The organism is Microbacterium testaceum, from assembly GCF_001476655.1.
GTDB classification, from domain to species: Bacteria; Actinomycetota; Actinomycetes; order Actinomycetales; family Microbacteriaceae; genus Microbacterium; species Microbacterium testaceum_C.
This window is the reverse complement of sequence record NZ_LDRT01000018.1, coordinates 1-57047: the sequence shown is the minus strand read 5'-3', so window position 1 is coordinate 57047 and position 57047 is coordinate 1. Positions and strand designations below refer to the sequence as shown.

Below are 57047 nucleotides of genomic sequence, written 5' to 3'. Positions count from 1 at the left end.
GGCCGCGACGGGCCGGGAGGCGATCGCCGCCGCGGCGGAGCTCCACCCGGACGTCATCTGCATGGACGTGCAGATGCCCGACATGGACGGCCTGGAGGCCACCCGGCTGCTGACGGCAGACCCCGACTCGGATGCCGCGATCCTCATCGTCACGACGTTCGACCGCGACGATTACCTTTTCGCCGCCCTCTCCGCCGGGGCCAGCGGGTTCCTGCTGAAGAACGCGGGGCCGGAGGAGCTGGTGTCCGCCGTTCGCATCGTCGGAGCCGGGGACGCTCTGCTCGCGCCGGAGGTCACCCGCCGGGTCATCGCGCGCTTCGCGTCGGGTGGGACGCCCGAGCCCGCGGCATCCGTCCCTCCGCCGCTCTCGCTCGTGGAGCCACTCACCGAGCGCGAGTCGGAGGTGCTGAAGCTCGTCGCCGAGGCCCTCAGCAACGCCGAGATCGCGGCGCGGCTGTTCATCGGGGAGGCGACGGTGAAGACGCACGTGTCGAACGTGCTGCAGAAGCTCGGCGCGCGTGACCGCGTGCAGGCCGTGGTGCTCGCGCACCGGCACGGGTTGGCCTGACGGCGCCGCCGGTCCCGGGGAGCGAGGCCGCGAGAGCACGCGAGAACGCAGCCGTTCGACGAGGACGCACTCGTTCGCCGCGAAACACGTGCGTTCTCGACCGACGTGTACGTCCTCGCCGGTAGACACCGCGCCCTCCCCCGCGCGGAGGAGGCCACGACCCCACGCGGGACGGAGGTGCCGCGGCGTCCGGATCCCTAGCGTGGTCACCAACGAGAAGAAGGGATGCACCGTGCTCCACCTGGACGGCATCACCAAGAGCTACGGCGGCCGCCGCGTGCTCGACGACGTGAGCTTCAGCGTCGCCCCCGGCCGGCTCACGGGCTTCGTCGGCGGCAACGGCGCCGGCAAGACCACCACCATGCGCATCGCACTGGGCGTGCTGGCCAAGGACGCCGGATTGGTCGAGCTCAACGGCTCTCCCGTGACGACGGGCGACCGCCGCCGCTTCGGCTACATGCCCGAGGAGCGCGGGCTCTACCCGAAGATGAAGGTCGCCGAGCACATCGCCTACCTCGCGCGACTGCACGGATTCGGCAAGGCCGAGGCCACCGCGAAGGCGACCGCGTTGCTCGAGCGCCTCGGGCTCGGCGAGCGCCTCGGCGACCTCGTCGAGACGCTCTCGCTCGGCAACCAGCAGCGCGCGCAGATCGCGGCATCCCTCGTTCACGAGCCCGACGTGCTCATCCTCGACGAGCCGTTCTCGGGTCTCGATCCCCTGGCGGTCGACGTCGTCGCAGGCGTCCTGCAGGAGAAGGCGGCCGCGGGCGCCGCGGTGCTGTTCTCGTCGCACCAGCTCGATGTCGTCGAGCGCCTGTGCGACGACCTCGTCATCATCGCGGGCGGAACCATCCGCGCGGCCGGGACCCGCGACGCGCTGCGCGCCGAGCACGCCACCCACCGCTACGAACTCGTCTCGCGCGGCGACGCCGGATGGCTCCGCGACGAACCGGGCGTGACCGTGCTCGACTTCGACGGCGGCTACGCCCTGTTCGATGCCGAGGACGACACCTCGGCCCAGCGCGTCCTGCAGGGCGCCGTCTCGCGCGGAGACGTCGTCAGCTTCGCTCCGCAGAGACCCACTCTCGCCGAGATCTTCAAGGAGGTCATCCAGTGAGCACCGCCACCCCCCGCACAGCCCCCAGCGACCTGCAGAGCATCTGGCTCGTCGCCGAGCGCGAGATCGGCTCGAAGCTGCGGAGCAAGGCGTTCGTCATCTCGACGGCGATCCTCGTCCTGGCCGCCCTCGCCTCGGTCGTCTGGGGCGGTTTCGCCGCGAACAACCTCTCGGGAAGCGGCATCCCGGTCGCCGTCACCTCGCAGACGCAGTCGGCGGTCGAGGGGCTGGACGGCCTCGAGGTCACCGTCGCCGACAGCGACGACGCCGCCACAGCCCTCGTCGAGGACGGGACGGTGGATGCCGCCCTGGTCTCGGGATCCACGGATGCCGCCTTCGACTACACGGTCGTGGTGAAGGACAACGTTCCCTCGATGCTCCTGCAGATGCTGAGCGAGACCCCACCCGTGCAGGAGCTCGAGCCGGGAGCCGGCGCGGCGAGCGCGCTGCGCTACTTCATCGCCCTCGCTTTCGGACTCGTGTTCCTCATCGCGGCGTCGACCTTCGGCGGGACGATCGCGCAGAGCGTGGTGGAGGAGAAGCAGACGCGCGTGGTCGAGATCCTCATCTCGGCCATCCCGGTGCGCGCGCTCCTGGCCGGCAAGGTGCTCGGCAACACGGTGCTCGCGATGGCGCAGATCGTGCTGCTCGCCGCGGTGGCGGTGATCGGGCTGGCCGTGACGGATCAGGCCGGGGTGCTGAGCGCCCTCGGCGCCCCGATCGCGTGGTTCGCGATCTTCTTCCTCTTCGGCTTCGTCCTGCTCGCGTCGCTGTTCGCCGCCGCCGCGGCCATGGTGTCGCGCCAGGAGGACATCGGGGCCACGACCACCCCGATCACGATGCTCATCATGGCGCCGTACTTCCTGGTGATCTTCTTCAACGACAACCCCGTCGTGCTGACGATCATGTCGTACGTGCCGTTCTCGGCTCCGGTCGGGATGCCGCTGCGCATGTACCTCGGTGACGCGCAGTGGTGGGAGCCGGTGCTGTCGCTGCTGGTCCTCATCGCCTCGTGCGTCGTGGCGATCGGCATCGGCTCGCGCATCTATCAGAACTCGCTGCTGCGCATGGGGGCGCGCGTGAAGCTCGCGGAGGCGCTGAAGGGCTGAGCCGCCAGCGCGGCGGCGGAGGCGACTGAGCCTGTCGAAGCCTGCGGTCCCTTCGACAAGCTCAGGGACCCCGACCCCGCGAGGCGGAAAGGGGAGGGATGCCACGGCTTCGGCATCCCTCCCCTTTCCGTCGCGTTCCCCGGGGCGATTAGGCTTTTTCGGTGCTTCGCCTTCTTGCCTTCGCCGCGTTGGGGGCAGCGATCGGCGGTCTCGTCGTCTCGCTGCTGGGGAATCCGGACCCGGGAATGCTCATCTTCGGCATCGCGATCGGGGTCTGCATCGCCGCCACCACCATCACGCGACTGGCCGGGGGACTCGCCGCCTCGCTGCCGTCCCCCGCGGCGGTCCAGGACGCTCGCGATGCCCGACGCCTCGGACGTGCGCGCGTCGACTCGGTGCGCCAGACCGGCACCTTCGTCAACGAGCAGCCCGTGTGCGACATCGACGTCACGGTGGTCTCGCTCACCGGGGAGGCGTGGGCGACGACGATCCGCATGCTCGTGCCCCTGACCGAGCTGCCGGCGTACCAGGCCGGCCTCGAACGCGATGTCGCGATCCTCCTCGAGGGCGGACCCGAGATCGCCTTCGCCGACGGCGAGCTCTCGCCCGCCGAGATCGCGCGCCTCGTCGTCCCGCCGCGTTCCGAGGTCGAGGTCCGGCACGCTCCCCCGGGAACGCGTATCGACAAGGGCCGTCGCCGCGGGCCGCTGATCGGCATCGGCCGCCGCGGACGTCCCCTGCGTCTGGCCGTGTTCGCGCTCGTCGCCGTGCTCGCGGGCGCCGTCGTGGTGCTGCCCTTCCGCGCGGCGGTCGGGCTGACCCTCGACGCCTGGTCGGACGGCCGGTGGAGCGTCGACATGCGCCACCCTGGTGCGCTCGCGACGGCCGAGAGGGCGCTCCAGGAGGCGATCGGACACGACCGGGTCGTGTCGATCACGGTGATCCCGGATGCCGTCATCGTCGAGGCCCCGATCCACGCCGGGGCCGTGGAGACCGACGAGTGGACCTACCGCGGCGGCGTCGTGAGCCACGACGGGGCGGCTCACGGTCAGCCCGAGCTCGCGGAGGAGCAGTTCTCGTGGTCGGACGTCGCCCTCGACCGGCTCTGGCCCGCGATGGAGCAGGCGTCCGCCCAGAGCGGGCTTCCTACCGACGGGGCGAGTGCTCGCATCGAGCGTGCGACCGACGACGATGTCCAGAGCCCGACGTTCATCCGCAACGTCGGCGTGCCGGAGATCTCCTTCGGGCTGAGCGACGACTACCGCGACGCGTTCTTCCGTCTCGACGCCACCGGCACCGACCTGCAGTCGGTGGGCTGACGCGGCGTCACTCCTCGAGGACCGCGAGCACGTTGCCCGCCGGGTCGCGGAACCACGCGATGAGCGGCCCGCCCTCGCGCATGATCCCGCGCGCGTCGGTGGGGAGGTCCGCGTCGTCGTAGATCTTCGTCTCGACGCCCCGCGCCCGCAGGTCGTCGACAGCCGCCTCGACATCGGCGACGGGGAAGTTCAGCACCGTGAACGACGCGGGTGTGTGGTGCGGCTTGCCGTAGACGAGCACGCTCCCGCCCGAACCGAGCCGCAGCGACAGGAAGCCCGAGTCGGCGAGCACCTCCACGGTGAGCCCGAGCGTGTCGGCGTAGAACCGGTGGGCGGCGTCGAGGTCGTCGACGGCGAAGCCGGAGAAGGCGCCGCGGGAATCGAACATGGGGTCTCCTTCGCTCAGCGCGCCACGAAAGCCGTGACGCTGTCGGACAGTTGGATCGGGATGCCGTCGACCCCCGACGAGACCGGCTCGCCGATCGCGACGGTGAGTCTCTCGTCGATGCCGAAGACGGCGGCCCCGACCTGCGCTCCGCTCGCGCATCCGGCCGACCAGGGCCGGTTCTCGGAGGACGTGAAGGTCGCGATGCAGCGCCCGTCGCCGTCGTCGGGCCGCGCGAGGTAGATGCGGAAGTCGCTCACGGTCGCGATGTAGCGCGTACTCGCCGGATCGATACCGCTGTCGCGCAGGATCTCGGCCGAGATGACGTCTTCGGCCGTCTGCGGGAAGGTGAGCTCGGGCAGGCTCTCCTCGGCGGGGTCGGCGGTGGCCGCGGTCGACGGCGGGGCCGCGAGCGTGGAGCCGATCGCGATGCCGAAGCCGACGAGGGCGGCGGCGGCCACCGCGCCGATCGCCCAGCGGACGACGGAACGTCGGGCGGGCGGTTCGACGACCTCGGCCGCGGGGGCCGGGGATTCGGCATCCGGTGTCTCGGCGGGAGGATCCTCCGCGACCGTCGGACGGCGCGTGCTCTCCTCGAGCTGGGCGAGCCGGGCGATCATCGCCGGGGTGGCGGCGGCGCCGTCGACGCCGTAGACCTGCTCGCGCAGGCGGCGCAGCTCGACGTCGTCGTCCATGCGATGACTCTAGGGCCGCGCGGTGGGGGTGGGGGCGGTCTCACCCGCCCCGTGCGGGAGGTCCCTGAGCACGCCGAAGGGGCTGGAGGCTTCTGTCGACCTTCCTCTGCTCGCAGCGGCAGGTTCCTGAGCTCGTCGAGGGGACCGGAGGCTTCGACGAGCTCGGCCACCTGCGCCGGGGAGCGGGCTCAGCGCGGAGCCGTGGCATCCAGGGCGTCGGCCGCGCCCACCAGCGCGAGATGCGACAGGGCCTGGGGGGTGTTCCCGGCCTGCCGCTTCGTCGTGGGGTCGTACTCCTCCGACAGCAGACCGAGATCGTTCGCGACCGCCGTGAGGCGCTTCATCAACGCCACCGCCTCGTCGCGCCGCCCGCTGTGCGCGTACTGCCCGACCAGCCAGAACGAGCACGCGAGGAACGGATGCTCGTCGCCGCTGAGCCCGTCGACACCGGTGGTGCGATAGCGCAGGAGCCACCCGTCGGGCATGAGCGTCTCCTCCATCCGCTCGACCGTGGCGAGCATGCGGGGGTCGTCGTACGCGCAGAAGCCCACCTGGGGCAACACGAGCAGCGAGGCGTCGACCTCGTCGGTGTCGAAGTGCTGCGTGAACCATCCCCCCTCGTGCACGCCACGCGCGTCGATGTCGGCGCGAACCTTGTCGCGCAGGGTGCGCCACGTCTCGACCTCGCCCTCGTGGCCGGCCTCTTCGACCGCCCGGATGCCGCGGTCGAACGCCGCCCACACCATCGCCCGGGAGTGGGTGAAGTAGTGAGGTTCGCCGCGCATCTCCCAGATGCCGAGATCGGGCTTGTCGACCTCGCCCGCGAGCTGGTTCAGCAGGGCCCGCTGCAGCGACCACGAGAAGGTCGTCTCCTCGACGCCGGCTCGACGGGCGGCTTCGAGAGCGACCATGACCTCGCCGATCACGTCGGCCTGATACTGGGTGACGGCTCCGTTGCCGATGCGCACCGGCGCGGCACCGCCATACCCCGGGAGGCTCGTGATCTCCCGCTCGGGCAGATCGCGCTCGCCCGCGATCCCGTACATGATCTGCACATCGGCCGGATCGCCCGCGATCGCCCGGAGCAGCCAGGTGCGCCAGCGCTGGGCGGCATCCAGGTATCCGTGATCGATGTAGGCGCTCAGCGTGAGCGCGGCATCGCGGAGCCACACGTAGCGGTAGTCCCAGTTGCGGGAACCGCCGAAGGCTTCGGGCAGCGACGTCGTCGCCGCGGCGACGATGCCGCCCGTCTCGGAATGCGTGAGGGCACGCAGCACCATGAGCGAGCGCGTCACGAGCTGCGCGTGCGTGCCGGCCGACTGGACGCGGTCCGCCCACGCGGCCCACCACTCTCGTGTGCGCTCGAGCGCCGCCTCGACGTTGAACGGCGCCGGAGGCTCCTGCCAGGACGGGCCCCACGAGAGCACCGAGTCCACACTCTGCCCCGCCGCGGTCGTCCACCGGCCACGGTGGGCGGTGTCGACGGCGATCAGACGCGGACCGCGGATGACGACGGCATCGGGACCCGCGACGGCGAGGATCGCGTGCTCGCCGCCCTGTCCGATCTGCCGGACCCAGGGGACCGCTCGGGCGTAGTCGAAGCGCAACCGCACTTCGCTGACGAAGTCGACCTCGCCTGACACCCCGACCACCCGGCGGATCACCGCTTCGACCCCCTCGTCGACCGGCATCGCGTCGTACACGTCGGCGACACCTGTCGCCGTCTCCCAGCGCGTGACGAGCACGAACGTGTCGCCGTCGTAGCGTCGAGTCGCGCGCGCCTCGGGATCGGCGGGCCGCAGCGACCACCGTCCGTGCGACTCGTCTCCCAGCAATGCGCCGAGCATGGATCCGCTGTCGTAGCGCGGCAGGCAGAGCCAGTCGATGCTCCCGTCGCGAGAGACCAGGGCGGCGGAACGGCAGTTGCTGAGGACGGCGTAGTCCTCGATCGGAGTGGTCACCCTTCGGATCTTGGCAGGAAACCTCCTCTCGGACCTATGGACCTCCTCAGCGATCCACCGCAAGGGCCCGGCGACGTCGGAGGGGATCGCTACAGTGAGCGGCATGGCGGCGGACACCACCCTGATCATCCTGGGCGCCTCGGGCGACCTCACCTCACGACTGCTCCTCCCGGCGCTCGGGCAACTGCTCGCGCGCGAGCCGGGCCGTTCGGTCCGCCTGCATGGCGCGGGCATGGACGACTGGACCGACGACCACTGGCGCGACGTCGTGCGCACGGCGTTCCAGACGATGGATGCGGAGGCCGCCTTCGACCAGGTGTCGGCGACGACGTACACGCAGGCCGACATCACGAAGGCCGCCGACCTCCAGACGCTCCTGGACGCCGCCGAGGGACGCCCGGCCCTGTACTTCGCGGTCCCGCCCGCCGTCACCGAGAAGTCGTGCATCGCCCTCACCGACGTGAACATCCCCGAGGGCACGATCCTCGCGCTCGAGAAGCCCTTCGGTACCGACGAGGCGAGCGCGCACAAGCTCAATCAGCAGCTGGCGACCCTCGTCCCCGAGAGCCAGGTCTTCCGCATCGACCACTTCCTCGGCCGCTCCACCGTGCTCAACCTGCTCGGCGTGCGCTTCGCGAACCGCCTCATCGAGAGCGTGTGGTCTGCTGACGACATCGCCGCCATCACGGTCGACTTCCCCGAGAAGCTCGGGCTCGAGGGGCGCGCCGGTTATTACGACTCTGCGGGAGCGCTGGTCGACATGATCCAGAGCCACCTGCTGCAGGTGATGGCCTTCGTCACGATGGAGCCGCCATCGTCCCTGGACCAGCTCGACCTGCGCGACGCGACCGCGGCCGTCCTGCGCGCCACGCACGTCCTCGACGACGATCCCGTGAAGAACTCCCGGCGTGCACGCTACACCGCCGGAGACGTCGGCGACCGCCACTTCGTCTCCTACGTCGACGAGCCGGGAGTCGACCCGTCGCGGAACACCGAGACCCTCGCCGAGATGACCGTCGAAGTGCGCAGCACGCGCTGGCAGGGCGTGCCCATCACCCTGCGGTCGGGCAAGGCACTGGATGCCGGAGACCCGGCCGTCACGGTCACCTTCAAGCCCGTGCGGCACCTTCCGACCGGCTTCGTGGGCGAGAGCGAGCCGTCGAAGCTCGTCTTCTCGCTCGGCCCCGACACGATGAGCCTCGAGCTCAACGTCAACGGCGCCGACGACCCCCTCGAACTCGAGCGGGTGGCCCTCGCCGCGGACCTCGGTGAGGGAGCGCTCAAGGCGTACGGCGAGGTGTTGTCCGGCATCCTCGACGGCGACGCCATGCTCGCCGTCCGCGGCGATGCGGCCGAGCAGTGCTGGCGCGTCGTGCAGCCCGTGATCGACGCGTGGCGCCAGAACGAGGTGCCGCTCGACGAGTACGCGGCGGGGAGCACGGGCCCGGCTTCCTGGCAGGACTGACCGCCCCGCCGGTCGCGGGACCCGGGCTCGACCCGCCCGTCCCCCGGGGGACGCGTGCGCGACGAGACGGCGGGGGCCGAGGCCGCGGCATCCTGAGACATCCGGATGAGGACGACGCACGGCGTCACACGGGAACATCTCGTGCGCGCGTGGCGTTCACTGGTTCGGGTCAACGGCGTCCCGGCTCAGTCCTCGTTCTCAGGAGTACCCATGTCTCTCGTTCTCGACCGCACCGCCCCCACCGACGCTCCGATCCTCGACGTCCTCGCCGAGCGCTGGAGCACGCGCGTCTTCGATCCCGAAACCCCGATCGACGAAGCTGCGCTGCGCTCCGCGCTCGAGGCCGCCCGCTGGGCACCCTCGGGCATGAACCACCAGCCGTGGCGCCTCCTCCTCGCCCGCCGTGGCACCGACGCGCACCAGCGCATCGTCTCGGCCCTCATGGGCTTCAACCAGGCCTGGGCTCCCGCCGCCGGCGCGCTGCTCGTCGTGCTGGCCGAGACCGAGACGGCCGAGGGCGAGGCACGCCCCTGGGCGCTGTATGACGCCGGTCAGGCTGCCGCGCACTTCACCGTCCAGGCGCACGCCGAAGGCCTCGCGGTCCACCAGATGGGCGGCTTCGAGGCCGATGCCCTGCGCACCGCCTTCGACATCGAGCCCCGCCTCGTGCCCGTGACGGTCATCGCCGTGGGCACCCTCGGCGACGTCGACGCCGCCGAAGAGGGCCTGCGCCAGCGCGAGCTCGCCCCGCGCGAGCGCCGCACGGTCGCGGACTCGCTGCTCGTCAACGCCTGAGCCCGCGGCATCCATCGCCGTCCGACCGCCCCCTCCGCGAAAGCGGGCGGGGCGGTCGTCTCGTGTGCGGCGGACGTGCGTGCGAAACGGGCGCACGGGGGTCTCGCGGGCGGCGGTCGCGGATGCCCGGCGATACGCGGCGGAGGCGACCCCACCTTGCACGCTCTCCGTCCACGGGCAACACGTCGTTCACGAGAGCCGCCTATCCTCTCCCGAGTGAGCATTCCTTCGTCGCCGGTCGTCGCTGCCGCGCGTCCGCCCCGCGACGCGTCCGGTCGGAAGAGGGCCGCGCTGTTCTCGGGGAAACGCCTGTGGCGTCTCGCGGCGGCCCTCGCCCTCACGGTCGCCGTGATCGCCGTCGCGGGGCTGCCGCTGTACGTCTTCCCCGCGAAGGGCGATCCCTCCGGCGCGGATCTCGTCTACGTCATCGGACCACCCCAGCAGCAGCGGCTCGATCTCGCCGCGTCGCTGCGCGACACGGACGATCCGGCTCCCCTGCTCGTCTCGGTGTCCAACTCCCGCGCCGGGCACGGGGATCACATCTTCAATTCATCGGCGCTCCGTGTGTGCCGTGAACACGCAGTGACCTGCAAGACGCCCCTGCCGTTCACCACCGCGGGCGAGGCCCGGCTCCTCACCGACTACGCGGCAACGCACACGGTGGGCAAGACCGTGGTCATCACCTTCACTCCGCATGTGGCGCGCACCCGCTACATCTTCGCCAAGTGTTACGCCGGCGACGTCACGGTAGTGGGAGTCGACACCGGCCTGACGGTGTTCGACTGGGCGTACCAGTACGCGTACCAGACCGCGGGCTTCGTGAAGGCGTGGTTCACGCCGTGCCCCTGACGAAACGACACGGCTGACACCGGCGACCCGACGCGAGGGGACAGGCGCAGCGGGGGCTCCCCGCGCGGCGTCGCATCCGCGAGGAATGCACAGCCGGAGCCGTCTGCGCCGCTGCTCACGCGAACCGTGGCCTCGGAGGCCGCACCGCCGAACGCGTTGTGCGCGAGGCCTCGGACGCCGCACCGCCGAACGCGTTGTGCGCGAGGCCGCGCCCGGCGGCAGAACGGTCCGGAGCTACTCGACGATCTCGGCCTCGATCACCTCGTCGTCGCCGGGCTCTTCCGCCGCCGGACCCGTGCTCACGAGCATGAGCGAGTCGCCGTCGCTGGCCACATCCACCTTGACCACGTCACCGTCGCGGACGGTGCCGGCGAGGATCGCCATGGCGAGGCGGTCCTGGATCTCGGACTGGATGAGCCGACGCAGCGGCCGGGCGCCGTACACCGGGTCGTAGCCGCGCTCCGCGAGCCACGACCGGGCGTCGGGCGTGACCGCGAGGGTCAACCGGCGCTCGCGCAGGCGCTTGTGCAGCGCGTCGACGGCGAGCTCGACGATCTGCGCGAGGTCGTCCTGGCTGAGCGCCTGGAAGATGACGATGTCGTCGAGACGGTTCACGAACTCGGGCTTGAACGCCTGGCGCACCAGCGCCTGCACCTGCTCGCGCTTGGCTTCCATCGACAGCGTCGGGTCGATGAGGATCGGCGAGCCGAGGTTCGAGGTGAGGATCAGGATGACGTTGGTGAAGTCGACCGTGCGCCCCTGGCCGTCGGTGAGGCGGCCGTCGTCCATGACCTGCAGCAGCACGTCGAACACCTCGGGGTGCGCCTTCTCGACCTCGTCGAGCAGCACGACGCTGTACGGGCGCCGCCGCACGGCCTCGGTCAGCTGACCGCCGGCCTCGTAGCCGACGTACCCCGGAGGGGCACCGACCAGGCGCGAGACGGAATGCTTCTCGCCGTACTCCGACATGTCGATGCGCACCATGGCGTGCTCGTCGTCGAAGAGGAAGTCGGCGAGCGATTTCGCGAGCTCCGTCTTGCCGACGCCCGTGGGGCCGAGGAACAGGAACGAACCGACGGGGCGGTTCGGATCGCTGATGCCCGCACGGGAGCGACGCACCGCGTCGGACACCGCTTTCACGGCATCCTTCTGCCCGATCAAGCGCTTGCCGAGCTCGCGCTCGAGGTGCAGCAGCTTCTCGGTCTCGCCCTGCAGCAGACGTCCCACGGGGATGCCGGTCCACGCGGCGATGACCGCGGCGATGTCCTCCTCGGTGACCTGGTCGTTGACCATGCGGTCGCCCGCGGGCTCCTCGCGCTCGGCCACCATGAGCTCACGCTCGAGGGCCGGGATCTCGGCGTACAGCAGGCGCGACGCGCGCTCGAGGTTGCCCTCGCGCTGGGCGCGCTCGGCATCCACGCGGGCCGCGTCGAGGCGGGTCTTGAGCTCGCCGACACGGTTGAGCGAGGCGCGCTCGCGCTCCCACCGGGCTTGCAGCTCGTCGAGCTTGGACTGCTCGGCGGCGAGGGTCTCGCGAAGGGTCGCGAGACGCTCTTTCGACGCGGCGTCCTTCTCCTTCTTCAGCGCGAGCTCCTCGAGCTTCAGCCGGTCGACGTGCCGGCGCAGCTCGTCGATCTCGAGCGGGGCCGAGTCGATCTCCATGCGCAGGCGCGACGCGGCCTCGTCGATCAGGTCGATCGCCTTGTCGGGCAGCTGACGCGAGGGGATGTAGCGGTTCGACAGGGCCGCGGCGGCGACCAGTGCGGCATCCGCGATCGCGACCTTGTGGTGCGCCTCGTAGCGCTCCTTCAGGCCGCGGAGGATCGCCACGGTGTCTTCGACCGTGGGCTCGCCGACGTAGACCTGCTGGAAGCGGCGTTCGAGAGCGGCATCCTTCTCGATGAACTCGCGGTACTCGTCGAGCGTCGTGGCGCCGATGAGCCGCAGCTCGCCGCGGGCGAGCATGGGCTTGAGCATGTTGGATGCCGCAACCGACCCCTCACCGCCACCCGCGCCCATGAGCACGTGCAGCTCGTCGATGAACGTGATGATGCGCCCGTCGGACTCGGTGATCTCTTTCAGGACGCTCTTCAGGCGCTCCTCGAACTGGCCGCGGTACATCGCCCCGGCGACCAGGGCCGAGATGTCGAGCGACACGAGCTCTTTGTTCTTGAGGCTCTCGGCGACGTCGCCCGCGACGATGCGCTGGGCGAGTCCCTCGACGACGGCGGTCTTTCCGACGCCGGGTTCGCCGATGAGCACGGGGTTGTTCTTGGTGCGCCGGGTGAGCACCTGGCTGACGCGACGGATCTCGCCGTCGCGCCCGATCACGGGGTCGAGCTTGCCCTGGCGGGCCCGGTCGGTGAGGTTGATGCCGAACTGCTCGAGGGCGCTGCGCGCGTCCTCCTGCCCCGGCTGTTGAGTGGCGTTCATGTTGTCTCCTGGAAGTTTGTCCGCCGCGCTCAAACTTGAGTGGCGTTGACTCAAGTTTACCAGTGAGGGGGCCGCAGGGCAATGGGTCCGGGAGTGGGCACCGAGAGCCCGGAACGAGAGAGGATCAGACCGAGTCGCTACGCGTCGGACGTTTCCGACCCTCGCAAACGCTCCGCACGCCGAAGCAGGGAGCGCTGCGTGACGGCCACCTCGATAGCACCGAGGCACGGCATCCGTGGATCCGTGCGGAAGAACAGGGCGACCGCGTGGAGGATCGTGAAGACACCCAGTGCCCATCCGACAGCGCTCAGCGCGGTGTCGTGATAGCCGTAGACCAGACCGGCCGTCCCAAGCCCGACCATGGCCAAAGAGACAGCGCGGCTCACCGCGGCCGCCCCCGAGCGCGAGGAGAGATCCGCCGTAGCGATCCACACAAGGCTCAGTCCCAGGTTGAGGAAGTACGAGAGCACACCGACCTGCAAGGCGGAGGGCCACCAGTCGACGTCGAAGATCCGCGCGACGCCGAGCGTCGTCACCAGCACCCCCAGCCAGACGAGCACGGGGATAAGAACCTGTGCCGCAATGCTCACGAACGGAAACCTCCCGCGCGCGGGAAGTGAGTCATCGGAGGGAAGCGGGATTCCGAAAGCCTCGGCCCGTGAACGCGCGAGGTCGAGGCGATCGGCCTCCGTCGCCCTGTCCACCGTTCTCCCCACGGCACTGGCGATGAGCAAAGCCATCCACGCCAGGAGCATGTTCACCAGAACCGAAAGAACGCGGGACGGATCCTGCAGCGGGACCGGCACTCCCAACGCCGCCAGGCCGATGAGCAGAAGCGCCCCGATGAGAGCGGTGGCGAACATGGCTTGACGAGTGATCGGCCCCAGAGCACCCTCGTCTCTGCCGAAGCCCGTTGCGGTGGCCGACGCGATGATGAACGCCGCCACCACCGCTGCGACACCGAGGAAGTCCTTCGACGCCGCCTGCCCGACGTCGGACACAACCGCGAGCGCGGATTCCCACGCACGGGACCCACTCGGCGCCTCCGGATAGGTGGCCACGAGAAGGACCACCCCGAAGACAGCCACCGTGAACAGCAGCAGCACCGTCGGTCCCGCAAGCCACACCCACACCATCCGAGCCGAGGTCATCGCGTCGGGCGACGCAGGCGCGGGCCGCGAATTGCTCATGCGGCATTCCCGGGTCGCGCGTCGAATACCGCGGGCACCTCGTCCGTGCACGAGAATCGCGCGCGATACGCGGTGGGGGTCAGCCCCAGCGTGCGGGCGAAGTTCTGGCGCAGCACCGCGGCCGAGCCGAAGCCGCACTCGGTGGCGATGCGGTCCAGGCCGAGGTCGGTCTCCTCGAGCAGACGCTGCGCGTGCAGCAGACGCTGGCGCGCGAGCCAGGCCGCAGGCGTGGCGCCCAGGTCGGCTTTGAAGCGGCGGGCAAAGGTGCGCGGGGACATGTGCGCGCGGGAGGCGAGCTGATCGACCGACAGCTCGGCGTGCAGGTTCTGCAACATCCACTCGGTGACGGGCGCGAGCGACATCGACGGCGCGACCGGCAGCGGCGACGCGATGAACTGCGCCTGCCCTCCGTCTCGCTGCGGAGCGACCAGCATGCGTCGGGCGATGCGGTTGGTGAGTTCGGCACCGAGCTCCTGGCGCAGCAGGTGCAGGCAGGCGTCGAGGCCCGCCGCCGTCCCGGCGCTCGTGATGATGCGCCCCGACTGCACGTACAGCACGTCAGGGTCGACCTCGATCGAGGGATACATGCGCGACATGACGTCGGCGTAGCGCCAGTGCGTGGTTGCGCGCTGCCCGTCGAGGACTCCCGCGGCCGCGATGACGAAGGACCCGCTGCACACGCTGAGCAGCCACGCCCCTCGGGCGTGCGCCGCGCGCACCAGGTCGACCACGCGCGGGTCGACGTGGCCCCACTTCTCGCGCGGGATGGGCGACAGCACGACGATGTCGGCATCCGCGGCGGCGTCGAGACCGTTCTCGACGTTCACGGAGAACCCGATGTTCGCAGGGACGACACCGGGATCGGGCGCCACGATGCGGAAGTCGAAGTTCGGGATGCCGTCGTCACTGCGATCGAGACCGAACGCCTCGCATGCGAGACCGAACTCGAAGGGAGCGAAACCCGGCTGGATGACGACGGCGACGGAACGCATGCGCACCTCTGATGTGGCAGAAATCGAACGGACAGCGTCCATCATGCCACTCGCGGCACGAATTGGCGATGCGTAGCTTTTCTGCCATGGCTTACCTCATCGCTCTCGCTGTTCTCGCTCTCGCCGGCGTGGTCGCCACGGCATGGCTCATCCACACCGACGGCTACGGCTCCGTGCCCACCGATCACGCCCGGGCCGCGCGTCATCGGGAGAACCCTTCGCCCCGCGAGAGGCGGCGCGCCGGGAACGAGATGTCCGCGTCCTCGGGCACGAAGAGCGCTTCTTCACCCCAGGCACCCACACCCGAGACCCCTGCGACCGAGCACGCATCCCGGGACTCCGCCGGCGACGTGCAGGATCAGCGTCCGGCGGAGACAGCCCGCTCGTACACCCGGACCATCGCCGCGGTGCGCGAGGACTGGCGGAAGCGCTCCGCGATCGTCGAGTCGACCGCGACCGGGCTCCCCGATGCGATGTCGGCGGCGGCACGACGTAGCGTCTCCGAGAGCGCCGCGGTCGTGGCATCCGGAACCGCCCAGACGCCCGCGCCCAGCTCGGACGCGATGTCGGGATCACTGACGACCGCCGGCGTTCCCAGCGATGCCGCCTCGAAGACGGTCATGCCCTGCGTCTCGAAGCCGATCGAGGTCTGCACCACGGCGTCGGATGCGGAGAGCCGGGCGAGCGTCTCGGCGTAGCCGAGGCGTCCCGAGAAGACGACGGATGCCACCGGCCGCCGCTCCGCGACCAACTTCTGCGCCGCACGGAGTTGCGCTCCGCCCCCGATGATCTCGACCTCGGCGTCGATACCGGACGCGGCGACCGCCTCGAGGAACGGGAGGAGCCGCTTCTCAGGACTCATGCGGCCGAGCCAGACGAAACGCGGCTTCCCGGGGCGGCGAGCCTCGGCCCCGGTGGCGAGGGCGGCGTCGAGGATGTCGTCGTCGATGCCGTTCCAGATGACGTCGACGCCCGTCCCCTCCGGCGAAACGCCGTGGTGTTCGAGACGCCGCGCGAAGTGGCCGGAGGGAGCGGTGATCGCCTGCGAGAGTCGCGCGAAACGGCGGAGATAGGCCCACCCATCGGCCGCCTTCGCGGAGAAGGCGGTGGGCGCGGCAGGTACCGTGGCCGCGGCGGGGGCAGCGGACTCGGCGGGCGGGGTGGGCGCGGGCGCCGCGGCTGCGGAACTCGCAGAACCGCGCGAACCTCGCAGCTTGTCGCGCGAAAGCTGCGAGATCGACGCGTTCCTCCGAGTTTCGGCACCGCGCAACGCGCGCCGCGCCCACGCGTTCAGCACCCGGAGGACGAGCGTCGGGAAGGGGGCGGTCGCCTCGATCCCGACGTCGACGCGATTGTGCATCGTGTGGACGACCGGAAGGCCGTGTCGCGCGGCGTAGCGGTGTCCGATGAGTGCGCCCCAGAAATCGCCCTGGACGTGCACGACGTCGACGGGGAGGCGCGCGCCGAGTTCGGCATCCACGAATCGATCCGTGCGCGCGCCGGGCCAGGTCAGGGCGTACTCACGATCGGGGGTGATCGCGATCGAGGGGAGGTCGACGTACGCCCCGTCGTCGGGGGCGGGGCGGTGCATCCGCGGCGCGACGACCGTCACGAGGTGGCCCGCACGCTCGAGGAAGCGCTTCTGCAGCCGCATCGACACCTGCGCACCGCCGAGGGACTCGAGGTGCTGGTCGGCGAACATCACCACGTGCACGGGGTCACTCCGGGATCGGTTGCCCGCGGTACAGCGCCTCGAAGGTGTCGAGCGTGCGGCCGATGTCATGCACGATGACGCCGTCGAGCGAGGCTTGCTGCATGCGCCGCCGCTCCTCGGGCTCGGCGGTGAGCACGTCGGTCAGACGCGCCGCGAGCTCCTCGGCATTGCCGGGCTCGAACAGGTACCCGTTCTCCCCGTCGTGCACGAGGTGCGGGAGTGCCACGGCGTCGGCTGCGACCACGGGGAGACCGGATGCCATGGCCTCCATCGTCGCGATCGACTGCAGCTCCGCGATCGAGGCGATGGCGAACACGCTCGCCCGCGTGTAGAGCGCGCGAAGCTCGTCTTCGGACGTGTGCCCGTGGAACGTCACGCGTGAGCCGAGGCCGAGCTGCTCGGCGAGCTGCTCGAGGTTGCGCCGCTGATCGCCGCCGCCCACGATGTCGAACGTGGCATCGAGGGCCGGGTCGAGCATCGCGAGCGCGCGGAGCACGACGTCGATGCCCTTCTCGGTGGTGAGGCGACCGACGAAGAGGATGCGGTTCGCGGCGCGGGGCTCGAGATCGGGCGTGTAGTTCGACCGGTCGATGCCGCACGAGATCGGGATGACGCCCTGGATGCCGATGGTGGACTCGAGGAAGTCGGCGGCCCGGCGGGTCGGGGTCGTGACGGCGCGGGTCATCGCGAACGTCCGCGCCGCGTCGGCCCACGCGAGCTTCACGAAGATCCGGTCGAGGAAGTCGGGGAGAGTGGTGAAGTCGAGGATGTTCTCGGCCATGACGTGGTTGGTCGCGACGACCGGGATGCCGCGCTTGCGCGCCTCGCGGGTCAGACCGCGACCGATGACGATGTGCGACTGGATGTGCACGACGTCGGGCTTCACCTGGTCGAGCACGCGACGGGCGTAGTGCTTGGCCCGCCACGGCAGGACGAACGTCAGCCAGTCGTGCGGGAGGAAGCGGTACGCCGGCAGCCGGTGCATCGTCATGGGCTCGCCCTCGATCACCTCCGTGAAGGTGCCGGAGTGGCCGTGCCCGACGCTCGGAGCGGCCACGTGCACGTCGTGCCCGCGGGCGACGAGTCCGGCGGCCAGACGTTCGGCGAAGCGGGCGGCGCCGTTGACGTGCGGGAGGAAGGTATCGGCGCCGATGAGGACCGTGAGCGGTCGTTCGTCGGGAACCGGGCCGGGCGACATCGAGTCGGACGGCGTCGGGTCGGAGGGCGTCGGGTCGGACGGCGTCGGGTCGGATGGCATCGAGTCGGGGGGCGTCGCAGGAGTGGTCACGGGTGGTGAGGCCTATCTAAGCGGCGGAAGGGGCACGCGGGGCGGGTTCGCGGGGCGCGTCCACTGTACCCGAGGGGGTTTTGGTGTCTCCGGATGCCGCCCGAGGGGAAGCAGCGGAGCTTCTCGAGCACCGTCAGGACTCGACACCTCCCGAGACCTGCCCGACCTCCGCGTCCTGATCGGAACCGGCGTTCTGGAACTGCGACTGGTACAGGCGCCAATAGGCGCCGTGCTGCGTGATCAGCTCGTCGTGGGTCCCCTGCTCGACGATGTCGCCGTGCTCCATCACGAGGATGAGGTCGGCATCGCGGATCGTCGAGAGACGGTGCGCGATCACGAACGACGTGCGCCCCTCGCGAAGCGCCGCCATGGCCTGCTGCAGCAGCAGCTCGGTACGGGTGTCGACCGAGGAGGTGGCCTCGTCGAGGATCAACACCGAGGGCCGTGCCACGAACGCGCGCGCGATCGTGATCAGCTGCTTCTCTCCGGCGGAGACGTTCGCCGCGTCCTCGTCGAGAACGGTGTCGTATCCCGCGGGAAGCGAGTGGACGAACTGGTCGACGCGTGTGGCGACGGCGGCCTCGACGATCTCGTCGTCGGTGGCGGTCTCGCGCCCGTATCGGATGTTGTCGCGGATCGTTCCGGCGAACAGCCAGGGATCTTGCAGCACCATGCCGGTCCGCGAGCGCACGTCGTCGCGGCGGAGGTCGGCGATGTTCTGCCCGTCGAGCAGGATGCGCCCGCCGTCGAGCTCGTAGAACCGCATGATGAGGTTGACCAGCGTGGTCTTGCCCGCGCCGGTGGGCCCGACGATCGCGACCGTCTGTCCGGGCTCGACGCGGAACGACAGGTCGCTGATGAGCGGTCGCTCGGGCGTGTAGGCGAAAGCGACGTTCTCGAACTCGATCACGCCACGCCCGTCGACAGGTTCGGGCGCATCCGCCGCGTCGGCCTCCTGCTCGTCGGCGTCGAGCAGCGCGAAGACGCGCTCGGCCGAGGCGGTGCCCGACTGCACGACGGCGGCCATGCCACCCAACTGCGACAGCGGCTGCGTGAACTGCTGCGAGTACTGGATGAAGGCCTGCACATCGCCCAGGCGGATCTGGCCCGCGGCCACCATCAGGCCGCCGAGCACCGCGATGCCGACGTAGGTGAGGTTTCCGACGAACATCATGCCCGGCATGATCATGCCGGAGAGGAACTGCGCCTTGAAGCTCGCCTGGTACAGCTCTTCGTTCTCGACCTCGAACTTCTCGCGAGCGTCCTTCTCGCGGCCGTACACCTTGACGAGAGCGTGGCCCGAGAAGGACTCCTCGACGCGGGCGTTCAGGCGACCGACCTTCTTCCACTGCGTCCCGAATGTCTTCTGCGACTTCGGACCGATCACACCGAAGATGATCGCCATGAGCGGCAGCGACACGAGGGCGACGAGCGCGAGCTGCCACGAGATGGTGAACATCATGATGAGGACGCCCACCACCGTCAGCACCGACGTGAGCGCACTCGACAGCGACTGCTGCATCGTCTGCGTGATGTTGTCGATGTCGTTGGTCACGCGCGAGATGAGCTCACCGCGCTGGACCTTGTCGAAGTACGACAGCGGGAGGCGGTTGATCTTCGCCTCGACGTCTTCGCGCAGGCGCCACATCGTGCGCACCATGATGACGTTGATGACGTAACCCTGGATCCACGACAGCAGCGACGACCCGACGTAGATCGCCAGCACCGCGACGATGACCAGGCGCAGCGCATCGAAGTCGACGCCCGCGCCGACCTGGAACGAATTCATCGCGCCGATGATGTTCGCGAAGTCGTTCTGACCCGCCGCGCGAAGCGCCTCGACGACCTCGGCTTGCGAGGTGTCGGCCGGGAACTGCGCCGCCAGTCCCTTGGAGACGACTCCCTCGAAGATGATGTTGGTCGCGTTGCCGAGCACGCGCGGGGCGAGCACCGCGAGGACGACGCCGAGGGCGCCGAGCGCCGACACGAAGGCGAACGCCCCGGCGTGCGGGCGCAGGAGTCCGATCAGTCGACGGAAGCTGGGCCCGAAGTTCGCCGCCTTTCCGGGAGCGACGCTGTCCCAGTCGCCGGAGCTCAGGCGCGCTTGCTCGGCGAGCTCGAGTTCGGCGCGGTCTTCTTCGGTGAGGGCGTCGGGCGTGCTCATGCTTCCACTCCCAGCTGCGACTCGACGATCTCGCGGTACGTGCCGCTCGTCTGGAGCAGCTCCTCGTGTGTGCCGAGGCCGACCATGCGACCGTCTTCGAGCACCACGATGCGGTCGGCACCGGTGATGGTCGACACGCGCTGGGCGACCACGATCTTGGTCACGTCGGGCAACTCGTCCCACAGGGCCTGTCTCAACCTCGCGTCGGTGCTGAGGTCGAGCGCCGAGAAGGAGTCGTCGAAGACCAGCACCGCGGGGCGGTGGACGATCGCGCGGGCGATGGCCAGGCGCTGACGTTGCCCGCCGGAGACGTTCGTGCCACCCTGCGCGATGCGCCCCTCGAGCCCGCCCTCCATCGCCTCGACGAAGTCGCGCCCCTGCGCGATCTCGAGGGCGCGCCAGAGTTCGTCGTCGGTGGCGTCCTCGCGCCCGAAGCGCAGGTTCGAAGCGACGGTGCCGCTGAAGAGGAAGGGCCGCTGCGGAACGAGACCGATGCTCTTCCACAGTCCATCGAGATCGGCCTCGCGCACGTCGACACCCCCGACGCGGACGGCGCCACCCGTGACATCGAACAGGCGCGGGATGAGCGACACGAGCGTGGTCTTGCCGGCGCCCGTCGACCCGACGATCGCGACGGTCTCTCCCGGGCGGGCGGCGAAGCTCACGCCGGCCACGACGGGCGATTCGGCACCGGGGTAGGCGAAAGCGACATCGTCGAATTCGACCGCGCCCGGCTCGGGGAACGTGGCGATCGGGTGGGCGGGCCTCTCGAGCGTCGAGTGGCTGTCGAGCACCTCGCCGATGCGCTCTGCCGAGACGGCGGCACGCGGGATCATGACCGTCATGAAGCTCGCCATGAGCACGCCCATGAGGATCTGGGCGACGTACTGCATGAAGGCGAACAGGGTGCCGATCTCGACGGCGCCGCTGTCGACCTGGATGCCCCCGAACCAGATGACCCCGACCACCGTGACGTTCAGCACCAGCATCGCGAGGGGGAACAGGAGAACGAACAGCGAGCCGACCTTTCGGCCGACGACCATGATGTCGGTGTTGGCCTCACGGAAACGCTCTTCTTCGATGCGCTCCCGCACGAACGCGCGGACGACGCGGACGCCGGTCAGCTGTTCGCGCATGATGCGGTTCACGGCGTCGAGCTTCGTCTGGTAGCTGCGGAACAGCGGCACCATGCGCGCGATGATCAAGCCGGCGGCGATCAAGAGCGCAGGCACCGCGACGGCGATCAGCCAGCTCAGCCCGACGTCTTGCTGCAGGGCCATGAAGATGCCGCCGATGGCGAGCAGCGGCGCGCTGACGAGCATGGTCGCGCCCATCATCGCCAGCATCTGCACCTGCTGCACGTCGTTGGTGTTGCGGGTGATGAGGGAGCCCGCGCCGAACTGCGACAACTCGCGCTCGCTGAACCCGCTGACCTTCTCGAACACATCGAGACGGATGTCTCGGCCCGCGGCCATCGCAGCGCGAGCGGCGAAGTAGGTCGCGATGACCGACGCCGTGATCTGGCCGAGCGAGATGAGGAGCATGATCATGCCGCGCGACCAGATGAAGTTCGTGTCACCGCGGGCGACACCCTGATCGATGATGTCGGCGTTCAGCCTCGGCAGATACAGGGATGCCATGGCCGCGGCGAACTGGAAGACCAGGAGCGCCAGCAGCAGCCAGCGGTACGGCTTGAGGTAGCGGATGAGGAGCTTGGCGAGCACGGAGCCCTCCGTAAATCAACGGATCACGGTCGCCATGACCGCAGCTACAGCCTCGCACGGACCTCCGACATCCGCGCGAATCCGCGGCAGAATCCGGTAGCGCCCAGCGCGAACACGCGAGGGCGAGACCCGCCGCGACGCGACCTCGCTGCCCGCTGACCCCTGCAGCACGACCGACCACGCCACCTCACCGCGCGACGAGCGGCGCCGCCACACGGCGCCCGTCCTTCCACACCCCCGCCGTCAGCGGCATCCCGGGCCGATAGGCCAGGTGCGTCGCCGACGGCGCGTCGAGCAGGTGCAGGTCGGCGCGATGGCCCACGGCGATCGATCCCACCGCGCCCTCGCCCGAGGAACGGCCCAGCGCGACCGCGCCGCCGCGCGTGGCCGCGCGCACGGCCTCGGCGACGCTGAGTCCCATCTGCAGCACGGCGGTCGCGACGCAGAACGGCATCGAGCTCGTGTATGAGGTGCCCGGGTTGCAGTTCGAAGCGATCGCGACCTCGACGCCCGCGTCGAGCAGGCTCCGCGCGGGAGCGAGAGGGGCGCGCGTCGAGAGGTCGCACGCGGGCAGAACGGTCGCGACGGTGGATCCTCCCGCGAGCGCCTCGAGGTCGGCATCCGAGACGAAGTTGCAGTGATCGACGCTCGCCGCTCCCAGCTCGACGGCCAGACGGATGCCCTCGCCGTGGCCGAGCTGGTTGCCGTGCACGCGGAGCCCCAGGCCCGCGGACCGCGCGGCCGTCAACACCTCGCGGGACTGCTCGGGGGTGAACGCCCCGCGCTCGCAGAACACGTCGGCCCACGTCACGTACGGGCGCACCGCCGCGAGCATCGGACCGCACACCTCCCGCACGTAGTCGTCGGCATCCCGGCCCGCGGGCACGAGGTGCGCCCCGAGGAAGGTCGCGTCGTCGGCACCCGCCGCGGCGATCCGCGCGCTGCGCTCCTCGCTCGCGACGTCGAGTCCGTACCCGGTCTTCGTCTCGATCCAGGTCGTCCCCTGGGCGCGCGCCTCCCGGACGCGGGCGGCGACGAGGGCGGCGAGACGGTCGTCGGGAGCCTCGCGGGTGGCATCCCGGGTCACCGCGATCCCGCCCGCGGCGTAGCTCTGCCCCGCCATGCGGGCCTCGAACTCGGCCGTGCGGTCGCCGTCGAAGACGAGGTGGGTGTGCGCGTCGACCCAGCCCGGCAGCAGGGCGCGGCCGTCGGCGTCCACGAGCTCGTCGGCGGCCGGGGCCTTTGACGCGGTGCCGATCCAGGCGATGCGGTCGCCGTCGATGACGACGGCCGCATCGCGGAGGACGCGTTCTTCGTCGTCGACCGTCACGAGCTCGCCGACGCGGGTGATCAGGGTGCTCACGGTGTCATCGCCTTTCGCAGCAGGTCGCCGACGTCGCCGAGGTCGGTGTGCACGCCGCCGGCCGCGCGCTCGCGTCCCCCGATGATCACACGGGTGACGTCATGCGCGGTCGCGCTGAGCACGAGCTGGCCGGGGTCGCTGCCCGCGGTGCGGGCGCTGGTCTCGTCGACGACGAGGAGGTCGCAGGGCTCCCCCACCGCGATCCGCCCGACCTCGCGGCCCACCGCCGACGCGCCCCCGCGCGTGAGGGCGGCGACGAGCTCCGCGGGCGAGAAGCGTCCGCGGCGACCCGACGCGAGCCGCTCGCCCTGCTCGAGCGCGCGGGCTTCGAGCAGAGGGTCGACCACCGCATGCTGGTCGGTACCGAGGGCGAGACGGGCGCCCGCGTCGGCCAGCCGCCGGGCGGGACCGACACCGTCGCCGAGGTCGGCCTCGGTGGTCGGGCACATCACGATCGTCACGCGGGCGGCGCCGAGAGCGGCGATGTCATCGTCGGTGAGATGCGTGGCGTGCACGGCCGACAGCCGCGGCGAGAGCAGGCCACTGCGGTCGAGGAGGCCGGTGGGGGTGAGACCCGTGGCCTCGAGGCAGGCCGCGTTCTCGCCCGGCTGCTCCGACAGGTGCACGTGCAGGGGGATCGTGGGGTCGAGCTCGGCCCCGATCCGCTCGAGGGCATCGACCGGGACCGCGCGCACCGAGTGCACGGCCGCGCCGACCACGACCTCGGGATGCTCGTCGGCGAGAACCTCGCGCAGCGCCGACAGACGCGCGAGCCAGGCCGTGGCATCCGTGTCTCCGAAGCGCCGCTGGGCAGGTTCGAGAGGCTTCCCGAAGCCGCTCGAGAGGTAGCACGTGTCGAGCAGGGTGAGACGGATGCCGCTGGCCCGCGCCGCGCGCGCGAGCGCGCGCTCCATCGCGTGCGGGGGGTCGTAGGGCGAGGCGTCGGGCGCGTGGTGCACGTAGTGGAACTCGGCGACCGACGTCCAGCCCGCGGCGACCATCTCGGCGTAGACCGCGGTGGCGACGCGCTCGTACGAGGCCGGATCGAGTCGCCCGGCCTCGCGGTACATCAGCTCGCGCCAGGTCCAGAAGCTGCCCCCGTCGCCGTGCGTGCGTCCCCGCAGGAGTCGGTGGAAAGCATGCGAGTGGGCGTTGACCGCTCCCGGCAGCACGAGTCCGTCGAGGCGTTCATCCGCGGCATCCGGGATCGTCCCGATCTCAACGGAGGCGATGAGGCCCTCGGATGCCGTCACCCGCACGCCGCTCGCCACGGCGTCGCCGATCCACGCCCGGGGTGCCCAGAAGCGCGTCACGACAGCAGGTCCTCGAGCACGTCGGCGAGAGCGGCAGCGGAGGCGTCGGCGTCGGCGTCGGCGACGTGCTCCTCGGGCGAGTGCGAGATGCCCGAGGGGTTGCGGACGAAGAGCATGCCCGTGGGGACGGCGCTCGCGAGGATGCCGGCGTCGTGGCCCGCACCCGTGCGCAGGTGCGGGGCCTCGCCGAGCGCCGCACCGAGGCGTCGCGCGAGCGCGGGGTCGAAACCGACCGTGGGGCTCCACGATTCCTCGACGAGCACGGCCTCGCAGCCGCGCGCCGCCGCGAGCTCGACGCACGAGCGCTCGATGTCGGCGACGAGACGACGGGTGACGGCGTCGTCGGGATGCCGGGCGTCGATCCAGAAGTCGACCGACGACGCGATGACGTTGGTGCCCCCGGGCACGGGCTCGAAGCGCCCGACGGTCGCGCGGGCGTCGTCGACGGCCCCGGCGAGCTCGGCGATGCGGCCGACCATGCCGGCGGCGGCGACCAGCGGATCGCGGCGGTCGGCCATGAGCGTCGTCCCGGCGTGGTTGCCCTCGCCGCGCACCGACACCTTGAAGCGGCCGTGTCCGAGGATCGACTCCGCGACCGCGAACGGACGGTCGAGGTCGATCAGGCCGCGTCCCTGCTCGACGTGCAGCTCGACGAAGACGCCGACGCGCGCGAGGGCCTCGGGGTCGGGGCCGATCCGGGCCGGGTCGATCCCTCCCGCGGCGAAGACGTCGGCCAGCGTGTCGCCGTCACGATCGGTGAGGCGGCGCGCGGCATCCGGAGACAACGCCCCCGTCAGCAGACGCGAACCGAGGCACGCGACGCCGAAGCGCGAGCCCTCCTCCTCGGGGAAGACCGCGATCGCCAGCGGCCTCGCGGGGGCGAATCCGCGTCCGCGCAGCACATCGACCGCGGCGAGCGCGGCCGCGACACCCAGCGGCCCGTCGAATGCCCCGCCACCCGGCACCGAGTCGAGATGGCTCCCGGTGACGACGGCGCCGGGTCCCGGCATCCCCCACCACGCCCACAGGATGCCATTGCGGTCGACCTCCACCGAGAGCCCGCGCGCCTCGGCCTCGGCGACGAACCACGCGCGGAGGTCGCGTTCCGCGGTCGAGAGGACCGGACGCGCGTAACCGCCGCTGCGGGGCTCGCGGCCGATGCCCGAGATCGCGTCGAGCAGGGCGGTGACGGCGGTCATGAGTCGAGCATCGGGACGCGCACGCCGCGCTCGCGGGCGACCTCGATCGCGCGGTCGTAGCCCGCGTCGACGTGACGGATGACCCCCATGCCGGGGTCGTTCGTCAGCAGGCGCTGCAGCTTCTCGGCGGCGAGCGGCGTGCCGTCGGCGACCGAGACCTGGCCGGCGTGGATGGAGCGCCCGATGCCGACACCGCCGCCGTGGTGCAGCGACACCCAGGTGGCGCCGGAGGCGGTGTTGATCAGCGCGTTCAGGAGGGGCCAGTCGGCGATGGCATCCGATCCGTCGGCCATCGCCTCGGTCTCGCGGTAGGGCGAGGCGACGGAACCTGAGTCGAGGTGGTCGCGGCCGATGACGATCGGAGCCGAGATCTTTCCCTCCGCGACGAGCTCGTTGAAACGGACGGCGGCCTTGGCCCGGTCGCCGTAGCCGAGCCAGCAGATGCGGGCGGGAAGGCCCTCGAACTCGACGTGCTCCTGCGCCGCCGTGATCCAGCGCTTCAGGCCCTCGTTCTCGGGGAAGAGCTCGAGGATCGCCTGGTCGGTGACGGCGATGTCGGCCGGGTCTCCCGACAGCGCCACCCAACGGAACGGGCCGAGGCCCTCGCAGAACAGCGGCCGGATGTAGGCCGGCACGAAGCCGGGGAAGGCGAACGCGTCGGCGTAACCGCCCTGGCGCGCCTCGTCGCGGATCGAGTTGCCGTAGTCGAACACCTCGGCGCCGCGCTTCTGGAACTCCACCATCGCCTCGACGTGGCGCGCCATCGACTCCCGCGCGCGGACGGTGAAGCCCTCGGGGTCGCGCGCCGACTCGGTGCGCCAGTCCTCGAAGGCGACGCCCGCGGGCAGGTACGCGAGCGGGTCATGCGCCGAGGTCTGGTCGGTCACGATGTCGACAGGCACCTCGCGGCGGAGCAGTTCGGGCAGCACCTCGGCGCTGTTGCCGACGAGACCGACCGAGAGGGCGCGCCCCTCGGCCTTGGCCGCGAGCACGCGCTCGAGGGCGTCGTCGAGGTCGGTGGTGACCTCGTCGAGGTAGCGCTTGCCCTGGCGGCGGCGGAGCCGCGTCTCGTCGACGTCGACGATGAGCACGACACCGCCGTTGAGGGTCACCGACAGGGGCTGGGCGCCGCCCATGCCGCCGCAGCCGCCGGTGACGGTCAGGGTGCCTGCGAGGGTGCCGCCGAACCGCTTGCGCGCGACCGCGCCGAACGTCTCGTACGTGCCCTGCAGGATCCCTTGGGTGCCGATGTAGATCCACGACCCGGCCGTCATCTGGCCGTACATCATGAGCCCCTCGGCCTCGAGACGGCGGAACTCGGGCCAGGTGGCCCAGTCGCCCACGAGGTTCGAGTTGGCCAGGAGCACGCGCGGCGCCCACACGTTCGTGCGGAACACCCCCACGGGCTTGCCCGATTGCACGAGCAGCGTCTCGTCGTCGTCGAGGTCGGCGAGGGTCGCGACGATCGCGTCGTAGCTCGCCCAGTTTCGGGCGGCCTTGCCCGTGCCGCCGTAGACGATGAGGTCTTCGGGGCGCTCGGCGACCTCGGGGTCGAGGTTGTTCATGAGCATCCGCAGCGGAGCCTCGGTCTGCCAGCTCTTGGCCGTCAGCGTCGTCCCTCGCGGGGCACGGATCTCGCGGTTTCCGGTCATGTCGTCGTGTCTCCTTCGACGTCGGACACCGCCGGGATCGAGCGGCTCTCGGCGACGAGCGCGCGTCCGATCTCGGCGGTTCTGGATTCGGTGGTGCGGTAGCTGGGCACGACGACGGACAGGGATGCCACGACCCGGCCGCCGATGGCGATGGGGGCCGCGACCGCGGTGACGTCGGCCTCGACGCCCTGCGTCACGACGACGTAGCCGTCCGGGCCCGTCTGGCCGGCGAGCACCGCGCCGGCGGCCGATCCGTGCAGGGGGATCATCCGCCCCACCCAGCTCACGTGGCGGATGGAGTGGGTGCCCTCGGCGATGGCGATGTAGACCGCCGTCTCGCCCGCGCCGCGGACGGCGAGGTAGCTCGACTCCCCCGTTCGGTCGACGACGCGCCGGAGAGCGGGTTCGGCCAGCGAGACCAGTGAGTCGTTCGCCAGAGCCCGGGCGCCCAGGTGCACCATGCGTGCGCCTGCGGCGTAGCGGCCGTCGTCGACGCGGCGGATGAACTCCTGCGCTTCGAGCGTACGCAGCAGACGCAGCGCGGTGCTCGCGGACAGGTCGACGGCGCGCGCGGCATCCGCGAGCGTCAGGGGCCCGTCGTCACACACCACCGCCAGCAGCGACAACGCCCGGTCGACGGTGCGGGTCGGCGAATCGGTCATGTCGTTCAGTGAAACGGAGATTTCACATAATGGCAAGAGTGTCGACCTCTAGGCTGGTTCCATGTCCCGACTGCAGGCCGACGCTCCCGCTGATCGCTGGGTGCCCGTGACGGGCTCCCTCGGCCTCCGTGGCCGCCGCCACCGCAAAGCGGCGATCGGCATGCTGCTGAATCAGGCGAACACCGCCGCCGGATCGACGCCCCGGCCCGGCGGGGGCGCGTTCGCCTGGATCCTCAGCCAGGCCGCTCCGCTGCTCATGCGGCGCGCGGCGGGACGCGTGCTCGTGTGGGTGTGGAAGAGCGACCCCGAGCTCCTCGTCGTCATGGCGCAGCTGCAGGAGGCGACGCCGCAACTGCGCACCGCGCGGGCGATGATGCCGATGGAGTACGACGACACCGAGTCGTTCCGCAGCACCTTCCTCGGCGTCGGCGAGAAACTCGCGATGCCTCTGCCGACCGACCCGAAGACCCCGCCGTTCGCGACCTACACGTGGGACACGGGCTCGCACTTCGTGACGGTCACCGCGGTCTGCTCCGACCGCGAGCGTTTCGGCACGATCATCGGTGCCGTCGATGACCTCGCGCGCTCGGTCCGCATCGTCGACGACCTGAAGCTGGGTGAGTCACCGACCGTTCTGCGCCTCGACCCCGCCTGAGCCGGCTGAACCTCGCGTGAGTCGCCAGAAAGTGTCGCTTTGGAGGGCGCCGAAGCGACCATCCCTGGCGACTCACGCGGGGCGGAGCCGGGGCGGACGCGGGGCGGAGCCGGGTGTGGATCAGTCGCTGTGAGCGTCGCGCGGACGCCACAGCACGATGTCGGTCGCCCGACGTACGCGCGCGCCGTGACGCAGGGTCACGACCGAGCCCGTCGCCCCGGCGGCGAAGACGCGCGCACCCGGGCGGGACTGGCGCTCAGCCATGAGCTGACGCTCGAGGTCGTTCACCCGGCGCGACAGGTCGTGGACCTGCTGCTCGAGGGTGAGCAGCCGCGCGATCGCCGGCAGGCTCATACCCTCGCTCGACAGCCGGGCGACCTCGCGCAGCTGCTGCACGTGCCGGCTCGAGTACCGGCGCGACCCGCCCTGGGTCCGCGCGGGCACGACGAGCCCGAGCCGGTCGTACTGCCGCAGGGTCTGCGGGTGCATGTTCGACAGCTCGGCGGCGACGGCGATGGCGAAGATGGGGGAATCCTCATCGATATCTCGGTCGGCCACGTCTTCTCCTCTCGCTCGTGCCGTTGGCCGGGGTCCCGGCATCCGTGATTCCGGATGCCGAGCCCCGGCGTCGTGGTGTTACCGCGCCTTGGCCATCAGGTCGGCGCGGGGATTCTCCTTCGGTTCGAGCTCATGGAAACGCTCGAGGGCCTCGCGGGCGGCGTCGTCGAGGTGCGCGGGGACCGCGACCTGGACTTCGGCGAGCAGGTCGCCGGTGCCCTTGGCGGTCTGGATGCCACGCCCCTTGACCCGCAGCACGCGCCCCGACGGGGTGCCCGGGGCGACACGCAGCCGCACCGGATCGCCGCCGAGGGTCGGGACCTCGATGGTCGCGCCGAGAGCGGCCTCGGTGAAGGTCACCGGGACCGTCAGCCGCAGGTTGAGGCCGTCACGGGTGAAGACCGGGTGCGGGCGCACCGCGACCGTCACGACGATGTCGCCGCTCTCACCGCCGTCCGGCGAGGGACGCCCCCGTCCGCGCAGACGGATCTTCTGCCCGTCCGACACGCCGGCCGGGATCTTCACCTTGAAGGGTGTGTTGTCCTCGCCCTGCAGGGTGATCGTCTCGCCCTTGGCTGCCGTGACGAAGTCGATCGTCGTGCGCGCCGTGACGTCGGCCCCGCGCTGGGGGCCGCCGAAGCCGCGGTATCCGCCCGTCGTCTGACCGAAGCGCCCGGAGCCGAAGCCCCCGCCGCCCTGCTGGTCGAACATCGAGAAGAAGTCCTCGAAGCCGGCGGGACCGCTCGTCGATCCCCCGCGCTGCTGACCGAAGCGACTGAAGACGTCGTCGAAACCGCCGCCGCCTCCCGCTCCCGGCGCGGAGAAGCGCGCCCCCGAGCCCATGGCCCGGATCTGGTCGTACTCCTCGCGCTGCTCCGGATCGTTGAGGACCGAGTAGGCCTCGCTGATCTCCTTGAACTTCGCTTCGGCCTTCGCGTCGCCCGGGTTCGAGTCGGGGTGGTACTGGCGCGCGAGCTTGCGGTACGTCTTCTTCAGATCGGCAGCGCTGACGCTCTTGTCGACACCGAGGACCTTGTAGAAGTCCTTGTCGAACCAGTCCTGACTCGCCATGCGTCCTCCTCCTAGGCCGGCACGGCCACGACGACCTTGGCCGGTCGCAGTTCGACCGAGCCGAGGCGGTAGCCGACCTCGACGACCTCGAGGATCGTCGTCTCGGTCACGCCCGGGGTCGGGGCCTGGAAGATCGCCTCGTGCTGCTGCGGGTCGAACACGTCGCCCACGGCGCCGTACGACACCACGCCGAGACGCTCGGCCACGGCCCGCACCTTGTCGCCGATCGCGGCGAGGGGGCTGCCCTCGACGAGATCGCCGTGCTTGGCCGCGCGGTCGAGGTCGTCCATGACGGGCAGCAGGCCCTTCACGGCCTCGCCCTTGGCCCGCTCGATCTCGCGCTCGCGCTGCTCCTCGGTGCGCCGACGGTAGTTGGCGTACTCGGCCTGCAGACGCTTGAGGTCGATCAGCAGCGAGGCTTCGCGGTCGGAACCGGCGTCTTCGGCTGCGGCCTCGGGCGTCTGCTCCGCGCCGAGGATGTCGTCGATGGTCAGGCCATCGGCATCCGGGGCCTGCTCTCCCGACGGCGCGGGGCCGGAGGTGTTCTCCTCCGGCCCCGTCTCGTCAGGACCGGCGCCCGAGCCCGTGGGCTGTTCGTCGTCCTTGTGTGCCATGTTCTCTGCTTACTTCTTGTTCTCGTCGGGGTTCTCGTCGTCGACGACCTCGGCGTCGATGACGTCTTCCTCGGGGTTCGGCGTCTCGCCGTTGCCGGGCTGACCCACGTTGGGGTCGGCGGACTCGCCCGCGGCCTGCGACGAGGCGTAGATGGCCTCACCGAGCTTGCCCTGGCTGGCGTTCAGCTTGTCGAACGCGGTCTTGACCGCGTCGTCGTCGTCACCGGCGAGAGCCGTCTTGAGCGCGTCGACGTCGCCCTGCACCTCGGTCTTGACCTCGGCGGGGAGCTTGTCCTCGTTCTCCTTGATCAGCTTCTCGATCGAGTACGACAGGGTCTCGGCCTGGTTGCGGGTCTCGGCGGACTCGCGGCGCTTCTTGTCTTCGGCCGCGTTCTCCTCGGCCTCGCGCACCATGCGCTCGATGTCTTCCTTCGGGAGCGACGAGCCGCCCGTGATGGTCATCGACTGCTCCTTGCCGGTGCCCTTGTCCTTGGCGGACACGTGCACGATGCCGTTCGCGTCGATGTCGAAGGTGACCTCGACCTGCGGGATGCCACGGGGAGCCGGAGCGATGCCGGTGAGCTCGAAGGTGCCGAGCGGCTTGTTGTCGCGGGTGAACTCGCGCTCGCCCTGGAAGACCTGGATCGCGACCGACGGCTGGTTGTCGTCGGCGGTGGTGAAGGTCTCGCTGCGCTTGGTCGGGATGGCCGTGTTGCGCTCGATGAGCTTGGTCATGATGCCGCCCTTGGTCTCGATACCGAGGCTCAGGGGGGTGACGTCGATGAGCAGGACGTCCTTGCGCTCGCCCTTGAGGACACCGGCCTGCAGGGCTGCGCCCACGGCCACGACCTCGTCGGGGTTCACACCCTTGTTGGCGTCCTTACCGGTCTCCTTCTTGACCAGCTCGGCGACCGCGGGCATGCGGGTCGAGCCGCCGACGAGCACCACGTGCGCGATGTCGTCGACCTTGACGCCGGCCTCGCGGATGACGTCGGAGAAGGGCTTGCGGGTGCGGTCGAGGAGGTCCTTGGTGAGGTCCTCGAACTTGGCGCGGGTGAGGGTCTCGCTGAGCGAGACGGGGCCCGAGTCGGTGAGCGACAGGTAGGGCAGGTTGACGGAGGTCGAGGTCGAGCTCGACAGCTCCTTCTTGGCCTGCTCGGCCGCTTCCTTGAGACGCTGCAGGGCGATCTTGTCGCCCGAGACGTCGACACCGGTCGTGTCCTTGAACTGCTTGATGAGGTAGTCGACGACGCGCTGGTCCCAGTCGTCTCCACCGAGGCGGTTGTCACCGGAGGTGGCGCGCACCTGGATGGTCGAGAAGTCGTCGTCCTTGCCCACCTCGAGCAGCGAGACGTCGAAGGTTCCGCCACCGAGGTCGAAGACCAGGATGAGCTCGTCTTCCTTGCCCTTGTCGAGGCCGTACGCGAGAGCGGCGGCGGTGGGCTCGTTGATGATGCGGAGCACGTTGAGGCCCGCGATCTCACCGGCCTCCTTGGTGGCCTGACGCTCGGCGTCGTTGAAGTAGGCGGGGACCGTGATGACCGCGTCGGTCACGCTGTCGCCCAGGTACTCCTCGGCGTCGCGCTTGAGCTTCTGCAGGATGCGGGCCGAGATCTCCTGCGGCGTCCACTTCTTGCCGTCGACGTCGAAGCTCCACGTGGTGCCCATGTGGCGCTTGACGCTCGAGATGGTGCGGTCGACGTTGGTGACGGCCTGGCGCTTGGCGGTCTCGCCGACGAGCACCTCGCCGTCCTTCGTGTAGGCGACGACCGAGGGGGTCGTACGGAAACCCTCGGCGTTGGCGATGACCTTGGGCTCGCCACCCTCGAGCACGCTCACGACGGAGTTGGTCGTACCGAGGTCGATTCCCACTGCACGGGGCATATGTGTCTCCTTGCTTGTGAGCCGGGCGGATGCCACGACTCGGGTTTGTCGAAGTCTGCGGCGGCTCGACCGGGGTTGAGCCGCGATGACTCAACGCTAGCGCAGACCTTCTGTGACGTCAAGAAGAGTTGATACGATTTGGCTCAACTTTCCGTCGAGGATGCAGGGAATCGCGCGACCGGGAATCGCCCGGCCGCGGCGGCGAAACGCTCGGCATCGCCGGCGCGGGCCGCCCGGAAGCCGTCGGTCGCCGTCGCGCCCGCGCCGACCTCGGCGACGCGCCCCTCGATCTCGGGAAAGACGGCGTCGCAGAACGCGTCGAGGTCAAGACCGTGCGCTTTCCCCGGCCCCGCCAGACCCGTGGCGACGGCGGGGGGAATGAGCTCGGTCACCGCGACCGGGGTGGCGGCGAGGGCATCGCGCAGCGTGACGGTCCAACTGTGCAGAGCGGCCTTCATCGCGCTGTAGACCGGGGCGAAGGGCTGCGGGGTGAAGGCGCCGCCAGAGGTGACGTTCACGATCTGCCCCGCCGGCGAGTGGAGCAGCGTCGACATGAGCAGGGTCGCGAGGTGCACGGGCGCCGAGAAGAGCAGATCGATCTCGCGTTGACGATCCGCCCACGGCGCCGCATCCTCGGCGACGCCGAGACGTCGCTGGATGCCGGCGTTGTTGACCAGGACGTCCACGGCCCCGAATCGCGAGGCGATGGCGTCGGCGAGCTCGTCGCGCCCCTCGGGGGCGGCGAGGTCGACGGGCACGGTCGCGACGCCCGCCACGAGGCTCGGCAGGGCGGCGAGCCGCGGCGACGGCCGCGCAGCCACGATGACGCGCGCACCCGTGTCGGCGTAACGACGAGCGAGGCCGAGACCGATCCCGGTCGTTCCGCCGGTGATGAGGACGCTTCTTTTTGTTGTCATGTCAACATCGTGGCGGATCTCATGTTTCCATGTCAACAGCAGGATAGGCTCGAAGAATGAGCCCCCGACTCGACGAGCGCGAGATGCAGCAGTGGATCGCCTGGAAGCGCGCGAGCGAGGCCGTCATGGCATCCGTCGTGTCGGCGATCACCGCACAGACGGGGCTGTCGAGCGCCGACTTCTCGGTGCTGACGCGGGTGGTCGAACAAGGCCACGGGAGCATCCGGCAGCAGCGCCTGTCCGACGACCTCGACTGGGAGCGCAGCCGTCTGTCGCGGCAGCTCTCTCGCATGGAGGACCGCGGCCTGGTGAGACGGGAGGGCGACACCGCCGCGCGCCGCATCACCGCCACCGCTCGCGGGCGCGAACTGGTCGCCGCCGCACGCGAGGCCCACGCCGCCGCGGTGCGGCACGCGCTGCTCGATGTCGCTGCGGCGGACGCCCCGTTCTGGCCGACCGTCGACGCCCTCGGCGGTCCGAGGCCGTAGCCGAGGAGACGAGCGTCGGGGGTCGCCGGATCCCCACACCGGCTCGCCGGCCCCGCGACCCGTAGGCCGTTGCGGCCGTGCTCCCGCAGGACGGACGCACAGCCCGCCGGCACGCGCGCAGCGGCGTCAGTCGCGGTCGCGATCGCGGCGCTGCGGACGATCGCTGCGCTTGGCCGAACGCCCGCCCTGGTCGAGGCGCAGGTCGATGAGCTGGCCCGAGATGCGGGTGTCGGCGAGGCGGTCGATCGTGTCGCGCGAGAGGTCGGCGGGCAGCTCGACGAGCGAGAAGTCCTGGCGGATCTGGATCGCGCCGAAGTCGTTGCGGCGCAGACCGCCCTCGTTCGCGAGCGCACCGACGATCTGACGCGGCTCGACGCGCTGCCGGCGGCCCACCGCGATGCGGTACGTCGCGAAACGCCCACCGCTGCTGCGGCGGTCGCCTCCTTCGCGCGGCTCGCGCGCCGGGCGGTCCGCGCGGTCGCGGTCGAACCGCGGCTGCCGGATCGTCTCCTCCTCGAGCAGCAGCGGCGTGTCGCCCTGCGCCACCACGGCGAGCGCCGCGGCCACGTCAGCCTCGGGAACGTCGTGGTGCGCGACGTAGTGGGCGACGACGTCGCGGAACGTCGCGATCGCGGCGGTGTCCTCGAGGGCGGTGGTGATCGCGTCATCGAAGCGGGTGAGGCGCGTGGCGTTGACGTCGTCGACGCTCGGCAGCGACATCTCGGTGAGCGGCTGGCGCGTGGCCTTCTCGATCGCGGTGAGCATGCGGCGCTCGCGCGGGGTCACGAAGCTGATCGCGTCGCCCGTCCGGCCGGCGCGGCCGGTGCGCCCGATGCGGTGCACGTACGACTCGGTGTCGATCGGCAGGTCGTAGTTGACGACGTGGCTGATGCGCTCGACGTCGAGGCCGCGCGCGGCGACGTCGGTCGCGACGAGGATGTCGAGCTTGCCCGACTTCAGCTGGTTGACCGTGCGCTCGCGCTGCACCTGGGCGATGTCGCCGTTGATCGCGGCGGCGGTGTACCCGCGGGCGCGCAGCTTCTCGGCGACCGTTTCGGTCTCGTTCTTCGTGCGGGTGAAGACGATCATGCCCTCGAAGTTCTCGACCTCGAGGATGCGCGTGAGCGCGTCGATCTTCTGCTGATACGACACCACGAGGTACCGCTGCGTGATGTTCGCCGAGGTCGTGGTCTTGGTCTTGACCGTGATCTCTTCGGGGTCGTTGAGGTACTGCGCCGAGATGCGGCGGATCTGCGCCGGCATGGTCGCCGAGAACAGGGCGACCTGCTTGGTCGAGGGGGTGTCGGCGAGGATCGTCTCGACGTCTTCGGCGAAGCCCATCTTGAGCATCTCGTCGGCCTCGTCGAGCACGAGGAACTTCAGCTCGCTGAGGTCGAGGGTGCCCTTGTCGAGGTGGTCCATGATGCGACCGGGCGTGCCCACGATCACGTCGACGCCGCGGCGCAGAGCCGACAGCTGCTGGCCGTAGCCCTGACCGCCGTAGACGGGGAGCACCGAGACGCCCTTGATGTGCGCCGCGTATTTCTCGAAGGCCTCGCACACCTGCAGCGCGAGCTCGCGAGTGGGGGCGAGCACGAGCGCCTGCGGGTTCTTGTGGCCGGTCTCCATCTGAGACAGCACGGGCAGCGCGAAGGCCGCGGTCTTACCGGTTCCGGTCTGGGCCAGGCCGACGACGTCGCGCCCCTGCAGCAGCACGGGGATGGTGGCGGCCTGGATGGCCGAGGGGGTCTCGTAGCCGACGTCCTTCAGGGCCTTGAGCACGTTGGCATCCAGACCCAGATCGGCGAAAGTGAGCTTTTCGGGAGTGGTCTCGGCCTCAGCGGAGTCGACGGGGTTTTCGGATGCCATGACTCCACGGTAGTCCGCTCCGCTGTCCCGCGCGGGCCTGAGGATAACCTGAACGCGCGCGCCGACGTCGGCGCGGTGAGAACCCGGGATCACCGGGCGTTCATCGGAGGGCCTTACCGTGACCGACATGCCGCACCCCGCGCCGACTCCCTCCTCCGCCTCCCTGCCGACCGAGGGCCGTCGCCCGGTGCTCGCCTGGGCGCTCTGGGACTGGGGATCGGCGGCGTTCAACGCCGTCGTGACGACCTTCGTGTTCAGCACCTACCTGTCCAGTCAGCTCTTCGTCGACCCGGCGATCATCGCCGCAGCGAACGGCGACGACAAGGATCCCGCGCTCGTCCGCGCCCTCGCCGAGAACGCCAGCCTCGTCGGCCTGGCCCTGATGTTCGCGGGAATCGTCGTGGCGCTCGTCGCCCCCGTGCTGGGCCAGCGCTCCGACGGAACCGGACGCCGCAAACTCTGGCTCGGAGTGAACACGGGCCTCGTCGTGCTGGCGATGGCCGCGATGGTGTTCGTAGAGGGCACCCCCGGTTACCTCGTGCTCGGCGCGACGTTGCTCGCGGTCGGCAACGTCTTCTTCGAGTTCGCGAGCGTCAACTACTACGCGATGCTCACCCAGGTCTCGACGCGCGAGAACATCGGACGCGTGTCGGGCTTCGGCTGGGGCATGGGGTACGTGGGCGGCATCGTGCTCCTGGTCCTGTTGCTCGTGCTGTTCATCCAGAGCTTCGGGAATCCGGATGCCGGTGGCCTGCTCGCCGTGTCGAAGGACGGTGGGCTGAACATCCGGCTCGCCGTCCTGGCATCCGCCGTCTGGTACGGAGTGTTCGCGATCCCGGTGCTGGTCCGCGTCCCGGAGATCCCGGCGCAACGGCGCGAGGTGCGCGTCGGCTTCTTCCGCTCGTACGCGGTGCTGTGGAACACGCTGCGCTCGCTGTGGCGCGACAGCCGCCAGGTGCTGCTCTTCCTCGTCGCGAGCGCCGTGTTCCGCGACGGCCTGACCGGCGTCTTCACCTTCGGCGCGATCATCGCGGCGCAGGTCTTCGGCTTCACGTCGACCGAGGTGCTCTACTTCGCAGTCGCGGCCAACGTCGTGGCCGGGGTGAGCACGTTCCTCGCCGGCCGCCTCGACGACCGCTTCGGCCCGAAGCGTGTGATCACGGTGTCGCTGATCGGTCTCATCGCCCTCGGCAGCGTGATCCTCTTCATCGGCACGTCGGTGCCGGCCTTCTGGGTGGCCGGTCTCGCGCTCGGGATGTTCGTGGGCCCGGTGCAGTCCGCGAGCCGGTCGTTCCTCGCCCGGGTCGCGCCGGAGGGCCGCGAGGGCGAGATCTTCGGCCTCTACGCGACGACCGGCCGCGCGGTGTCATTCCTCGCCCCCGGCCTGTTCACGCTGTTCGTCGGCCTCACAGGCGACACGAGGCTCGGCATCCTGGGCATCGTCCTGATCCTCGCGGTGGGTCTCGTGCTGGTGCTGCCGGTGAAGGCGAAGCCGGCCGCGATCGTCTGAGGCGGGTGGCGCGGCCGGGCGGCGCGGCCGGGCCGGGCGCGGCGCTCGGCCCGGGCGAAACTCCTGATTCTTCGGCGCCACATCCCTCGACACCCGCGTGCTCTCGCGCGCGAGGTGGGCGGATCGCGCCGTTTTTCAGGAGTTTCGCCCGCGCTGCGAGGACGACCCCGGATGCCGCGGACTCAGTCGCGCGGCCACGCCTCAGCGAACTTGGCCAGCAGACGCGCGAGGTCGGCGCGCTCGGCCTCGGTGAATGACTCGAGCGCGGAGCGCACGGCATCCCGTCGCCGACCCCGGAAACTCGAGATCAGCTTCTCGCCCTCGGGGGTGAGGCGCACGCGCGTGCGGCGCGCGTCGTCGGGATCGGGCTCGCGGGCGACGAGACCCATCTGCGTCGACTGCTGCACGAGCCGCGAGGCGCGCGGCTGATCCACACCCACCGCCTCGGCGATCTCGCTGACGGACAGGGCATCGGATGCCGCGACCAGCGCATCGAGCAGGCGCAGGCGCGCGGGCCCACCGAAGCGTCCGTGCGAGGCGTCCGCCCACGGCGGCGCCCCTCTCCCCCAGGGGCCGCCGTGCCCGCGCGGGTGATGGTGCTCATCGGGGCCGAAGGGCGGCCGCGGGCGTCGACCGCGCAGCTTCGCGAGGGCGGCGGCGATGTCGTCGGCGGGATCGGAGGTCACGGAGAGATTTTACATGTCGCTTGACAAGCATCTGGAATACATGTCACAGTACATTCGTTGTCACATGACATACATCGGCGGATCTCCCGCCCACGAAAGGACACCCCATGAACACCTCTTCTTCTTCTCTTGATGCCGGCAGCCTCGCCCACCGCCTGAACGCGGTCGGCCATGCGCTGCACCACCGCCTGTTCGAGCAGCTCCGTGCGAACGACCTCGACCCTCGGACCATCGCGATCCTCAGCGTCATCGACGGCCGCCTCGACGCCCCCTGGGTGAGCGACCGCATCGCCCGCGGCGGAAAGCGCGTCGCGGCCCTCGCCGAGCGCGGCTGGATCACCCGGGCCGACGACGCCTGGACGCTCACCGACGAGGGTCGCGCGATCCTCGACCGGGTCGACGCCGATCGCGCGTCGATCCTCGCCGACCTCCCCGCCGACCAGCTGGCCCAGCTCAGCGCCTCGCTCGATGCCGTCGCGGACGCCCTCGGCCTGGATGCCCGTGGGACGGATGCCATGGGCGCCGGGCCGCGCGGATCCCGCGGCGGACGCGGCGGGTTCGGTCCCGAGTTCGGCCCCGGGTTCGGTCCCGGGTTCGGTCCCGGGTTCGGTCCCGGGTTCGGTCCCGGGTTCGGTCGGGGCTTCGGCCCGGGGTTCGGCCCGGGCTCCGGTCATGGATTCGGGGCGGGTTTCGGCCCGGGATTCCGCGGGCGCCGCGAGCGCGACGGGTTCGAGCACGGCCGGCGCAACGGGTTCGGGCGCGACGAGCACGGCCACGGCGGGCACGGCGGATTCGAGCACGGACACGGCCGGGACGGCGGATTCGGGCACGGCGAGCACGGCCACGGCCGGCGCAACGGGTTCGGGCGCGACGAGCACGGCCACGGCGGTTCTCACCGCGCCCACCGTGCGGCGCAGCGCGCCTTCGAGCGCGGCTTCGACGCCGGGTTCCTCCGCGGCCGGGAGGCGTCGGCATCCGGTGAGCCCTCGGCATCCGAATGATCACCGATAAACGCTCTCTGCGACCGGAAACACGTGGACATCGTGTTTCTGCGCACGGATCGCGTTTATGGCGCGGCGGACACCGCGAAACGAACAGCCCCACCGAGTTCGACTCGATGGGGCTGTTCGCGTGCGGGTCAGCGCCCGGCGGAACCTGCGTCGGTCGCGCCGACGTCGGTGCGGTGGAAGTTCAGCGCGGAGCGCGAGGCCGTCGGGCCCCGCTGGCCCTGGTACCGGTTGCCGTAGGGGCCGGAGCCGTACGGGTTCTCGGCCGGGGAAGTCAGGCGGAAGTAGCAGACCTGCCCGATCTTCATGCCCGGCCAGAGCTTGATCGGCAGGGTCGCGACGTTGGAGAGCTCGAGCGTGACATGACCGGAGAAGCCCGGGTCGATGAAGCCGGCCGTGGAGTGCGTGAGCAGGCCGAGACGCCCGAGCGACGACTTGCCTTCGAGGCGCGCGGCGACGTCGTCGGGCAGCGAGACCCGCTCGAAGGTGGAGCCGAGGGCGAACTCGCCCGGGTGGAGGATGAACGGCTCGTCGGGCTCGACCTCGATGAGACGGGTCAGCTCGGGCTGGTCTTCGGCCGGGTCGATGAAGGGGTACTTGTGGTTGTCGAACAACCGGAAGTAACGGTCGAGGCGCACGTCGACGCTCGACGGCTGGACCATGGCCGGGTCGAAGGGATCGAGCCCCAGGCGTCCGGAGGCGAGTTCGGCTCGGATGTCGCGATCGGAGAGCAGCACGAGGCCAGCCTAGAGCGCGGGGTCCGACCGTGTCGCCGGGTGACGCGCCCGCCGCGGCGACCGTGTCGCCGGGTGACGCGCCCGCCGCGGCGAGACCGCATCCGTTTGCGGAGACCGCATCCGTTGGGCCCAGAAAGAGTGCGTCCTCGCGAATCACCTGCGGTTTCGGCGAGGGATGCCATGCGACGCCGCCGGCGCGCGACGCAGACGCTGTTATGCTGGCGGGGTTGCCGCGAGGCATCCGGGGCTGTAGTTCAATGGCAGAACTTCTGCTTCCCAAGCAGACAGCGCGGGTTCGATTCCCGTCAGCCCCTCAGAAGCCCTCACGGGCGGCGCAGGCCGTTCGGGAGGGCTTTCGTGTTGCTGCGAATCGAAGCCTTGGGTGGGCCCACGCCGCCGGAGGCTCCGCGCGCTGCGGAGCGGCGCGCAGAGGGGCGCGTGGGGACAACTCCCGTCAGCCCCTCAAGAGGCCCGACTCACCGCCGCAGGCGGGGTGGCGGGCCTTTCGCGTGAGTGCCGTATGAACCGATCCCGCGGGCGGGGCGGCATCCCGCACGGGTCGCCCTCCTCTTCTCGCGATGTCGGACCCCCGCGCTACCCTCCGAACACACCCCGCACGAGGAGGCGCCCGTGGCCGACCCACCCGAACTCACCGTCGCCGACGCCGATCACTGGCGCGCATGGCTCGATGCGAACGAGAGCACGAGCGACGGCGTCTGGCTCGTCCTGGCGAAGAAGGGCACGACCGAGCCGACGTCGCTCACCTACGCCGAGGCCCTCGATGAGGCCCTCTGCAGTGGATGGATCGACGGGCGCAAACAGTCTCGGGATGCCGCGACCTTCCGCCAGCACTTCACCCCGCGGCGCGCGCGGTCGATGTGGTCCACGCGCAACGTCGACATCGTGGCTCGGCTCATCGAGGCGGGGCGCATGCGTCCGCGTGGTGCCGACGAGATCGCTCGCGCGCAGGCCGACGGGCGGTGGGACCGCGCGTACGCGGGGTCCGCGACGATCGAGGTCCCGCCCGATCTGCGGTCAGCCCTGGATGCCGATCCCGCGGCGGCCCGCGCCTTCGAAGCGTTGAACAAGTCCGAGCGCTACTCCGTGCTGCACCCCGTGGTCACCGCGACGAGCGATGCCCTGCGCGCCAAGCGCATCGCCGCGCACGTCGCCCGGCTCGCGGCATCCGTCGATCCGGTGAGCTGATACAGGCTCCCTGCCGTCACACCGCACACGATCGCCGAGACCGCACGCGTCGGCACGCCAGAGCATGCGGTCTCGGCAGACACATGCGGCCCCGGCAGACACATGCGGCCGGGCAGACACATGCGGCCCCGGCAGACACGTGCGGCCCCGGCGGACACGTGCGGTCTCGCGGGACGGATGCCGCGCCCCCACCCGCGCGACCCGTGACGGCCGTCCACCGCTCACCCCGTCGACCCCCGCACCATCAGCCGCGTCGGCAGCTCGATCGTCGGCAGCTCGATCGTCGTCGGCTCCGCCGCCGGCGGCTGTACGAGAAGCTCCACCGCGGCCGCCGCCATCTCGCGGATCGGCTGACGCACCGTCGTCAGGGCGGGGCGCAGCCAGCGGGCGCCGCGGACGTCATCGAAGCCCACCACCCGCACGTCGTCGGGGATGCGCAGCCCGAGGTCGGCCACGGCCGCGTACACGCCGGCCGCCATCTCGTCGGAGCACGCGAAGATCCCGACGGGACCGTCGCCGGGCAGCTCCGGCAGGACCGTCTGGACCACACGCCGGGCACCGCCCGCGGTCCAGCCGGTCGCGACGCGGCGGAGCACGGCATCCGGGGCGCTCTCCGCGAGGGCCGCGCCGAAACCCTCGACGCGCGCACGACCCCAGCGATACGAGGGCGCTCCGTCGACCACGACGAAACGCCGCGCGCCGCGGTCGAGCAGGTGCCGCGCGGCATCGGCGCCGCCCGCGCGGTCGGTCGTGCGGACGTTCGGGAGCGGGACGCGCGACTCCGACGAGGGCTCGAACAGCACGAGCGGGATGGCGGCGGCCTCGAGCATCGCGAGCTGGCGGGCCGTCGGGACGTTCAGCCCCAGCACCACGCCGCCCGAGCCGCGCGCCGCGATGCGCGCGGGCCAGTCGTCGGCCGGGTCGTCGCGCTCGGCGGTCAGGACCAGGTCGTAGCCGAGACGCGTCGCGGCCTCGCGCGCGCCGACTACCACCTCTTCGCTGTACGGACCGTCGTAGCGCCCCATCACGAGGTCGATGAGTCGCGCGGTTCCGGCGCGCGAACGGCCGGGCCCGGCACCTCCGTATCCGATCGCCGCCGCCGCCGCGCGCACGCGGGCACGGGTCGTCGGCGAGATCTCACCGCGATCGCGCAGCACCCGCGACACCGTCGCGATGCTCACGCCCGCTGCGTCCGCGACCTGGGCGAGGGTAGGACGGGACACGACCCCAGTGTGTCGGATGCCGCGCACTTTTGCGCAAAAGTTCCCACTCAGCCGCGGAGCCCGTGGGAGGGTGGCATCCATCCACGACGAGGAGGACGCGTGAGCCATCGACGAGCACTGGTCGTCCGCGGCGGTTGGGACGGTCACCACCCGGTCGAGGCCACCGAACTGTTCCTTCCGTTCCTGCGCGAGAACGGCTTCGATGTCTGTGTCAGCGAGACGAACGAGGTCTACGGCGACGCCGACGAGATGGCTGCGACCGACCTCGTGCTGCAGTGCGTCACGATGTCGGAGATCTCGCGCGAGGCTCTCGCGGGCCTCCGCGCCGCCGTCGAGAACGGCACGGGCCTGGCCGGGTGGCACGGGGGCATCGCGGACTCGTATCGCGCCTCGTCCGACTATCTGCAGCTCGTCGGCGGACAGTTCGCCACGCATCCGGGTCGGCATCCGGATGAGCGACCGGGCACCGAGGAGGACAACTACCTCCCCTACCGCGTCGAGCTCACCGACCTCGGTCGCGTGCACGAGATCACCACGGGCCTCGACGACTTCGAGCTCGACACCGAGCAGTACTGGGTCTTGACCGACGAGCTGAACGACGTGCTGGCCACCACCACGCACCCCGTGCAGCCGTACCACCCGTGGCACCGCCCTCTCGTGTCGCCGGCCGTCTGGACCCGCGAATGGGGAGCGGGACGCGTCTTCGTCGCGACCCCGGGCCACACCCCCGACGTCCTCCGGGATCCGTCGGTGCGCACCATCATCGAAAGGGGACTGCTGTGGGCCAGCCGCACGGTATCGGAATAATCGGACTCGGCGTCATCTCGGCGCAGTACCTCGCCACTCTCGGCGCGCACCCCGACGTGCGGATCGTGGCGACCGCCGATCTCGACCGCTCACGCGCCGAGGAGGTCGCGGAAAGGCTCACCGGATGCCGAGCCCTGAGCGTCGACGACCTCGTCGCCGACCCGGCGGTGCAGACCGTCCTGAACCTCACGGTTCCCTCCGCGCATGCCGAGATCGCCTCGAAAGCTCTCGCCGCGGGCAAGGATGTCTTCGGGGAGAAGCCGCTCGCGGCGACCCTCGCGGACGCGCAGCGCGTCGTCGCGGCGCGCGGCGAGGCGTGGCTCGGGTGCGCCCCCGACACGGTGCTCGGCACGGGCGTCCAGACGGCGCGCGCCGCCCTCGAGGGCGGGGCCATCGGGCGAGCGGTGGCGGCGACGGCGACCTGGGTGTCCGCGGGCCACGAGGCGTGGCATCCGCATCCCGATTTCTACTACCGCGAGGGCGGCGGACCGCTGCTGGACATGGGACCGTACTACCTCACGACGCTCTTCCACCTGCTCGGACCCGTCGCCCGGGTGTCGGGAGCGTCGTCGCGACCACGAGACACGCGGACCATCGCGACCGGACCGCGAGCGGGAGAAGTCATCCCGGTCGAGGTCGACACCCACGTCACGGGGGTGCTCGAGCACGTCGACGGTGCGGTGTCGACGGTGACCTTCAGCTTCGACGCGCCGGTCAGCGATGCCTCCCCGATCGAGGTCTACGGCGAGACGGGCACCCTGTCGGTCCCCGACCCCAACCTTTTCGACGGCGAGGTGCGCGTGCGCACCGGCCGCCAGGACGAGTGGCACGCGGTGACCGGGAGCGCCGGCTACGACCACGCGGGCCGGGGGATCGGCATCCTGGATCGCGTCCGAACGGGGTCGGACCGCACCGACGCGACGATCGCGCTGCACGTCCTCGAGGTGATGACGGCACTGCAGGAGTCGGCTCGCACCGGCTCCCGTGTCGAGATCGAGACGCGGCCGGTGCCCCCGCCCGTGGTTCCCTTCACCGCCGAAGCGGAGTGGCGCACACGCGCCTGACGACGAGCGGTCAGCGCGGGTCTGCGCTGCGTGTGCGGAACCACAGCGTCAGTTCGCGCAAAGCTCGGGCCGTGATGGTGCCGTCGTCGGAATCCAGGTCGTCGAAGGAGTCGCGGAATCCCTCCGGTGCCGCATTCTGCGGCATCTTCAGCGACTCGTAGCCCATCGTCCAGTCGGCGAACCGCCGCTGCTCGATCTCCTCGTCGACGAGGACGCGCATGTCGCGATGACGCGGATCACGGCGGATCCGGTCGATGAGCTCACGGACGAGAGACTCGGGGCCTTCGAGAACCTGCAGGAAGCGGTTGCCGCGGAACAGCAGCATGCCCGACAGGTCGCGTGAGAGATTGGCCGCACGGCTCGACGCGAGGAGTTCGTCGAGTTCTCGTTCGCCGAAATCCGACGCCGCGGTGCTGGAGTAGGTCACCGATCGCAGGGCCTCGGCCATCACTGCACCACCGACCCGGGAATCTCGCGGTCGGTGCGCACCTGACGCAGGACGACCTCCTCCTCCCGCCGAGAGGGCGGGAGGGCGTCATCCGTGGCGGAGGTGACAGCCGCCATCCCCGCGACGAGCGTGGGAAAACGCCCGACCAGGCGGGAACGTCCGTTGTAAGCGAGGTAACTGCCGTCGGCCTCACGGTCGAGGTAGCCCAGGAACACGCCGTTGCGGCTGCCCACGTGGAAGCCCTCTTCGACGCGCGCCCAGACCACTCCGGCACCGGGGCGGTTCGTGTCGGTCATGTCGAGGCTCCTCTCTCACGGCACATCCGCAGACATACGACCGTACCTACCCCGGACAAGGGCGCGCGCTCCTTGACAGCACCCCGGTGAGTCGTTCGCGTCACGACAGCTGCGCGCGGATCTGTTCGGCGTCGTCGGTTCCGGATGCCTCGACGATGCGCCCCCGCTCGAGTCGATACATCGCGAACGCGGCGATGTTGACCCGCCGGCGCGTGGCGGGGAGGTGGCGGAAGGCCCCCGTCTGCATCCCCGACCCCCGCAGGTGCACCGCGAGGCGGTCGTCTTCGACGATCAGCTGAATGCGCTTCCACTGCCAATCGGGGAAGGCGTGCAGACGCTCCGCTTCGTCTGCGATCCACGCTTCGGCCCCCGCGGGGAGGTGAGCGCGACGCACGCCCGGATCGAGGAATTCCCGCAGGCGTTCGAGATCGTGACGGTTCAGGGTGTCGAGGTAGTCGCCGAACCATTCGCGCGTCTCCCAGGCCTCCACCGTTCCATTATCGGGCGGGGCTCCCCCGCGAGGCGTGCGTCGAGTCGCCCCCGAACTCCGCGCGACGGCACAGACCCACCCAGACCACCCGGACCGGCGGGAGCCCGCGCGCGTCAGTGCCGCGCGCCGCCCAGGTCGGCCGCGAGCCGACGCGCGCCGCGCACGGCGATCGCGACGCTCATCAGCGTCGGGTTCATCGTGTTCGCGGTGGGGATCAGGGCGTTGCCGCCGACGACGAGGTTGTCGAACCCCCACACGCGCGAATAGGGGTCGGCGACCGAGGTCGCGGCATCCGTTCCGGCGCGCATCGTGCCCATGAAGTGCAGGCTCGATCCGTTCGGCAGCAGTCGCGGCTCCGCGACGAAGGACCCCAGGGCGGTCCCGGCGCGGCGCAGCCGCTCGGTCGCCTCGGCGATCTCCTTCTCCTCGCGCTCGGTGAGGGCGTACTCGATCGTGAAGTGGGGGAGGCCGCGGTAGTCGCGTTCGTCGTCGGAGAAGATCGCACCGTCTTCGACGCGGGGGAACTTGCGGATGCCGAAGCCCATGTTGACGTACCCCCAGCGGTTCCCGTGAGCGGGGTGATCCGGAGCGAGCGGGAAGGGAGGGGTCTCGGCGTACATGATCTGCGCCGAATAAGGATGCCCGGGCTCCGAGAACGGGATGCGGTTGACCGCGGCGACGGGATCGCTCGGGTTCGCGGCGCGTCGCGCCAGTTCGGCCTCGAGCTCATCGTCGGTGACGAGGGCCGCCATACGGTCCTCGTCAAGGGCGACCGTGCTGATGACCACCTGATGCTCGGTCAAGTAGCGACCGAGGGCTGCGGGACGGATGCCGGACGCCCACAGCAGCTGCGGGGAGCGGAAGGCGTCGGCGGCGACCACGACGGCATCCGCGTCGACGAAGGAGTGCTCACCCGTGCGCAGGTCCTCGACGACGAGCCCGCGCACGCGTGCGCCGTCGTGCTCGATCCGACGCACCAGCGTGAGCTCGCGGAGCTCGAAGCGGGCGGCGGTGTCGGTTCCGGGCTCGATGAGGGGCCCCAGCACGGTGTCGGCGCCCGCCCAGCGCATCGACCCGTCGGGCTGCGGGTCGCCCGCCACGGGCAGCGTGCTGACGCCGTGGCCCTCCGGCAGTTCGGCCGCGAACTCGCGGTCGAGCAGCGTCCGGATGGCGGCACCGACCGGGGAGTCCGAGAACGCGGCGCTCTGCTTGTGGAGGAGGTCTTCCGCAGTCGAGATCAGCTCTTCCCACTCGTCGTCATCGACGAAGTCGAGCTTCTCGCTGAAGGCCGGGCGCGGGATGGCGCAGGTCCAGTGCGCCCCCTGGCCGCCGACGTTGGTCGCCGCGGCCGCCGCGGGGAAGGAGGGGGCGTGCGCCGACCCCTCGCCGCCGAAGTCGTAGAGGTGAGTGCCCTGGCGCGCGGTGAACATGCCCTCGACGACGGTTCCGCCGGGGATGCCGAGCGACTCACGGTGGGTGCCGGCCTGCGGCCCCTGGGAGCGTTCGCGGGCCCGGGCCTTCTCGTCGGGGTCGGCGATGTTGCGCACGCTCTCGCCGGGGCGCGCGGTGAGCTGCGGGCCGGCCTCGAACATGATCACGCGAGCGGTCGGCAGGGCCTCGAGCAGGATGCGGGCGTAGGCGGAGCCGATCGGGCCGCTGCCGACGATGGCGATGGTGGGGGTGTCGGACATTTCTCTCCTGACGGATCGGGCGGATTCAGGCGGGCTGACGGTCAGGGGCGGGTGCGGGAGTCGCCGGCATCTCGTCCGACAGGCGCTCGGCGGGCAGGAGAAGCGCGATCACGACACCGCACGCATAGACGAGCGCGAGTCCGAGGAAGACGGGGGCGAACACGTCGTGGTAGATCTGCGCGATCTGGTCCTGCACCCCCTCGGACGCCGAGCGAGCGGCCGCGGGCGTGAGGGTGGCGGCATCCAGTCCCGCGGGAAGAGCCGCCGCCACCGCGAAGCCGACCACGCCGCCGACCACCGCGGTGCCGACGGCAGCACCGACCTGCCGCACGAGGTTGGTCGTCGCGGTGACCGCGCCGAGGTCGTCACGAGACGCGGCGCTCTGCACCACGGCGAAGATGAGGTTCGTGAAGGCCCCGGTGCCGATCCCGACCGCGGCCATGACCGCCATCGGCACCCACAGCGGCATCCCCGCGGGAAGCAGCGCCATCACCGCGAGACCGACCGCGGCGAGCGCCGTGCCGGCGACCGGATAGATCCGATACCGGCCCGAGCGGCTGACGAGCCACCCGGTGAGCAAACTGCTCACGAGCATGCCGAGGACGGTCGCGATGGGGACGAGTCCCGACACCGTCGCGGTCGTGCGGTAGGCCATCTGCACGTACGTCGGCACGTACGCGACGACCGAGAACAGGCCCGCCCCGACGACGAGCGAGAGCCCGAGACAGACGAGGATCGTCCTGTTGCGCAGGATCCGCGGCGGCAGGATGGGTGCCGCGGCCCGCCGCTCGATCGCGACGAGGCCCAGGATGCCGATTCCCGCCCCGACCGCGCACGCGATCGCCGCGGGGCGAAGGGCGTCGTCGCCGATCCAGGTCACGGCGAGGATGAGCGCCAGGAGCGATCCCGTGAACACGAGCGAGCCCGGCACATCGAAACGCGGGTGGGCGCCGCCCGGGAGTCGGGGGATGGCGACGAGCGCGAGCACGAGGGCGACGAGACCGACGGGGAGATTGATCCAGAACACCCACGGCCAGCTCCAGTAGTCGGTGATGAGGCCGCCGACCACCGGCCCCACCACGATCGCGACGGGGAAGGCCGCGCCGATCACCGCCATGTAGCGGGGCCGCTGCCGCGGGCTCGTCACCCGCGCGACGATCGTCTGCGACATGAGCTGGAGCCCGGCCGAGCCGAGCCCCTGCACGACGCGGGCGGCGATCAGCCAGCCGAGGTCGGGCGCGAAACCGCACGCGAGCGAGGCGGCGAGGAAGAGGACCAGCGACACGAGGAACACGCGGCGCGGGCCGACGACGTCGCCGAGCTTGCCCAGCACGGGCAGCATCACGGTGGCGGCAAGGGTGTAGCCGACCATGATCCAGCTCATGTGCTCGAGGGCGCCGAGATCACCGGCGATGGTGGCGAGCGAGGTCGAGACGACGGTGTGGTCGAGGGCGCCGAGGAACGACACGGTGAGGAGGGCGGCGACGAGGATGCGCACGCGCGCGGGGGAGAGAGTCATGCGTGGGGCGCCCGTACGACCGGGCGATCGACGCGACCGGATGTGCCGCTCCGGCTTCCTCACCGGGCGAACGGACCCGTGGGGCCCCGACGTCACGTCCAGCATACCCGACTTATGTCGATTTTCAACATTACGCGAGGGCGTTCGACAGCACCGTCGCGGCGCCCGACAGCGCCTGTCCCCCGTCGACGCCGATCTCGGCCCCCGTGATGAAGGCCGCGGCATCCGACAGCAGAAAGGCCACGATGCCCGCGACCTCGTCGGTCTCTCCGATGCGCTGCAACGGGATGACCTCGGTGTTCGCCGCGGCGAAGGCGGGAGGGGCCGAGGCGGTCATGGGGGTGCGGATGAACCCCGGGTGCACGAGATTGACCCGGATGCCGCGGGGCCCGAGCTCGGTGACGCACGCGTGCGTGAGCCCGCGCAGCGCCCATTTGCTCGCCGTGTACGCGGCCGTGTAGTGCCCCGTGAGTCCCGCGACGGAGCCGATGTTGACGATCGAGGATCCGGCATCCATCCACGGGAGGAGGGCCTGGATGCCGAGCATCGCCCCCGTGACATTGACGGCGAACACCCGATCCCAGTCCTCGCGACGGAGGGTGCCGATGCGTGCGCGGTGGGTGACCCCGGCGTTGTTGACCAGGCCCCGCACCCGCCGACCGCCGAGGGACGCGGCGAGCGCGGCCCAGTCGTCCTCGCTCGACACGTCGACGCGGTGGTACGTGACGCCGGCGGCGGCGAGTTCGGGGGCCTCGTCGGCCACGTCGACCGCGATCACCTCCGCGCCCTCGCGCGCGAGGGTCAGCGCCTCCTCGGCGCCCTGTCCCCCGGCGGCGCCTGTCACGACGAAGAGGTGCCCCGCGAGGCCCGGAAGGCCCGACACGCTCATCGCCCGGCCGTGACGCCCGCCGCGTCGCCCCGCTCGCGCGCCCTCGACCGCTCGCGCGCCCGCCGCACCGGCGGGGCCGCCACCCGCTCCCCCACGACGTTGACGACCTCGCCGACCCCCTCGATCACGAGACGCACCTCGTCGCCGGGCTCGAGCGGCCGGGGGTCGAGCGCGCCGCGACGGCCCCACAGCTCGCCGAGGCAGCCGCCGTTGCCCACCGTGCCCGAGCCGAGCACGTCGCCCGGGACGACGACGGAGTTGCGCGCGGCGTAGGCCACGAGCTCGGCGAACGGCCAGCCCATGTTCGACACGAGATCGTGGCCGACCAGCTCGCCGTTGATGAACAGCTCGGCGCGCACGGCGAGAAAGCCCTCGGCGTCGAGGTACGGCTCGAGCTCGTCGGCCGTGACGATCCACGGACCCAGCGTCATCGCGAAGTCCTTGCCCTTGGCGGGGCCGAGGCGCACCTTCATCTCGCGCGACTGCAGGTCGCGCGCGGACCAGTCGTTCATCACGGTGTAGCCGAAGATGTGCCGCGCCGCGGTCGCGGCATCCACGTTCTCTCCGTCCGAGCCGGGCACGGCGCCGATGACCGCCGCGAGCTCGAGCTCGACGTCGAGGCGCTGCGTCTCCGGGATCGCGACGACCTCCCCCGTCGCCCGCACGGTGTGCGGGTTGGTGAAGTAGAACGTCGGGGCCTCGTACCACTCGGGCACGACCTCGCTCTTGCCGTCGACCGAAGCGCTCACGCCCTCGACGTGCTCCTCGAAGGCGACGAAGTCGCGGATCGACGCGGGCACGAGCGGGGCGAGCAGTCGTACCTCGGCGAGCGGTCGGGCCGCGGCACGGTCCCTGCGTTCGTAGAGCGCCGAGGCTGCGGACAGCCCCTGCGCCAGCACTTCGGCGACCCGGAGTCCGTCGGGGAACGGCACCACGAGGTCACCGTCGACGAACCCCTCGCCGACGTCGGCCCCGTCGGCCCACCGCGCGATCCTCATGCGTGCACCCGGGTGCGCAGCAGCTCTGCGGCGTTTCCGCCCAGGATGCCGGAGGTCTCGGCATCCGACAGTCCCGCGCTCCGCACGAAGGCGACCGGGTCGTCGAGGCCCATGTCGAACGGGAAGTCGCTGCCGAGCAGCACGCGGTCGGCGCCCGCCGCCTCGACGAGCCAGCGCAGCGCCCGCTCGTCGTGCACGACGGTGTCGAACCACAGCTTCGACAGGTACGTCGAGGGAGCGTGCGCGCAGCCGTGCGCCTCGGGGCGCACCCTCCACGCGCGGTCCGACCGGCCGATCGCGGTCGGAAGGTATCCCCCGCCGTGCGCCGCGATGAGACGGAGTCCCGGATGCCGGTCCAGCACGCCCGCGAAGATGAGGTGCGACAGCGCCACGGCGTTCTCGGTGGGCTGGCCGACCGTGTTCGAGAGGTAGAACCGGTCGAGGCGCTCGTCGAGCGAGCAGCCGAAGGGGTGGAGGAACACCACCGCGCGAAGCTCCGCCGCCCGCGCCCAGAACGGCTCGAGACGGTCGTCGCTGAGCTCGACGTCTCCCGCGAACGACGAGATCTCGACACCCGCGAGACCGCGCCCGAGCACGGCGTCGTCGAGCGCGTCGACGACGAGGTGCGGGTGCTGCAGCGGCACGACGCCGAGGCCCACCAGCCGATCGGGCGCCTGGGCGACGTGCTCGGCGATGAGGCGGTTGGCCTCGCCCGTCGCCCAGGTCGCCAGACCCTCGTTCGCCCACGGGTAGAAGTGGTTCGGCGAGGGGCTCACCCACTGGCGGTCGACACCCTGCGCGTCCATGGCCTCCAGCCGGGCGCGCACGTCGGTCAGGCGCGGGAAGCGCTCGCCGATCATGCGACCCGAAGCCTGCAGGCTCGCGAGGCCGTTGCGGCGCAGCTCGAGGTCGGCCGCGGCCTGCACCTCGTCGGGCACCCGGCGCTCGACCTCGGCGTGCAGCCCCGGCATGAGGAGGTGGGCGTGGACGTCGGTGACGTCCTGCCGCTGCGCGGCGGTCATGCGCGGGCCGCCGTCAGCTGTGCGACGCCGAACATCAGTCCGCCCATGTCGGCGTCGCGGACGCCGTCGAGCTGCCACTGGCCGAGCTGCACCGAGGCGTCGACGATCGCCTTCGCCCGCGCCACGCGGCGCTCGTGGAAGGCGTCCCAGAGCGCCTGGTCGACGGCATCCCGCTGCACGAGGAGCTCGCTGAGCACGGCGGCGTCCTCCAGACCCTGGGCCGCGCCCTGCGCGATCGTCGGCGGACAGCTGTGGGCGGCATCGCCGATGATCACGACGCGCCCGCGGTTCCACGGCGCGTCGACGAGGTGGCGAGTGAACCACGTGTAGTTGGCGTCGGCCCCCGCCTCGATGTCGGCGCGGATGTGGTTCCACGGACCGTCGTACGCACGCGACTGCTCGACCATGATCCGCCGCGCCTCCTCGGGGGTGGCGTGTGAGCGGTCCTGGGCCGCCTCGACGAGGAACGCGTACATCGTGTCGTCGCCGGTGGGCGTGTAGCCCGCGATGTACATCGGTCCGCCGTAGTACAGCTCGCTGCGGTCGACCTCAGGCGGCAGCGACACGAACGTGCGCCAGATGCCCATCCCCGTCTGCTCCGGGGAGACATGGATGCCGATCAGCTCGCGCACCGCGGAGTGCAGGCCGTCGGCTCCGACGAGGAGGTCGAACGTGCCCGTGGGCTCGCCGTCGACCTCCACCTCGACGCCGTCGCCGGTCTGCGACACGCCCGTCACCCGCGTGCCGAAGTGCACGCGCGCGCCGTGGCGCTCGGCGGCGGCCAGCAGGATGCGCGCCAGGTCGGGCCGCGACATCCCCATGGTCGACGGGTAGTCGGGGCCGCCGGTCTTGAGGTCGGGCAGGGCCGCGACGACCGGGGCACCCGGCCCGGGGGCGCGGAGGTTCAGACCCTCGAACGCCTTACCCGCAGCCGACACCTCGTCCCAGACGCCGAGCTCGTCGAACACGCGCAGCGCGTTGCCCTGGAGCGTGATGCCCGAGCCGCGCGTCGACAGCGCGGGCTGGGCGTCGTAGAGATCGACCTCGACACCGGCTCTCGCGAGGAAGATCGCGGTGGCCAGACCCGCGACGCCGGCTCCGGCGATCGCGACTTTCTGAACGGCGGTCATGTCAGAACCTCTCTGTTCTGGGGACGGGGGTTAGAGAAGGGCCAGGGGGTTCACCGGAGAACCGACGGCGCCGGTGATCGGCAGCGGCGGCGCCGCCAGGAAGAACTCCCAGCGTCCCGCGTCGGCACACGCGTCGGCGAGGGCGTCGAGATTCCACATCTCGCCGATCGTGAGCCCCAGGTTGGGGATGACGACCTGGTGCAGAGGCTGGAAGGCCGGCACGTCGAACTCGTTCGGCCGCACCTCGAAGCCCCACGTGTCGGTGGCGATCGCCGCGATCTCGGTGCGGTGCAGCCACCCCGCGGTGGTGAGCGAGAGGCCGGGCGCGGGCCCGCCCGCGTAGTCGCCCCACCCCTCGCGGTGCGCGCGGGTGTAGTGGCCGGTGCGGACGAGCACGATGTCGCCGCGCCCGATCTCGACGCCCTCGGCCGCGGCGCAGGCCTCGAGGTCGGCGACCGTGATCGCGTACCCGTCGGCGAGCTCGCCGGTCTCGGGAGAGAGGTGGCGGCCCATGTCGAGCAGCACGCCGCGCGAGACGACGACGGATGCCGCGTGCTCGATGCCGGTGACGAGATCGCCGTCACTGGTGACGACGTCGCCCGCACGGCGCCCGTTCCACGCGAAGCCGTGGTCGAAGATGTGGCCGAGGCCGTCCCACTGGGTCGAGCACTGCAGGGGCATCGCGATGACGTCGTCGGCGCCGCCGATGCCGTGCGGGAAGCCCTGGTTGCCGCGCTCGGCATCCGTTCCCGTGTCGGTCATCGTGTGCACCGGGTTGGTCCGCCTTCGCCAGCCCTTCTGCGGCCCGTCGGTGTCGAAACGCTGCGAGAGCGAGATCGAGACGCCGTCGCGCACGAGGGCGGCAGCCTGGCGCCGCTTCTCGGCGTCGATGAAGTTGAGGGTGCCGAGCACGTCGTCCTCGCCCCACCGCCCCCAATTGCGGTGGGCCGCGGCGCGCACGGCGATCTCAGCTTCGGGGTTCTGCCGGTCGAGGTCGGCCGGGTTCTCCGACGGCGCGTTCACGCGGCACCCTCCCCCACGCACCGCACGACCTGCGTGCCGAGCGCGCCGATGGTCCCGGTCATGACGTCGCCGTCGCGCAGGAACCTCTTCCAGTGCTGCCCGTTGCCGGCGGGGCTGCCGGTCAGCAGCAGGTCGCCGGGCAGCAGCGGGTGGGTCTGCGACGCCGCCGAGACGAGGGCGGGAACGTCGAAGAGGAGGTCGGAGGTGTTGGCATCCTGCATCACCTGCCCGTTCAGCTCGAGGCGCACCGCGGTGTCGGCGGGGTCGACGAAGCGCGCGGGGACGAGGAGGGGTCCGGTCGGCAGGAACCCGGGGGCGTTCTTCGCCCGGTACCAGTCGGTGCCGATCTCCTTCATGTCCTTGCGGAAGACGAGGTCACGCGTCGTGATGTCGTTGACGATCGTGTATCCGGCGACGTGGTCGAGGGCCTCCTCGCGCGAGACGCGGAACGCCTCGCGACCGATCACCACGGCGAGTTCGAGCTCCCAGTCGTGCACCTCGCTGTAGGCGGGGAGCACGAGCGGCGCGTCGTCACCGACGACGCACGCGGTGAGGCCGATGAAGAAGTACGGCTCGCCGCTGCGGGCGCGCTCATCCATCATGTCGGCGGCGAAGGCTCGCGCCTCCTCGGGCGTGCGGTCGGTGTTCTGCGTCAGGCCCGCGGCCACCAGCTCGATCACGTGCTGGCGGTAGTTGGCGCCGGTCTGCAGAACCTGGCGCGGCTCGACGGGCGCCGTGAGGGTGACATCCGCCAACGGATGCCACTCCCCCGGCGCCTCTTCCCGCCCGGAGGCCAGGGCTTCGAGGCGATCCCAGTCGGGGTCGGCGAGGAACGCGTTCAGACCCCCACCCAGTTCGTCATCGGTGAGCGCGCGGATGCGGTCTCCGGCGACGAGGCCGATGCGCACGGCATCCGCCTCTCGAAAGCGCGCGAGCGCGAAGGGTGCGGTCGTCATGGTGGTGCTCACTTTCCCCGATCGGGATCGACGCTCAGCCCCGGCCCTGGACGGCGTAGGGGTTCAACAGCGCGTCCTTGATCTCGTCGGGCACGCCCTCCTCGGTGGCGCTGGGGCCGTCGGCGGGAGGGAACGACTCGGTCATCGACATCGGCATGGCGCCGTTGCGGTACATGTTGTTCGAGCCGAGCGAGGGCTTCCAGGTGTTCGCCTCCCAGTCGGGGACGTAGTTGCGGTACCCGCCCGTGTTCAGCTCGATGCGCAGGCTCGAGGGCTCGCGGTAGTAGAGGAACGTCTGCTCGCCGATGCCGTGGATGTTGGGGCCGTACTCGATCGGCACACCGTTCTCCATGAGGGTGTCGGCGGCGATGAGCAGCTCTTCGCGCGTGTCGACCCAGAAGGCGTAGTGGTTGATGCGACCGGCGCGGCTGGAGCCGTCGAGGACGACGCCCAGGTCGTGCGACTTCTCGTTCGTCGTCAGCACCGAGAACACCGAGATGGGCGCCTCATCCAGCACGGTGCGCGCCATGAAGCGGAAGCCGAGGGTGTCCACGTACCACTGCACGAACGCGTCGACGTCCTTGGTCGCGACCGTGACGTGGTCGAGCTGACGCGGGGCACCCGCGACGCCGCTGCGCTTCTCGGGACGGTCGGGGAAGATCGAGGCGGTGTGCGGCTCGGCGCGGTGCCGCTCGACGTCCCAGTGCAGGGTCATGTTGTGGCCCTGAGGGCCGGTGAAGCGGAACGCGCGGCCGATGCCGCGACCCTCGAACCACTCGCCCTCGATGCCGGCGGCCTGCACGCGCTTCGCGGCCTCCTCGAGCGCCTCGGCCGACGAGGTACGCCAGGCCATGGTCTCCATGCCCGGCTCGTCGCCCTTGACGACGATGACGGAGTACGCGTAGTAGTCACCCCAGCAGCGCAGGTAGACGCGGTCGTCTTCGCGAGCGACCTCGGTCAGCCCCACCTGGTTGACGTAGAAGTCCACCGAGGCCTCGACATCAGGAGTCGTGATCGCGACGAACGACAGATGAGAGAGAAGCTTGATCATCTTCGATCCTTTCGGTGAATCGGGTCGTTCCGACTCTTCTTCCACTATCCGACCGAAGTCGGTATCAGGGAATCCGATTCTGTGGATGCCGGGTATCGGTGTGACTTATTCCTTGGGCTCTCGCGTCGAGCGCGGTCGGCGCATGTGGGGGCCTGGGCATCGCTCGTCCCACTTTTGACGGTGCATGTCCCAAAACTGGTGGCCTACGGAGCCCGCAACCCACCAAAAGTGGGACATGCTCCGGCGGAGAGCAGCTCAAGATCATCCGCCGCCAGCTCGGCGAGATCGCTCAGGAGGCCACCCGCGTCGATGGCGTCCAGGACCCGGCGGAGCCCGAGACGTTCGGGGGACTCACGCCGGACGGGCCGAACACGGCGCCCGCCCTCGTCGTCGAACGCCACCTCGGCGAGCGGCGACGCGGTGTCCACGCGCACCTCGAGACGGCGCGGGCCCAGCGCGGTCGCGACCAGCGCACCGCCCACTCCGCCGCCGATCGCGCGGGTCACGCTCGCACCGATGCCGTCCGGGCCGCGCAGGGCCAGAGTTGTGGCCGTCGGGGTGTCGGCGCGATCGATGACGCTCAGCGGGCCGCCGGCCAGGACCCGCGCCCACCCGAGCGCGTCGCGGAGGAGGGCCGCGGCATCCGTTCGCCCTCCCCAGGCGTCGACCACGACGTGCCGGGCGGCGACGGACTCCACACCCGCGTCAACGACGACGTCGGGCCGCAGTCGTCGGCGGACGACGGCGACCGGCACGTTGAGCGCCCCCAGCCGCGCGTGGATATCGGCGGGCGCCGGGTCGGGCTCGTCGATGACGAAGGCCACCGCGTCGTCAAGCCGCTCCCACCAGGCGCCGCGACCCTCGACCACACGGATCGTCTGGGCGCCGCGGCCGAGCCGCACCAGCGGCGCGAGCTCGGCCACCGCAGCCCGGTAAGCGGTGAGGTCGGTCCGCACCTCGCGAGCACTCATCGGGTCGCCTCCTCGCGCATGGTGCCTTCGCGCGCGACCCCCTCGCGCATGGCGCCTTCGCGCGCGAAGGCACCATGCGCGAGGAGGCGACCCGATGAGTGCTCGCGAGGTGCGGACCGACCTCACCGCTTACCGGGCTGCGGTGGCCGAGCTCGCGCCGCTGGTGCGGCTCGGCCGCGGCGCCCAGACGATCCGTGTGGTCGAGGGTCGCGGCGCCTGGTGGGAGCGGCTTGACGACGCGGTGGCCTTCGTCATCGACGAGCCCGACCCGGCGCCCGCCGATATCCACGCGCGGCTGGGGGCGCTCAAC

The 57047-nt window shown here is 70.9% G+C and carries 52 protein-coding genes and 1 tRNA gene (1 of these 53 running past the window's edge); 16 read left to right on the top strand and 37 right to left on the bottom strand.

Annotated features, from left to right (window positions below; translation table 11 throughout):
• The 4 genes from NS220_RS03490 to NS220_RS03475 all read left to right on the top strand — a co-directional run.
• Positions 1-568, top strand: the 3' portion of a protein-coding gene (locus NS220_RS03490; protein WP_058622712.1) for a response regulator. Its footprint begins 101 nt before the window's first position; only the last 568 of its 669 coding nucleotides appear in the window; the start codon falls outside the window, past its left edge; the stop codon is at positions 566-568.
• 232 nt (positions 569-800) lie between these two features.
• The gene (locus tag NS220_RS03485) at positions 801-1685 is read left to right on the top strand and encodes an ABC transporter ATP-binding protein (protein WP_058622720.1); all 885 of its coding nucleotides are present in this window, start codon (positions 801-803) and stop codon (positions 1683-1685) included.
• Positions 1682-2794 (top strand): ABC transporter permease, encoded by a 1113-nt coding sequence (locus NS220_RS03480; protein WP_058622711.1) that lies wholly within the window; start codon positions 1682-1684, stop codon positions 2792-2794. The genes NS220_RS03485 and NS220_RS03480 overlap by 4 nt, the downstream gene beginning before the upstream one ends.
• Positions 2795-2955: 161 nt before the next feature.
• Entirely contained in the window at positions 2956-4113 is a 1158-nt protein-coding gene (locus tag NS220_RS03475; RefSeq protein ID WP_058622710.1) for a hypothetical protein, read from the top strand.
• Positions 4114-4120: 7 nt separating this feature from the next.
• Here NS220_RS03475 and NS220_RS03470 read toward each other — a convergent pair whose 3' ends face one another.
• The 3 genes from NS220_RS03470 to NS220_RS03460 form a co-directional block, all read right to left on the bottom strand.
• The gene (locus NS220_RS03470) at positions 4121-4501 is read right to left on the bottom strand and encodes a VOC family protein (RefSeq protein ID WP_058622709.1); all 381 of its coding nucleotides are present in this window, start codon (positions 4499-4501) and stop codon (positions 4121-4123) included.
• A gap of 14 nt (positions 4502-4515) precedes the next feature.
• Positions 4516-5193 (bottom strand): hypothetical protein, encoded by a 678-nt coding sequence (locus NS220_RS03465; protein ID WP_058622708.1) that lies wholly within the window; start codon positions 5191-5193, stop codon positions 4516-4518.
• Positions 5194-5381: 188 nt separating this feature from the next.
• Positions 5382-7154 carry a glycoside hydrolase family 15 protein gene (locus tag NS220_RS03460; protein WP_058622707.1) on the bottom strand — a complete coding sequence of 591 codons (1773 nt, stop codon included), beginning with the start codon at positions 7152-7154 and terminating at the stop codon, positions 5382-5384.
• A gap of 103 nt (positions 7155-7257) precedes the next feature.
• Between NS220_RS03460 and NS220_RS03455 the strand changes: the two genes are divergently transcribed.
• The 3 genes from NS220_RS03455 to NS220_RS03445 all read left to right on the top strand — a co-directional run bounded on the left by NS220_RS03455 (position 7258) and on the right by NS220_RS03445 (position 10263).
• On the top strand, positions 7258-8619 hold the full coding sequence (locus NS220_RS03455; RefSeq protein ID WP_058622706.1) for a glucose-6-phosphate dehydrogenase: 1362 nt from the start codon (positions 7258-7260) through the stop codon (positions 8617-8619).
• 210 nt (positions 8620-8829) lie between these two features.
• Entirely contained in the window at positions 8830-9414 is a 585-nt protein-coding gene (locus NS220_RS03450) for a nitroreductase family protein (protein ID WP_058622705.1), read from the top strand.
• A 216-nt stretch (positions 9415-9630) separates the two neighbouring features.
• Positions 9631-10263: a hypothetical protein gene (locus NS220_RS03445; protein ID WP_058622704.1), complete on the top strand. Its 633-nt coding sequence runs from the start codon at positions 9631-9633 to the stop codon at positions 10261-10263.
• Between the two features lie 234 nt (positions 10264-10497).
• Here the strand turns inward: NS220_RS03445 and NS220_RS03440 are convergent, their stop codons facing one another.
• The 12 genes from NS220_RS03440 to NS220_RS03385 all read right to left on the bottom strand — a co-directional run bounded on the left by NS220_RS03440 (position 10498) and on the right by NS220_RS03385 (position 27957).
• Positions 10498-12696, bottom strand: coding sequence for an ATP-dependent Clp protease ATP-binding subunit (locus NS220_RS03440; protein ID WP_081322962.1), 2199 nt, complete (start codon positions 12694-12696; stop codon positions 10498-10500).
• Between the two features lie 137 nt (positions 12697-12833).
• Complete coding sequence (locus NS220_RS03435) at positions 12834-13886, bottom strand: hypothetical protein (RefSeq protein ID WP_153004136.1); 1053 nt, start codon at positions 13884-13886, stop codon at positions 12834-12836.
• Positions 13883-14878, bottom strand: coding sequence for a GlxA family transcriptional regulator (locus NS220_RS03430; protein WP_058622719.1), 996 nt, complete (start codon positions 14876-14878; stop codon positions 13883-13885). The genes NS220_RS03435 and NS220_RS03430 overlap by 4 nt, the downstream gene beginning before the upstream one ends.
• 358 nt (positions 14879-15236) lie before the next feature.
• Entirely contained in the window at positions 15237-16592 is a 1356-nt protein-coding gene (locus NS220_RS03425; protein ID WP_058622702.1) for a glycosyltransferase, read from the bottom strand.
• Between the two features lie 4 nt (positions 16593-16596).
• Positions 16597-17790, bottom strand: coding sequence for a glycosyltransferase (locus NS220_RS03420; protein ID WP_058622718.1), 1194 nt, complete (start codon positions 17788-17790; stop codon positions 16597-16599).
• A gap of 223 nt (positions 17791-18013) precedes the next feature.
• Positions 18014-20044: an ABC transporter ATP-binding protein gene (locus NS220_RS03415; protein ID WP_058622701.1), complete on the bottom strand. Its 2031-nt coding sequence runs from the start codon at positions 20042-20044 to the stop codon at positions 18014-18016.
• The gene (locus NS220_RS03410; protein WP_058622700.1) at positions 20041-21768 is read right to left on the bottom strand and encodes an ABC transporter ATP-binding protein; all 1728 of its coding nucleotides are present in this window, start codon (positions 21766-21768) and stop codon (positions 20041-20043) included. The genes NS220_RS03415 and NS220_RS03410 overlap by 4 nt, the downstream gene beginning before the upstream one ends.
• A gap of 187 nt (positions 21769-21955) precedes the next feature.
• The gene (gene hutI / locus NS220_RS03405; RefSeq protein ID WP_058622699.1) at positions 21956-23131 is read right to left on the bottom strand and encodes an imidazolonepropionase; all 1176 of its coding nucleotides are present in this window, start codon (positions 23129-23131) and stop codon (positions 21956-21958) included.
• The gene (locus NS220_RS03400; RefSeq protein WP_058622698.1) at positions 23128-24444 is read right to left on the bottom strand and encodes a formimidoylglutamate deiminase; all 1317 of its coding nucleotides are present in this window, start codon (positions 24442-24444) and stop codon (positions 23128-23130) included. Before NS220_RS03400 ends, hutI begins: the two co-directional genes overlap by 4 nt.
• The gene (locus NS220_RS03395) at positions 24441-25643 is read right to left on the bottom strand and encodes an allantoate amidohydrolase (RefSeq protein ID WP_058622697.1); all 1203 of its coding nucleotides are present in this window, start codon (positions 25641-25643) and stop codon (positions 24441-24443) included. Before NS220_RS03395 ends, NS220_RS03400 begins: the two co-directional genes overlap by 4 nt.
• Positions 25640-27295, bottom strand: a complete 1656-nt coding sequence (gene hutU / locus NS220_RS03390; protein WP_058622696.1) for a urocanate hydratase — start codon at positions 27293-27295, stop codon at positions 25640-25642. The genes NS220_RS03395 and hutU overlap by 4 nt, the downstream gene beginning before the upstream one ends.
• Complete coding sequence (locus NS220_RS03385) at positions 27292-27957, bottom strand: IclR family transcriptional regulator (RefSeq protein WP_058622695.1); 666 nt, start codon at positions 27955-27957, stop codon at positions 27292-27294. Before NS220_RS03385 ends, hutU begins: the two co-directional genes overlap by 4 nt.
• A gap of 61 nt (positions 27958-28018) precedes the next feature.
• Between NS220_RS03385 and NS220_RS03380 the strand changes: the two genes are divergently transcribed.
• On the top strand, positions 28019-28612 hold the full coding sequence (locus NS220_RS03380) for a hypothetical protein (protein ID WP_058622694.1): 594 nt from the start codon (positions 28019-28021) through the stop codon (positions 28610-28612).
• Positions 28613-28732: 120 nt separating this feature from the next.
• Here NS220_RS03380 and NS220_RS03375 read toward each other — a convergent pair whose 3' ends face one another.
• From NS220_RS03375 to NS220_RS03355, 5 genes are all read right to left on the bottom strand, one after another.
• Positions 28733-29170 carry a heat shock protein transcriptional repressor HspR gene (locus tag NS220_RS03375; protein WP_058622693.1) on the bottom strand — a complete coding sequence of 146 codons (438 nt, stop codon included), beginning with the start codon at positions 29168-29170 and terminating at the stop codon, positions 28733-28735.
• A gap of 78 nt (positions 29171-29248) precedes the next feature.
• Positions 29249-30241, bottom strand: coding sequence for a DnaJ C-terminal domain-containing protein (locus tag NS220_RS03370; protein ID WP_058622692.1), 993 nt, complete (start codon positions 30239-30241; stop codon positions 29249-29251).
• An 11-nt stretch (positions 30242-30252) separates the two neighbouring features.
• The gene (locus NS220_RS03365) at positions 30253-30855 is read right to left on the bottom strand and encodes a nucleotide exchange factor GrpE (protein ID WP_058622691.1); all 603 of its coding nucleotides are present in this window, start codon (positions 30853-30855) and stop codon (positions 30253-30255) included.
• 9 nt (positions 30856-30864) lie between these two features.
• Positions 30865-32739 (bottom strand): molecular chaperone DnaK, encoded by a 1875-nt coding sequence (gene dnaK, locus NS220_RS03360; RefSeq protein WP_058622690.1) that lies wholly within the window; start codon positions 32737-32739, stop codon positions 30865-30867.
• A 143-nt stretch (positions 32740-32882) separates the two neighbouring features.
• Positions 32883-33656 carry an SDR family NAD(P)-dependent oxidoreductase gene (locus tag NS220_RS03355; protein WP_058622689.1) on the bottom strand — a complete coding sequence of 258 codons (774 nt, stop codon included), beginning with the start codon at positions 33654-33656 and terminating at the stop codon, positions 32883-32885.
• Between the two features lie 56 nt (positions 33657-33712).
• On the opposite strand from NS220_RS03355, the gene NS220_RS03350 reads away from it, so the two are divergent.
• A complete protein-coding gene (locus NS220_RS03350) occupies positions 33713-34144 on the top strand; it encodes a MarR family winged helix-turn-helix transcriptional regulator (protein ID WP_058622688.1) in 432 nt (143 codons plus the stop codon).
• Positions 34145-34270: 126 nt separating this feature from the next.
• Here NS220_RS03350 and NS220_RS03345 read toward each other — a convergent pair whose 3' ends face one another.
• On the bottom strand, positions 34271-36013 hold the full coding sequence (locus tag NS220_RS03345; protein WP_058622687.1) for a DEAD/DEAH box helicase: 1743 nt from the start codon (positions 36011-36013) through the stop codon (positions 34271-34273).
• 127 nt (positions 36014-36140) lie between these two features.
• Between NS220_RS03345 and NS220_RS03340 the strand changes: the two genes are divergently transcribed.
• Positions 36141-37523, top strand: coding sequence for an MFS transporter (locus NS220_RS03340; RefSeq protein WP_058622717.1), 1383 nt, complete (start codon positions 36141-36143; stop codon positions 37521-37523).
• A gap of 182 nt (positions 37524-37705) precedes the next feature.
• Here the strand turns inward: NS220_RS03340 and NS220_RS20515 are convergent, their stop codons facing one another.
• A complete protein-coding gene (locus NS220_RS20515; RefSeq protein ID WP_081322961.1) occupies positions 37706-38209 on the bottom strand; it encodes a MarR family winged helix-turn-helix transcriptional regulator in 504 nt (167 codons plus the stop codon).
• Between the two features lie 107 nt (positions 38210-38316).
• On the opposite strand from NS220_RS20515, the gene NS220_RS19985 reads away from it, so the two are divergent.
• Complete coding sequence (locus NS220_RS19985; RefSeq protein WP_081322960.1) at positions 38317-39210, top strand: hypothetical protein; 894 nt, start codon at positions 38317-38319, stop codon at positions 39208-39210.
• A gap of 137 nt (positions 39211-39347) precedes the next feature.
• Here NS220_RS19985 and dcd read toward each other — a convergent pair whose 3' ends face one another.
• The gene (gene dcd / locus NS220_RS03325; protein ID WP_058622686.1) at positions 39348-39953 is read right to left on the bottom strand and encodes a dCTP deaminase; all 606 of its coding nucleotides are present in this window, start codon (positions 39951-39953) and stop codon (positions 39348-39350) included.
• Between the two features lie 243 nt (positions 39954-40196).
• Between dcd and NS220_RS03320 the strand changes: the two genes are divergently transcribed.
• Together NS220_RS03320 and NS220_RS03315 are read left to right on the top strand one after the other, a co-directional pair.
• A tRNA-Gly gene (locus NS220_RS03320) sits at positions 40197-40267 on the top strand.
• Positions 40268-40583: 316 nt separating this feature from the next.
• Complete coding sequence (locus tag NS220_RS03315; protein ID WP_058622685.1) at positions 40584-41159, top strand: YdeI/OmpD-associated family protein; 576 nt, start codon at positions 40584-40586, stop codon at positions 41157-41159.
• Between the two features lie 221 nt (positions 41160-41380).
• On the opposite strand, the gene NS220_RS03310 is transcribed toward NS220_RS03315, so the two are convergent.
• Positions 41381-42382, bottom strand: a complete 1002-nt coding sequence (locus tag NS220_RS03310; RefSeq protein WP_058622684.1) for a LacI family DNA-binding transcriptional regulator — start codon at positions 42380-42382, stop codon at positions 41381-41383.
• Between the two features lie 99 nt (positions 42383-42481).
• On the opposite strand from NS220_RS03310, the gene NS220_RS03305 reads away from it, so the two are divergent.
• Both NS220_RS03305 and NS220_RS03300 read left to right on the top strand, forming a co-directional pair.
• Entirely contained in the window at positions 42482-43189 is a 708-nt protein-coding gene (locus tag NS220_RS03305; RefSeq protein WP_058622683.1) for a ThuA domain-containing protein, read from the top strand.
• The gene (locus NS220_RS03300; RefSeq protein WP_058622682.1) at positions 43162-44253 is read left to right on the top strand and encodes a Gfo/Idh/MocA family protein; all 1092 of its coding nucleotides are present in this window, start codon (positions 43162-43164) and stop codon (positions 44251-44253) included. Before NS220_RS03305 ends, NS220_RS03300 begins: the two co-directional genes overlap by 28 nt.
• 10 nt (positions 44254-44263) lie before the next feature.
• Here NS220_RS03300 and NS220_RS03295 read toward each other — a convergent pair whose 3' ends face one another.
• From NS220_RS03295 to NS220_RS03235, 13 genes are all read right to left on the bottom strand, one after another.
• Positions 44264-44701: a BLUF domain-containing protein gene (locus NS220_RS03295; protein WP_058622681.1), complete on the bottom strand. Its 438-nt coding sequence runs from the start codon at positions 44699-44701 to the stop codon at positions 44264-44266.
• Positions 44701-44997: a hypothetical protein gene (locus tag NS220_RS03290; RefSeq protein WP_193755260.1), complete on the bottom strand. Its 297-nt coding sequence runs from the start codon at positions 44995-44997 to the stop codon at positions 44701-44703. The genes NS220_RS03295 and NS220_RS03290 overlap by 1 nt, the downstream gene beginning before the upstream one ends.
• Before the next feature lie 100 nt (positions 44998-45097).
• Positions 45098-45487, bottom strand: a complete 390-nt coding sequence (locus tag NS220_RS03285) for an ester cyclase (RefSeq protein WP_058622680.1) — start codon at positions 45485-45487, stop codon at positions 45098-45100.
• 113 nt (positions 45488-45600) lie between these two features.
• Entirely contained in the window at positions 45601-47178 is a 1578-nt protein-coding gene (locus NS220_RS03280) for a GMC oxidoreductase (RefSeq protein WP_058622679.1), read from the bottom strand.
• Positions 47179-47203: 25 nt separating this feature from the next.
• Positions 47204-48697, bottom strand: a complete 1494-nt coding sequence (locus NS220_RS03275) for an MFS transporter (protein WP_058622678.1) — start codon at positions 48695-48697, stop codon at positions 47204-47206.
• Positions 48698-48827: 130 nt separating this feature from the next.
• Positions 48828-49586, bottom strand: coding sequence for an SDR family NAD(P)-dependent oxidoreductase (locus NS220_RS03270; RefSeq protein WP_058622677.1), 759 nt, complete (start codon positions 49584-49586; stop codon positions 48828-48830).
• Entirely contained in the window at positions 49583-50584 is a 1002-nt protein-coding gene (locus NS220_RS03265; protein ID WP_058622676.1) for a fumarylacetoacetate hydrolase family protein, read from the bottom strand. Before NS220_RS03265 ends, NS220_RS03270 begins: the two co-directional genes overlap by 4 nt.
• Positions 50581-51606, bottom strand: coding sequence for an amidohydrolase family protein (locus NS220_RS03260; protein ID WP_058622675.1), 1026 nt, complete (start codon positions 51604-51606; stop codon positions 50581-50583). The genes NS220_RS03265 and NS220_RS03260 overlap by 4 nt, the downstream gene beginning before the upstream one ends.
• Positions 51603-52736 (bottom strand): FAD-dependent monooxygenase, encoded by a 1134-nt coding sequence (locus NS220_RS03255; protein WP_058622674.1) that lies wholly within the window; start codon positions 52734-52736, stop codon positions 51603-51605. Before NS220_RS03255 ends, NS220_RS03260 begins: the two co-directional genes overlap by 4 nt.
• A 30-nt stretch (positions 52737-52766) precedes the next feature.
• Positions 52767-53759, bottom strand: coding sequence for a cyclase family protein (locus NS220_RS03250; RefSeq protein WP_058622673.1), 993 nt, complete (start codon positions 53757-53759; stop codon positions 52767-52769).
• On the bottom strand, positions 53756-54715 hold the full coding sequence (locus NS220_RS03245; protein WP_058622672.1) for a fumarylacetoacetate hydrolase family protein: 960 nt from the start codon (positions 54713-54715) through the stop codon (positions 53756-53758). Before NS220_RS03245 ends, NS220_RS03250 begins: the two co-directional genes overlap by 4 nt.
• A 34-nt stretch (positions 54716-54749) precedes the next feature.
• On the bottom strand, positions 54750-55766 hold the full coding sequence (locus NS220_RS03240) for a VOC family protein (protein ID WP_058622671.1): 1017 nt from the start codon (positions 55764-55766) through the stop codon (positions 54750-54752).
• A gap of 203 nt (positions 55767-55969) precedes the next feature.
• Positions 55970-56737 carry a hypothetical protein gene (locus NS220_RS03235; RefSeq protein WP_058622670.1) on the bottom strand — a complete coding sequence of 256 codons (768 nt, stop codon included), beginning with the start codon at positions 56735-56737 and terminating at the stop codon, positions 55970-55972.
• A gap of 94 nt (positions 56738-56831) precedes the next feature.
• Here NS220_RS03235 and NS220_RS03230 point away from each other — a divergent pair.
• Positions 56832-57047, top strand: a 216-nt coding sequence (locus tag NS220_RS03230) for a hypothetical protein (RefSeq protein WP_058622669.1), incomplete at its 3' end; no start/stop codon positions are given.

Excerpts from the sequence above, each read along its gene's own strand:
- NS220_RS03470 (WP_058622709.1), bottom strand. The coding sequence starts at position 4,501 with ATGTTCGATTCCCGCGGCGCCTTCTCCGGCTTCGCCGTCGACGACCTC.
- NS220_RS03465 (WP_058622708.1), bottom strand. The coding sequence starts at position 5,193 with ATGGACGACGACGTCGAGCTGCGCCGCCTGCGCGAGCAGGTCTACGGC.
- NS220_RS03455 (WP_058622706.1), top strand. The coding sequence starts at position 7,258 with ATGGCGGCGGACACCACCCTGATCATCCTGGGCGCCTCGGGCGACCTC.
- NS220_RS03450 (WP_058622705.1), top strand. The coding sequence starts at position 8,830 with ATGTCTCTCGTTCTCGACCGCACCGCCCCCACCGACGCTCCGATCCTC.
- NS220_RS03440 (WP_081322962.1), bottom strand. The coding sequence starts at position 12,696 with ATGAACGCCACTCAACAGCCGGGGCAGGAGGACGCGCGCAGCGCCCTC.
- NS220_RS03435 (WP_153004136.1), bottom strand. The coding sequence starts at position 13,886 with ATGAGCAATTCGCGGCCCGCGCCTGCGTCGCCCGACGCGATGACCTCG.
- NS220_RS03430 (WP_058622719.1), bottom strand. The coding sequence starts at position 14,878 with ATGCGTTCCGTCGCCGTCGTCATCCAGCCGGGTTTCGCTCCCTTCGAG.
- NS220_RS03420 (WP_058622718.1), bottom strand. The coding sequence starts at position 17,790 with ATGTCGCCCGGCCCGGTTCCCGACGAACGACCGCTCACGGTCCTCATC.
- NS220_RS03415 (WP_058622701.1), bottom strand. The coding sequence starts at position 20,044 with ATGAGCACGCCCGACGCCCTCACCGAAGAAGACCGCGCCGAACTCGAG.
- NS220_RS03395 (WP_058622697.1), bottom strand. The coding sequence starts at position 25,643 with ATGACCGCCGTCACCGCCCTGCTCGACGCGATCTCGGGCATCGGCCGC.
- hutU (WP_058622696.1), bottom strand. The coding sequence starts at position 27,295 with ATGACCGGAAACCGCGAGATCCGTGCCCCGCGAGGGACGACGCTGACG.
- NS220_RS03385 (WP_058622695.1), bottom strand. The coding sequence starts at position 27,957 with ATGACCGATTCGCCGACCCGCACCGTCGACCGGGCGTTGTCGCTGCTG.
- NS220_RS03380 (WP_058622694.1), top strand. The coding sequence starts at position 28,019 with ATGTCCCGACTGCAGGCCGACGCTCCCGCTGATCGCTGGGTGCCCGTG.
- NS220_RS03370 (WP_058622692.1), bottom strand. The coding sequence starts at position 30,241 with ATGGCGAGTCAGGACTGGTTCGACAAGGACTTCTACAAGGTCCTCGGT.
- NS220_RS03365 (WP_058622691.1), bottom strand. The coding sequence starts at position 30,855 with ATGGCACACAAGGACGACGAACAGCCCACGGGCTCGGGCGCCGGTCCT.
- dnaK (WP_058622690.1), bottom strand. The coding sequence starts at position 32,739 with ATGCCCCGTGCAGTGGGAATCGACCTCGGTACGACCAACTCCGTCGTG.
- NS220_RS03355 (WP_058622689.1), bottom strand. The coding sequence starts at position 33,656 with ATGACAACAAAAAGAAGCGTCCTCATCACCGGCGGAACGACCGGGATC.
- NS220_RS03350 (WP_058622688.1), top strand. The coding sequence starts at position 33,713 with ATGAGCCCCCGACTCGACGAGCGCGAGATGCAGCAGTGGATCGCCTGG.
- NS220_RS03345 (WP_058622687.1), bottom strand. The coding sequence starts at position 36,013 with ATGGCATCCGAAAACCCCGTCGACTCCGCTGAGGCCGAGACCACTCCC.
- NS220_RS03340 (WP_058622717.1), top strand. The coding sequence starts at position 36,141 with ATGCCGCACCCCGCGCCGACTCCCTCCTCCGCCTCCCTGCCGACCGAG.
- NS220_RS19985 (WP_081322960.1), top strand. The coding sequence starts at position 38,317 with ATGAACACCTCTTCTTCTTCTCTTGATGCCGGCAGCCTCGCCCACCGC.
- NS220_RS03295 (WP_058622681.1), bottom strand. The coding sequence starts at position 44,701 with ATGGCCGAGGCCCTGCGATCGGTGACCTACTCCAGCACCGCGGCGTCG.
- NS220_RS03290 (WP_193755260.1), bottom strand. The coding sequence starts at position 44,997 with ATGACCGACACGAACCGCCCCGGTGCCGGAGTGGTCTGGGCGCGCGTC.
- NS220_RS03280 (WP_058622679.1), bottom strand. The coding sequence starts at position 47,178 with ATGTCCGACACCCCCACCATCGCCATCGTCGGCAGCGGCCCGATCGGC.
- NS220_RS03275 (WP_058622678.1), bottom strand. The coding sequence starts at position 48,697 with ATGACTCTCTCCCCCGCGCGCGTGCGCATCCTCGTCGCCGCCCTCCTC.
- NS220_RS03270 (WP_058622677.1), bottom strand. The coding sequence starts at position 49,586 with ATGAGCGTGTCGGGCCTTCCGGGCCTCGCGGGGCACCTCTTCGTCGTG.
- NS220_RS03265 (WP_058622676.1), bottom strand. The coding sequence starts at position 50,584 with ATGAGGATCGCGCGGTGGGCCGACGGGGCCGACGTCGGCGAGGGGTTC.
- NS220_RS03260 (WP_058622675.1), bottom strand. The coding sequence starts at position 51,606 with ATGACCGCCGCGCAGCGGCAGGACGTCACCGACGTCCACGCCCACCTC.
- NS220_RS03255 (WP_058622674.1), bottom strand. The coding sequence starts at position 52,736 with ATGACCGCCGTTCAGAAAGTCGCGATCGCCGGAGCCGGCGTCGCGGGT.
- NS220_RS03245 (WP_058622672.1), bottom strand. The coding sequence starts at position 54,715 with ATGACGACCGCACCCTTCGCGCTCGCGCGCTTTCGAGAGGCGGATGCC.
- NS220_RS03240 (WP_058622671.1), bottom strand. The coding sequence starts at position 55,766 with ATGATCAAGCTTCTCTCTCATCTGTCGTTCGTCGCGATCACGACTCCT.
- NS220_RS03235 (WP_058622670.1), bottom strand. The coding sequence starts at position 56,737 with ATGAGTGCTCGCGAGGTGCGGACCGACCTCACCGCTTACCGGGCTGCG.